This is a genomic window from Hymenobacter sp. 15J16-1T3B (genome assembly GCF_020711235.1).
Classification (GTDB): domain Bacteria; phylum Bacteroidota; class Bacteroidia; order Cytophagales; family Hymenobacteraceae; genus Solirubrum.
The window spans coordinates 112,812-170,482 of the sequence record NZ_JAJFAV010000004.1; the positions used below are offsets into that span (position 1 = coordinate 112,812).

The 57,671-nt window shown below is 62.9% G+C and carries 44 protein-coding genes (2 of these 44 cut by a window edge); 19 read left to right on the top strand and 25 right to left on the bottom strand.

Annotated elements, in window-relative coordinates; genetic code table 11:
* The 4 genes from LJ737_RS08540 to LJ737_RS08555 form a co-directional block, all read left to right on the top strand.
* Window positions 1–224, top strand: partial view of a DUF7660 family protein gene (locus tag LJ737_RS08540; RefSeq protein WP_227764668.1) — the 3' portion only. 19 nt of this gene lie to the left of the window's left edge; the window shows 224 of its 243 coding nt (coding positions 20–243); its start codon lies off the left edge, out of view; the stop codon is at window positions 222–224.
* 71 nt (window positions 225–295) lie between these two features.
* On the top strand, window positions 296–1,357 hold the full coding sequence (gene porQ / locus LJ737_RS08545; RefSeq protein ID WP_227764670.1) for a type IX secretion system protein PorQ: 1,062 nt from the start codon (window positions 296–298) through the stop codon (window positions 1,355–1,357).
* A gap of 340 nt (window positions 1,358–1,697) precedes the next feature.
* The gene (hslU, locus tag LJ737_RS08550; RefSeq protein ID WP_227764672.1) at window positions 1,698–3,116 is read left to right on the top strand and encodes an ATP-dependent protease ATPase subunit HslU; all 1,419 of its coding nucleotides are present in this window, start codon (window positions 1,698–1,700) and stop codon (window positions 3,114–3,116) included.
* 93 nt (window positions 3,117–3,209) lie between these two features.
* Window positions 3,210–3,941 carry an SDR family NAD(P)-dependent oxidoreductase gene (locus tag LJ737_RS08555; protein ID WP_227764675.1) on the top strand — a complete coding sequence of 244 codons (732 nt, stop codon included), beginning with the start codon at window positions 3,210–3,212 and terminating at the stop codon, window positions 3,939–3,941.
* 113 nt (window positions 3,942–4,054) lie between these two features.
* On the opposite strand, the gene LJ737_RS08560 is transcribed toward LJ737_RS08555, so the two are convergent.
* The 5 genes from LJ737_RS08560 to LJ737_RS08580 all read right to left on the bottom strand — a co-directional run bounded on the left by LJ737_RS08560 (window position 4,055) and on the right by LJ737_RS08580 (window position 14,510).
* Window positions 4,055–4,621, bottom strand: coding sequence for a hypothetical protein (locus tag LJ737_RS08560; RefSeq protein WP_227764677.1), 567 nt, complete (start codon window positions 4,619–4,621; stop codon window positions 4,055–4,057).
* Window positions 4,622–4,672: 51 nt separating this feature from the next.
* Entirely contained in the window at window positions 4,673–6,289 is a 1,617-nt protein-coding gene (locus LJ737_RS08565) for a SusD/RagB family nutrient-binding outer membrane lipoprotein (protein ID WP_227764679.1), read from the bottom strand.
* 41 nt (window positions 6,290–6,330) lie between these two features.
* Window positions 6,331–9,558, bottom strand: a complete 3,228-nt coding sequence (locus tag LJ737_RS08570) for a SusC/RagA family TonB-linked outer membrane protein (protein ID WP_227764680.1) — start codon at window positions 9,556–9,558, stop codon at window positions 6,331–6,333.
* A gap of 206 nt (window positions 9,559–9,764) precedes the next feature.
* Window positions 9,765–11,297: a RagB/SusD family nutrient uptake outer membrane protein gene (locus LJ737_RS08575; RefSeq protein WP_227764681.1), complete on the bottom strand. Its 1,533-nt coding sequence runs from the start codon at window positions 11,295–11,297 to the stop codon at window positions 9,765–9,767.
* A 21-nt stretch (window positions 11,298–11,318) separates the two neighbouring features.
* Entirely contained in the window at window positions 11,319–14,510 is a 3,192-nt protein-coding gene (locus tag LJ737_RS08580) for a SusC/RagA family TonB-linked outer membrane protein (RefSeq protein WP_227764683.1), read from the bottom strand.
* An 888-nt stretch (window positions 14,511–15,398) separates the two neighbouring features.
* On the opposite strand from LJ737_RS08580, the gene LJ737_RS08585 reads away from it, so the two are divergent.
* Both LJ737_RS08585 and LJ737_RS08590 read left to right on the top strand, forming a co-directional pair.
* The gene (locus tag LJ737_RS08585; RefSeq protein ID WP_227765256.1) at window positions 15,399–18,632 is read left to right on the top strand and encodes a SusC/RagA family TonB-linked outer membrane protein; all 3,234 of its coding nucleotides are present in this window, start codon (window positions 15,399–15,401) and stop codon (window positions 18,630–18,632) included.
* Window positions 18,633–18,644: 12 nt separating this feature from the next.
* Window positions 18,645–20,234, top strand: a complete 1,590-nt coding sequence (locus tag LJ737_RS08590) for a SusD/RagB family nutrient-binding outer membrane lipoprotein (protein ID WP_227764685.1) — start codon at window positions 18,645–18,647, stop codon at window positions 20,232–20,234.
* Between the two features lie 98 nt (window positions 20,235–20,332).
* On the opposite strand, the gene prfB is transcribed toward LJ737_RS08590, so the two are convergent.
* The 8 genes from prfB to LJ737_RS08630 all read right to left on the bottom strand — a co-directional run bounded on the left by prfB (window position 20,333) and on the right by LJ737_RS08630 (window position 28,686).
* Window positions 20,333–21,410 (bottom strand): peptide chain release factor 2 gene (gene prfB / locus LJ737_RS08595; RefSeq protein ID WP_227764687.1). Its coding sequence is split into 2 segments (ribosomal slippage): window positions 20,333–21,358 and window positions 21,360–21,410, totalling 1,077 coding nucleotides; the frame shifts between segments, so codons are not numbered across the junction.
* 167 nt (window positions 21,411–21,577) lie between these two features.
* Complete coding sequence (locus LJ737_RS08600; protein WP_227764690.1) at window positions 21,578–22,642, bottom strand: branched-chain amino acid aminotransferase; 1,065 nt, start codon at window positions 22,640–22,642, stop codon at window positions 21,578–21,580.
* Window positions 22,643–22,710: 68 nt separating this feature from the next.
* Window positions 22,711–23,265, bottom strand: coding sequence for a cob(I)yrinic acid a,c-diamide adenosyltransferase (locus LJ737_RS08605; protein ID WP_227764691.1), 555 nt, complete (start codon window positions 23,263–23,265; stop codon window positions 22,711–22,713).
* A 148-nt stretch (window positions 23,266–23,413) separates the two neighbouring features.
* Complete coding sequence (locus LJ737_RS08610) at window positions 23,414–24,136, bottom strand: ABC transporter ATP-binding protein (RefSeq protein ID WP_227764693.1); 723 nt, start codon at window positions 24,134–24,136, stop codon at window positions 23,414–23,416.
* 12 nt (window positions 24,137–24,148) lie between these two features.
* On the bottom strand, window positions 24,149–26,866 hold the full coding sequence (locus LJ737_RS08615) for a hypothetical protein (RefSeq protein WP_227764695.1): 2,718 nt from the start codon (window positions 26,864–26,866) through the stop codon (window positions 24,149–24,151).
* 4 nt (window positions 26,867–26,870) lie between these two features.
* Window positions 26,871–27,158, bottom strand: a complete 288-nt coding sequence (gene gatC / locus LJ737_RS08620) for an Asp-tRNA(Asn)/Glu-tRNA(Gln) amidotransferase subunit GatC (RefSeq protein WP_227764697.1) — start codon at window positions 27,156–27,158, stop codon at window positions 26,871–26,873.
* Window positions 27,159–27,203: 45 nt separating this feature from the next.
* Window positions 27,204–27,938 carry a lysophospholipid acyltransferase family protein gene (locus LJ737_RS08625; RefSeq protein WP_227764700.1) on the bottom strand — a complete coding sequence of 245 codons (735 nt, stop codon included), beginning with the start codon at window positions 27,936–27,938 and terminating at the stop codon, window positions 27,204–27,206.
* Between the two features lie 184 nt (window positions 27,939–28,122).
* A complete protein-coding gene (locus tag LJ737_RS08630) occupies window positions 28,123–28,686 on the bottom strand; it encodes an NUDIX domain-containing protein (protein WP_227765258.1) in 564 nt (187 codons plus the stop codon).
* Window positions 28,687–28,898: 212 nt separating this feature from the next.
* Between LJ737_RS08630 and LJ737_RS08635 the strand changes: the two genes are divergently transcribed.
* The gene (locus tag LJ737_RS08635; RefSeq protein ID WP_227764702.1) at window positions 28,899–29,147 is read left to right on the top strand and encodes a hypothetical protein; all 249 of its coding nucleotides are present in this window, start codon (window positions 28,899–28,901) and stop codon (window positions 29,145–29,147) included.
* A 150-nt stretch (window positions 29,148–29,297) separates the two neighbouring features.
* Complete coding sequence (gene rnhB / locus LJ737_RS08640) at window positions 29,298–29,873, top strand: ribonuclease HII (RefSeq protein ID WP_227764704.1); 576 nt, start codon at window positions 29,298–29,300, stop codon at window positions 29,871–29,873.
* Window positions 29,874–29,977: 104 nt separating this feature from the next.
* Here the strand turns inward: rnhB and LJ737_RS08645 are convergent, their stop codons facing one another.
* From LJ737_RS08645 to LJ737_RS08655, 3 genes are all read right to left on the bottom strand, one after another.
* A complete protein-coding gene (locus tag LJ737_RS08645) occupies window positions 29,978–30,433 on the bottom strand; it encodes a response regulator (protein WP_227764706.1) in 456 nt (151 codons plus the stop codon).
* 78 nt (window positions 30,434–30,511) lie between these two features.
* Window positions 30,512–32,047, bottom strand: a complete 1,536-nt coding sequence (locus LJ737_RS08650) for a sensor histidine kinase (protein ID WP_227764707.1) — start codon at window positions 32,045–32,047, stop codon at window positions 30,512–30,514.
* A gap of 21 nt (window positions 32,048–32,068) precedes the next feature.
* Entirely contained in the window at window positions 32,069–32,437 is a 369-nt protein-coding gene (locus LJ737_RS08655; RefSeq protein WP_227764709.1) for a CZB domain-containing protein, read from the bottom strand.
* Between the two features lie 284 nt (window positions 32,438–32,721).
* On the opposite strand from LJ737_RS08655, the gene gcvT reads away from it, so the two are divergent.
* Together gcvT and LJ737_RS08665 are read left to right on the top strand one after the other, a co-directional pair.
* Window positions 32,722–33,825: a glycine cleavage system aminomethyltransferase GcvT gene (gene gcvT, locus LJ737_RS08660; protein WP_227764711.1), complete on the top strand. Its 1,104-nt coding sequence runs from the start codon at window positions 32,722–32,724 to the stop codon at window positions 33,823–33,825.
* Window positions 33,826–34,054: 229 nt separating this feature from the next.
* Window positions 34,055–34,780 carry a 2-phosphosulfolactate phosphatase gene (locus tag LJ737_RS08665; protein ID WP_227764714.1) on the top strand — a complete coding sequence of 242 codons (726 nt, stop codon included), beginning with the start codon at window positions 34,055–34,057 and terminating at the stop codon, window positions 34,778–34,780.
* A 117-nt stretch (window positions 34,781–34,897) separates the two neighbouring features.
* Here LJ737_RS08665 and LJ737_RS08670 read toward each other — a convergent pair whose 3' ends face one another.
* Both LJ737_RS08670 and dtd read right to left on the bottom strand, forming a co-directional pair.
* Window positions 34,898–35,224 carry a nucleotide pyrophosphohydrolase gene (locus tag LJ737_RS08670; protein ID WP_138078317.1) on the bottom strand — a complete coding sequence of 109 codons (327 nt, stop codon included), beginning with the start codon at window positions 35,222–35,224 and terminating at the stop codon, window positions 34,898–34,900.
* Between the two features lie 94 nt (window positions 35,225–35,318).
* Complete coding sequence (gene dtd, locus LJ737_RS08675) at window positions 35,319–35,774, bottom strand: D-aminoacyl-tRNA deacylase (RefSeq protein ID WP_227764716.1); 456 nt, start codon at window positions 35,772–35,774, stop codon at window positions 35,319–35,321.
* Window positions 35,775–35,928: 154 nt separating this feature from the next.
* Here dtd and LJ737_RS08680 point away from each other — a divergent pair, with 154 nt between their 5' ends.
* Both LJ737_RS08680 and LJ737_RS08685 read left to right on the top strand, forming a co-directional pair.
* A complete protein-coding gene (locus tag LJ737_RS08680) occupies window positions 35,929–37,443 on the top strand; it encodes a hypothetical protein (protein ID WP_227764718.1) in 1,515 nt (504 codons plus the stop codon).
* 135 nt (window positions 37,444–37,578) lie between these two features.
* On the top strand, window positions 37,579–38,667 hold the full coding sequence (locus tag LJ737_RS08685) for an acyltransferase family protein (RefSeq protein ID WP_227764720.1): 1,089 nt from the start codon (window positions 37,579–37,581) through the stop codon (window positions 38,665–38,667).
* Here the strand turns inward: LJ737_RS08685 and mltG are convergent.
* Window positions 38,657–39,724, bottom strand: a complete 1,068-nt coding sequence (gene mltG, locus LJ737_RS08690; protein WP_227764723.1) for an endolytic transglycosylase MltG — start codon at window positions 39,722–39,724, stop codon at window positions 38,657–38,659. The two genes, LJ737_RS08685 and mltG, sit on opposite strands and share 11 nt — an antisense overlap.
* A 130-nt stretch (window positions 39,725–39,854) precedes the next feature.
* Between mltG and LJ737_RS08695 the strand changes: the two genes are divergently transcribed.
* Complete coding sequence (locus LJ737_RS08695; protein WP_227764725.1) at window positions 39,855–40,118, top strand: hypothetical protein; 264 nt, start codon at window positions 39,855–39,857, stop codon at window positions 40,116–40,118.
* Between the two features lie 6 nt (window positions 40,119–40,124).
* Here the strand turns inward: LJ737_RS08695 and LJ737_RS08700 are convergent, their stop codons facing one another.
* Complete coding sequence (locus LJ737_RS08700) at window positions 40,125–41,600, bottom strand: helix-turn-helix domain-containing protein (protein ID WP_227764727.1); 1,476 nt, start codon at window positions 41,598–41,600, stop codon at window positions 40,125–40,127.
* 205 nt (window positions 41,601–41,805) lie between these two features.
* Between LJ737_RS08700 and aceB the strand changes: the two genes are divergently transcribed.
* Window positions 41,806–43,434, top strand: coding sequence for a malate synthase A (gene aceB, locus LJ737_RS08705; protein WP_227764729.1), 1,629 nt, complete (start codon window positions 41,806–41,808; stop codon window positions 43,432–43,434).
* A 212-nt stretch (window positions 43,435–43,646) separates the two neighbouring features.
* Window positions 43,647–44,942, top strand: coding sequence for an isocitrate lyase (gene aceA / locus LJ737_RS08710; RefSeq protein WP_227764731.1), 1,296 nt, complete (start codon window positions 43,647–43,649; stop codon window positions 44,940–44,942).
* Window positions 44,943–45,368: 426 nt separating this feature from the next.
* On the opposite strand, the gene LJ737_RS08715 is transcribed toward aceA, so the two are convergent.
* The gene (locus LJ737_RS08715; RefSeq protein ID WP_227764733.1) at window positions 45,369–46,556 is read right to left on the bottom strand and encodes a ribonuclease D; all 1,188 of its coding nucleotides are present in this window, start codon (window positions 46,554–46,556) and stop codon (window positions 45,369–45,371) included.
* Window positions 46,557–46,948: 392 nt separating this feature from the next.
* On the opposite strand from LJ737_RS08715, the gene LJ737_RS08720 reads away from it, so the two are divergent.
* Both LJ737_RS08720 and LJ737_RS08725 read left to right on the top strand, forming a co-directional pair.
* Complete coding sequence (locus LJ737_RS08720) at window positions 46,949–49,948, top strand: SusC/RagA family TonB-linked outer membrane protein (RefSeq protein WP_227764735.1); 3,000 nt, start codon at window positions 46,949–46,951, stop codon at window positions 49,946–49,948.
* Between the two features lie 21 nt (window positions 49,949–49,969).
* On the top strand, window positions 49,970–51,397 hold the full coding sequence (locus LJ737_RS08725) for a RagB/SusD family nutrient uptake outer membrane protein (RefSeq protein ID WP_227764737.1): 1,428 nt from the start codon (window positions 49,970–49,972) through the stop codon (window positions 51,395–51,397).
* Window positions 51,398–51,474: 77 nt separating this feature from the next.
* Here LJ737_RS08725 and LJ737_RS08730 read toward each other — a convergent pair whose 3' ends face one another.
* Window positions 51,475–51,945 carry a hypothetical protein gene (locus tag LJ737_RS08730; RefSeq protein ID WP_227764739.1) on the bottom strand — a complete coding sequence of 157 codons (471 nt, stop codon included), beginning with the start codon at window positions 51,943–51,945 and terminating at the stop codon, window positions 51,475–51,477.
* A 142-nt stretch (window positions 51,946–52,087) separates the two neighbouring features.
* Here LJ737_RS08730 and LJ737_RS08735 point away from each other — a divergent pair, with 142 nt between their 5' ends.
* Both LJ737_RS08735 and LJ737_RS08740 read left to right on the top strand, forming a co-directional pair.
* Window positions 52,088–52,351 carry a hypothetical protein gene (locus tag LJ737_RS08735; protein WP_227764741.1) on the top strand — a complete coding sequence of 88 codons (264 nt, stop codon included), beginning with the start codon at window positions 52,088–52,090 and terminating at the stop codon, window positions 52,349–52,351.
* 198 nt (window positions 52,352–52,549) lie between these two features.
* On the top strand, window positions 52,550–55,123 hold the full coding sequence (locus LJ737_RS08740) for a M14 family metallopeptidase (RefSeq protein WP_227764744.1): 2,574 nt from the start codon (window positions 52,550–52,552) through the stop codon (window positions 55,121–55,123).
* 73 nt (window positions 55,124–55,196) lie between these two features.
* Here the strand turns inward: LJ737_RS08740 and LJ737_RS08745 are convergent, their stop codons facing one another.
* The 3 genes from LJ737_RS08745 to LJ737_RS08755 form a co-directional block, all read right to left on the bottom strand.
* Window positions 55,197–55,448: a hypothetical protein gene (locus tag LJ737_RS08745; protein ID WP_227764747.1), complete on the bottom strand. Its 252-nt coding sequence runs from the start codon at window positions 55,446–55,448 to the stop codon at window positions 55,197–55,199.
* Window positions 55,449–55,564: 116 nt separating this feature from the next.
* Window positions 55,565–56,797, bottom strand: a complete 1,233-nt coding sequence (locus tag LJ737_RS08750; RefSeq protein ID WP_227764749.1) for an S-adenosylmethionine:tRNA ribosyltransferase-isomerase — start codon at window positions 56,795–56,797, stop codon at window positions 55,565–55,567.
* Between the two features lie 345 nt (window positions 56,798–57,142).
* Window positions 57,143–57,671: the 3' portion of a class I SAM-dependent methyltransferase gene (locus LJ737_RS08755; RefSeq protein ID WP_227764751.1), read on the bottom strand. Its footprint extends 245 nt past the window's final position; the window shows 529 of its 774 coding nt (coding positions 246–774); the start codon falls outside the window, past its right edge; the stop codon is at window positions 57,143–57,145.

Below are 57,671 nucleotides of genomic sequence, written 5' to 3' on the forward strand. Positions count from 1 at the left end.
ACAGCAAAGCCGATTTTCTCCAGTTCATGGCCACTCTGCAGCAGGATCTGGCCGATAATTCACCACCTTGGGAAAACCGCACGCTGGCCGATTATCTGGAAGCATTGGGACGTTGGGTGGAGGACATGGAAGGCTGGTATAGCAATACTGGACAGCAAATTCCACCTCAGATCAGCTGGCAGGTGTTTGCCAACATCTTGAAGGCGGCCAGCCTCTACGAGTAAAGGCGCGGCGACCTTATCATAAAACCGCAACCCCGGCGTTAGGCTCGCACATCCCTGTTATCTTAGCTGTAATGATTCGATCCGTACGCTGCCTGTTCCGTGCTTTGTTGGTGGTACCCGCTTTTGCCGGCGGCCTCACGGTTGCTCACGCCCAGGTAGGCGGGCAGAGCATCTTTTCCTCGCTGAACCTGCCCCCCTCGGCCTACCTGGCCGGCGTGGGCGGCATGAGCGTATCGGGCCGCACCGCCGACCCCAACATGCTCTACGGCAACCCGGCCCTGCTCAACTCCGAAATGGACGGACGCCTAGCCCTGAGCTACGGCGGCTACTTGGGCGACATCAAGCAGAGCACCGCCGCCTACGTGCGCAACTCCGAGAAGCTCGGCCGCTGGGGCTTCGGCCTCTCGTACCTCAGCTACGGCGACTTTGATATGTTCGACCCGGCCGGCAACCCCATGGGCAAGTTCTCGGTCAACGATTACCACCTGAGCGTGAGCAACGCGCACACCGTGGGGCCGTTCACCATGGGCGCCACGGCCCGCTTCGCCGTGGCCGGCATTGCCGGCAACCACTCGATGGCCACCCTGCTCGACGTGGGCAGCGTATTCAAGCACCCCGAGAAGGACTTCACCGTGGGCCTTGCCGTGAAAAACCTGGGCTACCAGGTCAAGCCCTTCGACGGCAGCGACCGGGAGCCGTTGCCCCTGGACGTGCAGCTGGGCACTTCCATCAAGCCCGAGCACATGCCGGTGCGCTTCACCATCACCGCCCACCACCTGCAGCAGTTCGACATCGTGTACCTCGACACCCTGCAGAGCCGCACCCAAAGCCTCGACGGCACCACCAAAGTGCCCAAGAAGAGCGTCGGCGACAAGATTGCGCGCCACTTCACGGTGGGAGGGGAGCTGCTGCTGGGCAAAGGCTTCAACATCCGGGTGTCGTATAACCACATGCGCCGCCGCGAGCTGCGCCTCGACAACACCTCCGGCGGCGCCGGCTTGGCCTTCGGGGCCATGCTGAAGCTCGGCGCTTACCAGTTTGAGTACACCCGCGCCATGTATCATGTGTCGGGCGGCGCCAACTACATCACCTTGAGCCGCAACGTGGACGAGCTGTTCGGTAAGAAGAACTAAGCCGCGCGAGCATTCGGCTACGCCTTGCGGCAGCCCTAGTAATCCATTGCGAGCGAAGCGCGGCAATCCTTCCTCCAGTAGCAGATACAGGACAAAACGTTCCGCCCGAAACCGGTAACCCCAGTTTCGGGCGATGCTGTTTTCGGTTGGTGCTTCTTGTGCCGCGAGGGGAAAGGTTGCTTCGCTCGCAATGACTACCGGGTGAACCGTACAGCCGCCGTAGCGCCCGTCTGCCAGAACGGCACGCCGCTGGTTTCCGCCATCATTTTTGCAGCCGGGCAACCCTCCCGCCGCGGCTTAGTATCTAGTCGGCAGCGGCGTTACTCCGCTTTTCTCGCTTATGCTCGATTCCGCCACCTTCCTCACGCCGGCCCAGATTGTGGCCGAGCTCGACAAATACATCATCGGCCAGCACGACGCCAAGCGCAACGTGGCCATTGCCTTGCGCAACCGCTGGCGCCGCCTGCACGCGCCCCAGGACATGCAGCGCGAAATCGTGCCCAACAATATCTTGATGATTGGCTCCACCGGTGTGGGCAAGACCGAAATTGCCCGCCGCCTTGCCGCCATTGCCGACGCGCCCTTCACTAAGGTCGAAGCCTCGAAGTTCACTGAAGTCGGCTACGTGGGCCGCGACGTGGAAAGCATGGTGCGCGACTTGGCCGAACAGGCCGTGAACCTGGTGAAGCAGCGCCGCAAGGAAGCCGTGAAAAGCCAAGCCGCCCAAGCCGTGGAAGACAGCATCCTCGACGCGCTGATTCCGCCGCTGCCCGGCGCAGGCAGCTCGGTGGTGAAGCCCGGGCTGGGGTTTGGGGGCAGCCCGGCGGGGCCCGACGAAATGCCGTCTTCCGACTTGGAGCTGAACGAACGGACCCGGGAGCGGTTTCGCGAGAAGCTGCGCCGCGGCGAGCTGGAAGAGCGGTTTATCGAAATCAAAGTGCAGCAGAGCGGCGGCCCGGGCATCGGGATGATGGGCGGGCCGGCGGGGCTGGATGAGGCCTCGCTGCAGGGCCTGCAGGACATGCTAGGCTCGATGATGCCCAAGAAAACGCGCAAGCGCAAGGTGTCCATTGCCGAAGCCCGCAAAATTCTCCTCGACGAGGAAGCCGCCAAGCTCATCGACATGGACGAGGTGAAGGACGAGGCTATTCGCCTGGCCGAAAACGCCGGCATCATCTTCATCGACGAAATCGACAAAGTGGCCTCGGCCAGCGCCAGCAAGGGCGGCCCCGACGTGAGCCGCGAAGGCGTGCAGCGCGACCTGCTGCCCATCGTGGAAGGCTCGGCCGTGACGACCAAATACGGCGTGGTCAACACCGACCACATTCTCTTCATTGCCGCCGGTGCCTTCCACGTCAGCAAGCCTTCCGACCTGATTCCGGAGCTGCAGGGCCGCTTCCCCATCCGGGTGGAGCTGCAGAGTCTGACGAAGGAAGACTTCTATCGCATCCTCAAAGACCCCAAAAACGCCCTCACCAAGCAGTACGAAGCCCTGCTCAAGGCCGAGGACGTGGAGCTGACTTTCGACGACGCGGCCCTGGAACAGCTGGCCAGCATTGCCTTTGAAGTCAACAGCGAGGTAGAAAACATCGGTGCCCGCCGCCTGCACACCGTCATGAGCCGCTTGCTCAACGACATCCTCTTCGACGTACCCGACCGCATCGGCGCCAATGCCCATATCCAGGTGACGCGCGAGTTGGTGGAGCAGCGTCTGCAAGGAATGGTGCGCAACCGCGACCTGAGCCAGTATATTCTCTGAGTGTAGCTAAGCCCTCCCAAAGCGGCGGCGCAACCAAGCTTGGTTGCGCCGCCGCTTTTTACGTACGTTTCAGCCTAACCTTCTTCCATCCGCATGCACTACTACATCATCACCGGTGCCAGCCGGGGCCTCGGCCGGGCCTTGGCCGAAGAGGTGCTGAAACAACCCGACGCCCACGTGCTGGGCGTATCGCGCCACGCCACCATCGAGCACCCGCGCTACCAGCACCAGCCCCTCGACCTCTCCGACATTGTGGCCGTGCAAAACAACCTCTACAAGCTCTTTCCCGCCCGCCCCGACGCCAGCAGCCTCACGCTCGTCAACAACGCTGGGGTGATGGGCGAAATCAGCTACGCGGGCGAGCTGCCCAACGAGCACTACGAGTTTGTGTTCGACGTCAACGTCATTGCGCCGGCTATGCTGATGAACACGTTCTTGAGCGCCTACGGCGGCCTCGCGTGCCCGCGTACCGTGCTCAACATCAGCAGCGGCGCCGGCCAGCGTCCCGTCGACGGCTGGGGCGCGTACTGCGCTTCCAAGGCGGCGCTGGACATGCTCAGCCAAGTGGCCCAGAAGGAGCAGGATCAGCGCGGCCGCGGCGTACGCATCCGCAGCCTCGCCCCCGGCACCATCGATACCGATATGCAAGCGCACATCCGGGCCGCGGACGAAGGAAGCTTTAGCGAGCAGGAGCGGTTTCGCGGCCTTCACCGCGAGCAAGCCCTAGCGCACCCCGACAAGGTGGCGGGCCGCATCGTGCGGTGGCTGGCTGCACCCGCGCAAATGAGCCCCAGCGTCGTCTTGCGCATTACCGATCTGGAGTAGAACTCCCTGGATCCATAAAAAAACCGCCCCGGCCAAGTAGCCGGGGCGGTTTTCAATGTTGACCGAGGTGGAGTGAGCAGGGCTGATGACCAGCCCTGCTCCTCCAGCACACCTTACTGGGTGATGGCCACAATGCCGGAGTAGGGGGCATTGAGGAAGGTCGGGCTGTAATCAACGCGCGAACCGTCCTTCAGCTTCAGCGCGTACGTGAAGCGGAAGCCTTCGTTGGACTTCAGCGAAGCGCGGGTCAGGGCTACGCGGGCGCCGGTTTGCGAGGCGCCCGAAGGACGGGTCAGGCCCGTTACCAGCTCGTCGATGCCAACCTCTACCGTGCCCGAGGCCGGAGCCACGGTGCGCAGCAGCACCGTCGGGCCGCCAATGCCGAGTACCGGAGCGGTCGGCGGGGTCGTGGTAGCCGGTACGTTGTAGCCGACAAACGTGCGGTAGACCTCAATGGCGTCTACTTTGCTCACGTCGCCTTCAACCTGAATGTCGAAGCGGGCGTTAGCGGCCCCCGTGCCCTGCACTTCCGCGATTTTAAAGCCGTTGGAAGCGGACACGTTGGTGAAGACCACCGGGTATTCGACGGTCTTGGGGAAGGGTAAGTTATCCTCGTCGCGGCAGGACGTTGCGGTCAACGTCGAAACAGCCAGCAGCGCGGCATATAGAATTTTTTTCATGGCGTGTTGAAGTGAAGGTGGTTGAACCAAAGCCGTCAATGGCAGCTTCGATTACCGGTCCCAGAAAATCTTCTCCGTCGTGATGTTCGGCTGGACTTTGGGCGCGTTGATGTTCGTCAGCAGGTCGTTCTGACGGTACGGCAGGCGCACCGGGAAAGCACCCGTCTGAGTCGTTTGCGAGTCGTTGTCCGTGTCGGCGAACGGTACGGCCGGGTAGCCAGTACGACGGTAGTCGGTGTACACGTCCACACCGGTGCCGTAGTTGGCAATGTACTTCTCCGTCATGATGACGGCCAGCTTGGCTTCGTTGTTGGAAGCAGCGTCGTAGCGGGCCAGGGCCGCCGTCACGTAAGCCGTGATGCTAGCAGCCGGAATGGCCGGAACCCCGGCGGTAGAAGGCTCGGCGGCGGCAACGGCATTCACTTTGGTGAACGAAGCCGTAACCGCGTCGCTGAAGGCGGTGCGAGCCGCTGCGGGGTTGTTGAGCACCGTCAGCTGCAACTCAGCCTCGATGAACTTGCGGGCGAAGAAGGTGATGAAGCGCTGGGCTACTACGCCCCGGCCCGAAGCACCCGTAGCCGTACCACCGGCACCGTTGTCATAACGGCCGCCAATCGGGTATAGGCCCTGCAGCGTGCGCGTGTTGGTGGTGTTGGCGCTGGCCTGCGGCCCGATGCTGCCAAAACGCACCGTCACGAAACGCCCGTCCTGGTAGTCAGCCGTGGTGAGGGGCGTCGTGGAGGCGTACTGGTTGAAGAAGTAGTAGGGAATACGCGGGTCGTTGTTCCCCTTGAGCAGGTTGTAGAAGTACGGGTTGATGTTGTTCTCGCGGCTCGAAGCGGCGTAGTCGCCCTGGAAGCCGGGGTGCCGGTTTTCGGGGTTGCCGGCCGAGGTGCCGTACTTGAACTCGAAGTCATCAGCCACGTTGGTAGCAGCACCAGCGGCGGCAGCACCACCGATTTGGTCGGCCGGAGCGTCGATCAGCGGGCGCACGTTGCTCGATACGTCGCGGGTGAGACGAATCTGGTTGTAGAGCTTCAGCTTCAGCGTGTTGGCCAGACGGATCCATTTGGCCTTGTCGCCGCCGTAGATCAGGTCTTCGGTGGCGCTGGGGTTACGGCTGGAGTCGGTGCGGCGCAGGTTGGCAACGCCCTGGTCGATCAAGCCGAACAGGTCATTGTAGATAGCCTCGTCGTCGTCAAACTTCGGAGCCGGGAACTGCACCCCTTTCAGGGCTTCGGAGTAGGGAATATCACCCCACACGTCTACCATCTGGCTGAAGATGTACGCTTTCTGAATCTGGGCAATGCCCACAAACGTCCAGGCGTTCTGCTCGGTACCCTGCATCAGCATCTGCTCGTTGTTTTCGAGCGCCGACGTGTAGAGGCCCAGCCACTGGTTGTTGAAGTCGTTGCCGCCCAGGCTGAAAGCGCCCACGCGGAAGTTTACGATCTGCTGCACCAGCGCCGAGGTGGGCTGACCCAGACCGCCAACGCTGTGCCCCAGGTACAGCGACATGCTCGCCTGGGTGGTGGGCATCAACAACGTAATCGGAACCGAAGTCGGGTTGATCGGGTCGGTGTTGACATCCAGGAATTTGTCGCAGCCGGTAGTGCTCAGCAACAGAAACGTTGCAGCTACGGCGGCCGAAATCTTGGTTATCTTCATGAGGAAAGTCGAGTAATAAATGCTCTAAGTGAACTGGTGGACTAGAAGTTCACGCGCAGGTTCACGCCGTAGCGACGAGCAGTGGGGGCGTTGGTGTATTCGAAGCCTTGGGCGTTCGAAGCACCACCGTAGGTATTGGTTTCCGGGTCGAAGTTGGTGTACTTCGGAATGTTGGGCGAGAACCACCACAGGTTGCGACCGGAGAGGCTCAGCGTCAGGCCGCGGAACGGCGTCTTCTGCAGCAGCGAAGCCGGCACGGTGTACCCCAGCGTTACTTCGCGCAGACGCACCGTCGTGGCATCGAACACCGAGAATTCGGCCGGGCCGCTCAACGCGGCCGAACCGGCGCCGAAGTAGTAGTCGTTCAGCGAAACCGCCGTCGTGTTCGGAATGGTCGAACCGTCGGGGTTGGTGAGCGGCTGCTGCGTGTTCGGGTTGCCGTACACGCCGTCAATTACCAGGGTCTTGTCTCGGTCTTCCGTGTCCTTGGTCACACCGCGGCCCAGCAGGGTAGCCACCGTGGTCGAATACACGTCGCCGCCTTTACGGAAGTCGATAACCGATTCGAAGGTGAGGCCCTTGTAGCTAAACGTGTTGGTGAAGCCCATCAGGTAATCCGGGTTCGGATTGCCGATTACGTCCGTGTTCGTAGTCGGAATCATCGTACCCGTAGACGGGTTGATCAGCACCTTGCCCGACTGCGGGTCGCGGGCCGCCTTGGTGCCGTAGATGACACCGTAGGGTTGGCCAGCCTTGTGAATGGCCTGCACCCCGCCCGAGAAGTAGTTGGCCGACACGATAACTTGCTCCACGCCGTCCGTCAACTTCTCGATGATGTTGCGGTTGCGGGTGAAAGTGGTGAAGCTCGTCCAGCGGAACCCACCGGCGTCAATCGGAACCAGCGTCAGCGAGCCTTCGACCCCTTTGTTGGAAATTTCACCGAAGTTGGTCACCAGGGAGGTGAAGCCCGTAGCGTAGGGCAGGGGCACCGCGGCAATCTGAGCCGTAGAACGCTTGTCGTAGTACGTAGCGCTCAGGATGATACGGTCCTTGAGGAAGTTCAAGTCGGTACCAACTTCAAGTTCCTTCGAGAATTCCGGCGTCAGAGTCGGGTTGCCGATGCTGCCGCCGATGGAGGCGCCCGAAGTGGCCGTGTTGAAGGGGAAGCTAAAGCCGGCAGCGTTGTTGCCGAACGTCGGGTTCAGCGTGTAACGGCTGGTCAGCTGGTACGGGTTGGCGTCCTTACCGGCGCGGGCGTAGCCGGCGCGCAGCTTGCCCATGTTCAGAATGTCCGACTGAATGCCCAGCGCTTCGGTGAAGATCAGCGAGGTGCTGACGCTCGGGTAGAAGAAGCTGCGGTTGTCCTTTGCCAGTGTCGACGTCCATTCGTTACGAGCCGTGGCGTTCAAGTACACAAAGTCCTTGTAACCCAGGGTCACGTCGCCGAACACACCGAAGATGCGGCGCTTGCTGTAGCCCGAACCAAATTGCGACTGCGACTTGGTGTTCTGGATGTCGTCGATGTTGAACAGCAGGTACTGCGAGCCGATAACGGAGGTAGACTTGAACTCGCGCTGGTTGACGTTGTGACCCAGAATGGCCTTCAGGCTGAAGTCGTCCGTGATGTTCTGGTTGACCGTCAACAGCGTAGTGCCTTCCAACTCGGTGTTGGTGATGGCGTCTTGGATGACTTCACCCAAGCCGCTGGCACCCACCGAACCCGGCCGGATAAACGAGCGGCGGTTGTCGTTGTAGGTGTTTACACCACCGGTAAAGCTCAGGTTCAGCCACTTCAGCAGGTCGTAGCTGGCGTTGGCGCTGGTGGCCAAACGGTCAACGCGCGAGGTGTAGCCGTTGTACTTAACCGACCAGTAGGGGTTGTCGGCCTGGCCGGTGAGCCAGCCGAGTACCGAGCTGTTGGTCAGCGGGTTCTCGTAGGGCAGGCCGCTCAGGTCGAGGCTGCGCGGAATGAACAGCAGGCGGCCCATCACCGAGGCGTTGCCGATGGCGTTGTTGGCGCCCAGCTGCGGACCGCGCTGGTCCGTGTTGGTGTAAGTCAGGTTTGCCCCGATGCGCAGCTTGTTGTACTGCGCCGAGCCCCCGGCACTCAGGCTGGTGCGGTTAAACTTGCTTTCCGGAATCATGCCTTCCTGCTGCGAGCGGGAAAGCACAGTGGTGAAGCTAGCGTTGTCGCTGGAAGCGGTGATGTTAACCGAGTTTTCGAACAGCTTACCCGTGTTGAAGAAGTCCTTCACGTTGTTCGCGTACGCTTGGTACGGAGCGCGGGCGCCCTGGAACTCGGGGAAGGCCGCAGCGCCACCGGCGATGCCGCTGAGCGGATGCAGCACGTCGGCCGGAGCCTGCGGGCTGCCAAAAGCCGGACCCCACGAACCGTTGGCGGCCGATTGAGCAAAGTTTGCTCCGGCACCGTACTTGTTCTGGTACTCGGGCAGCGAGGCAATTTTCTCGATGGAGTACGAGGAGTTGAAACCTACGCGGATGCCTTTGTCGGCCTTGGAGCGGCTGCCGGTTTTGGTCGTAATCAGGATAACGCCGTTGGCGCCGCGGTTGCCGTAAAGCGCCGCCGCCGCCATGCCTTTCAGCACGTTAATCGACTCGATGTTGTTCGGGTCGATGTCGGCCAAGCGGTTCGAATACGACGAACCGCGTACCAGCGTGTTGTCCGACGCCGTGTTGGAGTTGTCGTACGGCACGCCGTCGACCACAAACAGGGGTTGGTTGTTGTTGTTGAGCGAGGTGTTGCCGCGGATAACGATACGCGTCGACGAACCCGGGGCCCCGCTCGAACCGATGATGTTCACACCGGCGACTTTGCCCTGCAACGTGCGCAGTACGTCCGGTTCGGATTTCTGAACAACTTGCTCGCTTTTAACTTCCGAAGTAGCGTAGCCAATGGCGCGGGCTTCACGCTGAATGCCCAGTGCCGTTACTACTACTTCGCTCAGTTCCTTGGTGTCAGCGGACAACCCGATGTTGATCTGGTTGTCGGTGCCGATGGCTTTGTCAATGCTCAGGTAACCTACCGAGCTGATCTGCAACGTACCGCCTTCGTTGGGCACGCTGAGGGAGAAAGTACCATCAGAGTTGGTTGAAACACCGGTCGTGGTACCTTTCAGTAGAACGGTGGCTCCCGGCAAGCCTTCGCCGGTAGCCCGATCGGTAACCCGACCGGAAACCTGGCGGGTTTGGGCCTCCGCTTGGTGCACAATGGCCGCCAAGGGGATTAAACCCAGTAGAAGTTTATTCATGAAAAATTGGAGTGAGTGAGTGAGTAGAGAACCTCTCTACTAAATGTACTGCACCTCTGTACAATAGCAATGCATTTAATGCACTTTTAATGATAATCCTATCCGAATAGCGCTGAATTATAAACGGATGCGCGGATTTCCTATCTAAAAAAAAATCGGCCTGATCGAGCGTCGATCAGGCCGATTGGCACAAGGGCCGCGAGTGGTTAGTACCCCTCGTTCTGCACCAAGTTCGGGTTGCGCTGCAACTCGCTGGCCGGAATCGGGAATATCGATTTCGGGTCTTTCCAGCGCAGTTCCGGCACCGGCGTGGTCGTGCCGTGAGCCGGTACGTTGCGCCCGTTGCGGAACAGGTCGTAGAGGCGGTGCCCTTCGAAGGCCAGCTCGAAGCGGCGCTCCGTCAGGATAGCATCGATAAATGCCTCCTTGGAGCTAAAGCTGGAGAGGCGGTAGTGCGGGGCGTTGAGGGGCTTGGACCGGTCGCGCACCATGTTGAGGTAGTGCAGCGCTACCGTGTCGGTGGGCATGCCGCTAGACTGCTTCACCAGCGCTTCGGCTTGGTTCAGCAGAATTTCCGGGTAGCGGACAATCGGAATCCAAGCGCCGCGGTTCGAGCCACCGGCCTGGCCCGAGGCCAGTTCGCCCGTGTACTTGCGCGTCGCCCATTTCGACAAGCGGAAGACCAGTAGTTCCGAGCGGCGACGGTCCGTATTGACAGCAGTCGACCCCGTGGTCGTGGGCAAGCCGGTGGTGGCGTTGACCGGACCGGGCAGGGCCTTAGCGTACGGCGTGACCGTCAGACCGGAGCCAGGTGCGTAGAACTGCCCGATAGCCGCGTTGGTGTTCGGGTTGTCGTTCTGCGACATGGCGATGAAGAAAATGGACTCCGACGTAAAGGTAGGCTCACCGCCGGCCGGTACTTTGAAGTCGCCGTAGGCCGAGGTGTTGAGCTGGTGACGACCGGAGGAAATGATTTCACCGGCGTACCGGGCCGCGTTGACGTAGTCGCCCTTGTATAGGTACACGCGCGACAACAGCCCCCGGGCAGCGTCCTTCGTGGCGCGGGCCACGTTCAGGTTGCCTTGGCCTTGTTCTTCGGGCAAGCCCGCAATGGCTTCGGTCAGGTCCAGGATAACCTGGTCGTAAACCTGCTTAACGGTAGCGCGCGACTTTTGCTGCTCCGGCAAGTAGGCTTCGGTGCCGTCCGGGGCCTCCAGCTGAATGGGAACGCCCAGGTGCGAACCATCCCCGGTGTAGTTGTAGGGCTGCGCAAACAGGTTGACCAACGTGAAGTGGCACAGGGCCCGGATGAACTTCGCCTCGCCGATGTACTGGTTGTAGCTTTCCGCGGAAATGCCAGCCCCGTTGCGCTTGGTCAGCTCCCGGATGATGTAATTGGCCATGTACATGCTGCGGTAGCCCCCGGCCCAAGCCCCCAGCGCGGCACCGTCGCTCGACGGCATGTTGCTGGTCGAAACCGTTTGGAAGCCACCGGCCAAGTCCAAATCGTCGGAACGGACGTCGCTGTAAATCAGGGCGAAGCTGCCCAGGAAGGAGCCATCCTGCAGGGCATCGTACATGCCTGCCGCGGCCTTGTCAACGCGCGTCGGGGACGAGAATACGTCGTCGGGGTTAAAATCCTGCGGCGACTGTTGGTCAAGCAGGTCACAGCCGGTTGCACCCGCCAGCAGCAAAGCCAGCAAGGCCGCCCGACCCGTCAGAGAAACTATGGATTTCATGAAACGTCTCAGCAGAGGAAATTAAAAATCAATGTTGACACCAGCCGTGAAGGTCCGCACCTGCGGGTTGGAACGCTGGTCAACCCCGTAAGCAATGTTGCTGTTGGAGCCTTCGTTGGCCGCCACGTTTACCTCCGGGTCGAGGCCGGAGTACTTCGTAAACACGAAGGCGTTTTGCACCATGGCAAACACGTTGGCGCGCGACGAGCCGAACTTCTGGCTGATGGGCGTCGGCAACACGTAGGAAAGCCGCAGCTGACGCACCCGGAGGAAGTCGCCCTTCTCCATAAAGCGCGTGGAGCTGTTTTGGTGGGTGTTCTGGTCGATAAACAGGCGCGGCACGTCGGTTACGTCGCCGGGTTGCTGCCACCGATTCAGAATTTCCGTGCTGTTGTTGGTGCCGCTGAACGTCAGCAACTGCGAACGAGTGGAGTTGTACAGGTAGTTCCCGCCGCTGTACTGCAGGAACACTTCCAACTGCAGCCCTTTATAGCTAAAGGTGTTGTCGAAACCACCCAGCCATTTGGGGAAGCTGGTTTTGCCCATCCAAACGCCTTCCGTAGCTGTCGTCGCCGCCGGCACCGCCTTGCCATCCACGGTCGATTCACCGTTTTGCAGCCAAGTGTTGGGGCCGTAGTTGAACTCACGCACGTTGCCGGCCGCGTCCAGCCACTGCGGGTTGCCGTTGGCCGGGTTCACCCCCACCCAGCGCAGAATCTTGTACTCCGTAATGGAGTGTCCTTCGCTGGCAATGTGGTAGGGCACCGAGCTTTGCACGTCGCCGGCCGTCGAGAGGTCGGTGATGCGGTTGACCAAGTAGGTGTAGTTGAACGACGACGTCCACTTAAAGCCGGTGGGCGTTTCCACGTTGGTCGTGTTCAGCGTCAGTTCAGCCCCGCGGTTGTACATCTTGCCGACGTTGCGCACGATGGTCCCGTTCGGAATGCCCGTGCTGTAAATGGCCGGCACCTGCAGCAGCAGGTTGTCGATGTCGTTGTTGAAGTAGTCGAAGTTGATGCCGATGCGGTCTTTCATCACCGATGCATCGAAGCCTACGTCGAGCTTCTTACCCGTTTCCCAGCGCAGGCTGGGGTTGTTCAGCTGGTTGATGCCGAAGCCCGGGTACGGACCGTACTGACCTTGACCGATCAGGATGGCCGCCGCGTACGAGCCAATGCCGGCGCTGTTGCCCACCAAGCCGTAGCTAGCCTTCAACTTCAAGTCGTTGATGAAGCTGATGTTGCTCATGAACGCCTCGCGCGAAATGCGCCAGCCCGCCGAAGCACCCGGGAAGAAGCCCCAGCGGCGCTGCTCGCCGAAGCGGGAGCTGCCGTCGCGACGAGCCGTAAACGTCGCGTAGTACTTGTCCGAGAACGAGTAGTTGAGGCGGCCAAACAACGACTGCCACGCCGTCACGTCGCGGGAAGTGCCCTGGCCGGACTGCGTCGGGTCGAACAAGCCCGAGTAGTTGTCTTTGAAAATCGGATCGACGATGAACGCGCCGCTGGTGAACGAGGCCTCGTAGGTTTCCAAGTTCTGCTCGTAGCCGAACGTGGCGTCGATGTTGTGGTTGTCGCCGAACAGGTGCGAGTACGTGGCGTAGTTCTGCCAGGTCGTCAGCGTGTTGTCGCTGCGGGTTTTCTGCACCAGACCGCCCAGGCCGCTGGAGCCCCCGAAGTCGTAGCCCAGACCGGCAATGCTCGGGTCGCTGTACTGGTACTCGTAGTTATTTAGGTAGTCCAGGCCAAACTTCGACGTAACGCTCAGGCCTTTCAGCGGGGTGATGGTCAAGTAACCGTTGCCCAGCAGGCGGCGCTGCGTGTTGTCGTTCTTGTTCAGCTTCAGCGTGGCCAACGGGTGGTACAGGCGGCCCGCCGTGGCCGTGTACGGAATGTGGTCGAGCAGCGCGTTGGAGTTGCTCCCCAGGCCCAGGAACTTCACCTGATCCAGGTAGTACGAGCCGTCGGCGTTGTACACCGGGATGTTGGGCTGCGCGTTGAGCGCGCCGAACGTGGGCGAAGCGAAGTAGTTGCTGGTCAGGTTCGGCCCGAGCACGCCTTGGTTGTAAGCGTGGTTGAAGCTCATGTTTACCCCCGATTTCACCCAGGTCTTGGGCGTCAACTCCATGTTGATACGGGCATTGGCCCGGCGCAACCGGTTGGTCACGATGGTGCCCTTCTGGTCGGAGTAGCCCACCGAAGCGTAGTAGCTGCCCTTGTCGCTACCGCTGGTCAACGCCAGCTGGTAGTCTTGCATGAAGCCCTTCTGGTAGATCTGATCAACCCAGTTGGTATTGTCTTCCACCCCGTCGCCGTTGTTGTCGCCGTTGATGGCAATGGGCGCCGAGCCGGGGAAGGCGTTGGTGAGCTTTTCGTTGGTGATGTCGCGGTACTGCGTGGCGTTGAGCAGCTTCGGCAGCTTCGTGGGCTCCATCGTGCCCACCGACATATTCAGGGTCAGCTTCGACTGCCCGGTCTTGCCCTTCTTGGTGGTAATCAGGATTACCCCGTTGGTAGCGCGCGACCCGTAGATGGCCGCCGCCGAGGCGTCCTTCAGCACCGTCATCGACTCGATGTCGTTCGGGTTGATGTCAGCCAGCGGGTTGTAGCGCAACCCAGAGGTCATGATGTTCATGTTGCCGAACTCGGTCATCGGCACCCCGTCAATCACAAACAGCGGCTGGGAACTGCCGTTGATGGAGTTGATACCGCGGATACGCACCGTTACGGCGTCGCCGAGCGTGCCGCTGCTGTTGGTAATCTGCACGCCGGCAATCCGGCCCGCCAGGGCCTGGTCGGCACTCTGCACGGGCTGGGAGGTCAGCTTGGATTGATCCAGCTTGGCAAACGAACCGGTGATGTCCTTCACGTCCTGCGACCCGCCGTACCCCGTCACGACGACCTCGCTGGTCATCTTGGTGTCGGTGGCCAGCGCAAAGTTCATCGTCGTTTCATTGCCAAGCGGCTTCTCCAGCGTCTGGTAGCCTACCGAGCTGACGCGAATCGTCTTGCTGCCGGGCGGTACGTCCAAGACAAAGGAGCCGTCGGCGTTGGTGGAAACGCCAACCGTCGTGCCCGGAACCACAATCGTCACGCCGGGAATGCCCTCGCCGGTGCTGCGGTCGGTCACACGCCCGGACAGACTCCGGGTTTGGGCATTTGCTTGGTGCACGACGGCGGCCAAGGGTATTAGGCCCAGTAAAAGTTTGTTCATGCGGTGAAAAAATGGGATGATGGGTGTGTGAGGAGGTTTGGTTTCGGGGTGGTCAGGGCAAAGGAAGATGAAGCCGCAAGATGGATAAATAAATAGGTAAAAGTAGATTTTGATAATTGGCTAAGTAATGGGCGTGCTAATATAAACAGTTCACGCTCAACGTGCCCACACTATTTAGCAAGGTCCTAGGTATTCTCGTGCCCGCAGGCCACTGCTTGTGGCATTTTGGTGAAGTTGGGACTGTGGCCCTTAAGCAATTACGCCTCCTGGCTTGATCAGCTGCCGCGTCAAAGTTCAGGTGGAGTCGCGCCAGCCTTGGGCTGCTCGCCCGCCTGGGTACAGCCGTTGGGTGGTTCTCAACCGAGCAGAAATTCGCCTGCACTCTGCGCGGAGCTGATTTGATGGACAAGGCGAGGTGAGGCCTATGGACTGCAATGCAGTGCTATGCGCACCCCAAAGCCAGCATATGCAGGTGGTTGAAGTACTGGTTGAACCGTTAAATCAGCACGGGCCGCCTGCGCAAGCGGAAGTGGCTTTTGCGTACTCAGATTTGCGGGAGGAAGAGGGCGAATTGGGCTATTCTTAGATAATCAGATTGTTTATCAATGATTTATTGACTTAAACAAAGGCCATTGACGAGTCTGATTTACCCGTATATTCTTGATCAATAAGGACCTGAACTATGAATGCGCTAGTCGATAGGTCAATTACAGTGAGGTGGGGAATTGATACAGAGTGGGGTTATTTTTTGAGGTTATTGCATCATAAGGGCATTTTTGGCCAGAATCCATTTATAGAGCGAATTCAAACTTTGTTTATATTTGGCGACACTCATTCACCATCACTCACTCTTTAAACATGAAAAAACTTCTAGCGGCGTCGCTGCTGATGGCACCTTTGGTGGTGCACGAAGCAGCAGCGCAGAGCCGGTCCATTTCGGGTCGTGTTCTGGATGCTTCCAGTGGGCAAGGCCTACCTGGTGTGACAGTTCTCGTAAAGGGTACAACTAACGGCGCCTCGACCAATGCCGACGGCTCCTATACCCTTAATGTGGGGGCTGATGCGGCCACTCTGGTCTTTTCGTCTATTGGTTATGTAACGGTTGAGCGCCCGGTCGGCAATGCTTCCGTTGTAAACGTGACGTTGGCAACCGACACCAAGCAGCTCGGTGAGGTTGTAGTAACGGGCGCGCTGGGTATTCAGCGCCAAGAGCGTCAAGTAGGTTACGCCACCGCTACGCTCGACACCAAAGAAGTTACCCAAGCCCGCGTGACCAACGTCGCCAACGGCTTGACCGGTAAAGTGTCGGGCCTGCAGGTGCAGACCACCAATGCCGGCGTAAACCCCACGCCGCGTATCACGCTGCGCGGTACGCGTTCCTTGACCGGTAACAACGAAGCCCTGATCGTAGTGGACGGGGTTATTTCGACCAATGACGTGCTGGGTGCCTTGAACCCGGACGACATTGCTTCTATTTCGGTTTTGAAAGGTGCCAACGCTGCGGCCCTGTACGGCTCGCAGGCGTCGAACGGTGCACTGATCATCACCACCAAGAAGGGGAGCACGACGCCCACCATCACCCTGTCCCAGACCTCGCAGTTTGAGTCGGTGTCCTTCTTGCCGGACTTGCAGAAAGAATTTGGCCCGGGCGCCAACACGTACACCTCGGCTTACCCGATGTTTACGACCGACAATACCCCGGACTCGGACTACAACACCCAGTACCAGGGCTTTGAGAACCAGCAGTACGGGCCGCGTTTCGACGGTTCGGTGCGCCCCTTCGGCGAGCGGCTGGCCAACGGCGACGTACAGATGCTCTCCTTTGAAGCCCGTCCGAACGAGCGTCGAAAGTTCTTCAACACGGGCTACCAAATGCAGAACGGCGTGTCGTTCTCGGGCGGTGATGAAAAAACCAAGTTCTACGCTTCGTACCAGAACGTACAGAACAAGGGCATCATCCCCAAGGATAAATTTGACCGCAACACGTTCCGTTTCAACGCTTCGCGGGAACTAGGTCGCCTGACGGCTGGGTTTAACGTTTCGTATTCGCTACAGCGCGCTAACGTGACGTCGAACGCCGACCGTAACTCCACGATTTACTGGAACCTGCTCAACACGACGGTAATGGCTCCCATTACCTCGTACAAGGATTGGCGCAACAATGAATTTGCCAACCCGAACGGGTACTACAACGCCTTCTACGACAACCCGTACTGGATCATTGATACCTACCGGACGACGGACCGCCGCAACACCCTGCAGGGCAACATCGATCTGGGCTACAAGGTGACGGACTGGCTGCGCGTGCAGTACCGCCTGGGTATCACCTCGACCAACCAGCAGCGCCTCTCGTCGCAGAACAAGTTCACGTACAACGCTTACCAGCAGGCGCACAACACCAACAAGTCGGGTGCCGGTACCACGGGCTACGTGCAGGATCTGGCTGCTAGCCTGAGCCGCATCAACTCGGACCTGTTCGTCAGCTTCGACAAGACGTTCGGTGATATCACGGTGCAGGCCATCGTTGGCAACAACGTTCAGCAGCTGGACAGCCGCTTCAACTTTGGCGCTTCCACGGCGCTGGCCAAGCCGGACCTGTTCAACCTGGACAACCGCATCGGCAACCTGATCGGCTTCAACGGTCGCGCCCAAACCCGTCTGTACGCCTTCTACGGCGACGTGACCTTGGGCTACAAGGACTTCGTGTACCTGCACGCCTCGGGTCGTAACGACAACATTTCCGTGCTGGACCCGGACAACCGGAGCTTCTTCTACCCGGGCGTCGACGCTTCGTTTATCTTCAGCAACGCCATTCCGGTGCTGAAGGACCTGTCGTTCCTGGACTACGGCAAAATCCGCGGTGGTGTCACCAAAGTGAGCCAAGTGAACCTGCCGAACTCGCCGCTGCCGGCTACGCTGCCGCTCACGGTGCCTGATTTCGGTATCTACCAGAGCGGCGGTGCTTACGGCCTGCTCTCGACGTACAGCCTGGGCAGCGGCTTCCCCTTCGGTTCCAACGCTTCGTTTACGGCGGACAACCGCTTGGTGCAGCCGGGCCTGAAGCCTGAGGAAACCCGTTCGGTAGAAGCCGGTATCGAGTTGAGCTTCCTGCAGCGCCGTGTGGCTGGTGCAGTGACCTATTACTCGCAGAAGAGCACGAACCAGACGATCAGCACGTCTATTTCCACGGCTACGGGCTACAGCACTCTGGTGCTCAACGCCGGTGAAGTGCAGAACCGCGGCGTAGAAGCGGACTTGAACATCACGCCGATCCGCACCGACAACGGTTTGACGGTAACGCTGGGTGGCAACTTCAACTACAACAACAACGAGGTAATCTCGCTGCCCCCCGGTCTGTCGCAGCTGACGCTGACCAGCGGCGGTGCCGCCGGTAGCGCTTCGCTGTTCGCCATTCCGGGCCAGCCGTACCCCATCCTGCGTGGTAGCTACTACCAGCGCACCGATGACGGCCGGGTCAAAATGATTACCAGCCGGGACCCCAACACGAACGAGGCCCGTTACTTCCCGCTGAAGTCGACGGACATCAAAACGTTCGGCAACACCCAGCCGAAGTACAAGTACGGCTTCAATGCTAGCGTCAACTACAAAGGCCTGACGCTGTCGGGTCAAGGCGAATTGCGTACCGGCTACGTGATTTACAACGCTATCGGCGAAACCCTGGACTTCACGGGTGCTGGCCAGCGCACGGTTACCTACGGCCGTCAGGATTTTGTGTACCCCAACTCGGCTATTCTGGAAGGCACGAACTACGTGCCCAACGTTTCGGGGCTGACCCCGGGCGGTTCGGAATTCTGGTCGAGCGCCGCTTACAACACGACCGTTTCGGAGAACTACGTGACTTCGGGCAAGTTCTTCAAGATTCGTGAAGTGTCGTTGAGCTACGCGCTGCCTACGTCGGTGGTATCCAACATTGGCTTCGTGAAAGGTCTGTCGGTCAACTTCTTTGGCCGCAACATCTTCACCTGGGTGCCGAAGGAGAACATCTACACCGATCCGGAATTCAGCAACAATACCACCAACCCGAACGCGGTGGGTATCAACAGCTACTTCCAGACCCCGCCGACGAAGTTCTACGGAGCGACGTTGAACGCCACTTTCTAATCTCCTACATCCATGAAAATAATTTCCAGATTTCTGCTGGCGGCGGCATTACTGAGCACTGCCACAAGCTGCGAGAAGTTTCTCGACATTAACGATAACCCCAACAGCGCAACCTCGGCAACGGCTGATCAAATCCTTGCTTCGGCGCTGGTTACCACCGCTGCCAACTACAACGGTGGGGTAGCAGCAGGCCAGAACTTCAACAGCTACGCCAGCTGGGCTGCCGGCTACTGGGGCAAGTCGGGGGTAGTAAACGGCTACGCCGAAGAGCGTACGTACAACTACACCACGTCGTACTACCAGAACCTGTGGAGCCAGACCTACGACAACCTGAATGACTACAACCTCATTCAGCAGCAGGCAGCGGCTTACCCGAACCACGCGGCTATTGCCCGCATCATGAAGGTGTACAACTTCCTGCTGCTGGTAGATGAGTACGGTGATATTCCCTACTTCACTGCCCTGAAGGCAGCTGGCAACACGACTCCGAGCTACGACCGGGCAGCCGACATCTACAAGGACTTCATCGTCCAGCTGACGGGTGCCGTGGGCGACATCAACGCTGCCACCGGCGGTGCGGCTGTCGGCGCTGAAGACGTCGTCTTCCGGGGCGACATGACCAAGTGGAAGAAGTTTGCCAACAGCCTCAAGCTGCGTATTCTGCTGCGTGAGTCGCAGACGAACGACGCTACCTTGAACGCTGCTATCCGCACGGAAATGACGGCCCTGCAGGCGGCTCCCGATGGCTTTATCACGACGGATGTACTGGTACAGCCGGGCTATTCGCAGAGCGCCAACCAGCAGAACCCGTTCTACAACCGTTACGGCAAGACGGCTGGTGGTACCGCTTCGACGGAGCAGCTCTACCAAATCCCGACCAACTACATCCTGACCCAGTACACCAGCAACAACGACCCGCGCGTGTCGCAGTTGTACGCGCAGGGTCTGCGCAACGGCACGGCTCAGTACGTTGGTACGGACTTGGGCGAGCGTAGCCCGGCAGGCAACACGGCTACGTTGAAGGCCTCGTTCTTCTTGGACGGCGGCGGGCTGCTGAAAGGCCCCAATGCCCCGACCGCGCTGATGCTGCTGTCGGAGCACCTCTTCAACAAGGCCGAAGCCGAAACCCGCGGCCTGTTCACGGGCGGTGATGCGTCTGCGAAGACCGACTACCAAGACGGTATCAAAGCGTCGTTCATGTACTTCTACCGCTCGGCTAACGGAACGGTGAATACCATTGCCGAAACGGCCACGAACTCTTCCATTGCGGGGGTAGCGCAGTACAACACCTACATCGCCGCCAACACGACGAACCCGAAAGTCAACTACGACTTGGCTCCGACCGGGACCTTGGGTAAGCAAGAGGTGATTATCTACCAGAAGTACCTGGCCGAAAACTCGGTGGCTAGCACCGAGGCGTGGGACGACTACCGTCGTACCGGGCTGCCGGCTATTCCGGCTTCGCTAGAGTCTATCTCGACGCGCCCAGACAAGCTGCCGACCCGTCTGCTGTACCCGCTGACGGAAATCAACACCAACCAGGCCAACATCCCGACTGGCGTTGATCAGTTCTCGAAGATTTTCTGGGACGTGAAAGACTAACTAAGTCCAAACACCCAGCAAAAAGGGCTGCCCGATTGGGCAGCCCTTTTTATTTGAGCAGTAAGAGCAAGCAGGCAAATGGAGGCCGTGGGCTTGCGCTAGTTTTGCATCAGCCAGGCCTTGATGTACTCGTCCAGGTCGCCATCCAGCACGTTTTGCACGTCGGTGCGTTCCACGCCGGTGCGAATGTCCTTGATGAGCTTGTACGGGTGCAGCACGTAGTTGCGGATCTGCGAGCCGAAATCGATGCGCTTCTTGCCGGCCTCTACCTCCGCCCTGGCCGCGTTGCGCTTGTCCATTTCAATCTGGTACAGGCGCGACTTAAGCATGCGTAGGGCGTGCTCCTTGTTCATGAGCTGGCTGCGCTCGATCTGCACGGCGATGATGATGCCGGAGGGCGCGTGCGTGAGGCGCACGGCTGTTTCCACCTTGTTCACGTTCTGCCCCCCAGCGCCACCGGCTCGGAAGGTGTCCCAGCTGATATCGGCGGGGTTGATGGTGATGTTGATGCTGTCATCCACCACCGGGTAGGCAAACACCGACGCGAAGGAGGTGTGGCGGCGGCCGCTGCTGTCGAAGGGCGAAATGCGCACAAGGCGGTGCACGCCGATTTCGCTCTTGAGGTAGCCGTACGCAAACTGCCCGTCGATTTCGAGCGTAGCCGACTTGATACCGGCACCTTCGCCCGGCTGGTAATTGACTTCGCGCACGGTGAAGCCGTGCTTTTCGCCCCACATGATGTACATGCGCATGAGCATCTCGGCCCAGTCCTGGCTTTCGGTGCCGCCCGCGCCGGGGTTGATTTCGAGGATGGCCGACAATTGGTCTTCCTCGTTGGAGAGCATGCGCTTAAACTCCAACTGCTCCACCGTCTGCACGGCTTTGTCGTATTCGGCGCGCATTTCGGCCTCCGGCACTTCGCCTTCCTTGTAGAAGTCGAAGAGCACGTCGAGGTCGTCAAGGGTTTTCTCGGCGGCTTCGTAGTCGTCGGTCCACACCTTGATGCCTTTCAGCTCCTTCAGCGTCGCCTCGGCTTTCTTGGAGTCGTCCCAGAAGTCGGCCGATTGGCTTTGCTGCTCCAGGCTGGTTACTTGGGCTTTGCGGTTGTCGTAGTCAAAGGTACCTCCTTAAGGCCTCCACGCGGCCTCTCAGGTCTTTCACTTGTTCTGCAGTCATCGGGGTCTGCTCGGAAAGGGTAGCGGGGTGAGAAATACGGGCGTAGAAACGGCCCGGGCTGCCGACGCGGCAGCGGAATGCAGGCAAAGGTAGCCTGATAAACAAAGCCGCCCGCTGCCGACCGGGAAATGGCCAGCAACGGGCGGTTGCGTACTGCTAAGGCAGGCTTACACGCGCACCATCCAGCCGTGCGGATCGGGCGCTTGGCCCGCACGGATGGCATCGAGGGTTTTGCCCACGCGGCGCGAGAATGCCGCGTCGGTCAGGGCCGGCAGGGAGTAATCGGTGCCTTCGAAACCGATGACGGCAATGGAGGCAATGGTAGCGGCCGTGCCCACGCCGAAAGCTTCCTGCAAGGTGCCGTTCTGGGCGGCTTCCACGATTTCGTGCACCGATACTTTGCGCTCTTCTACCGGCATGCCCCAGTCGCGGGCCAGTTGCAGCACGCTCTTGCGGGTAATGCCGTCGAGGATGGAGCTGCTGGTGGCGGGAGTGACGACGCGGCCGTCGATGACGAAAATGGCGTTCATCGTGCCCGATTCTTCCACGTAGCGGTGTTCGGAGGCATCGGTCCAGATGAGTTGGTTGTAACCGTCCTGCTGGGCCAGCTTGGTGGGGTACATAGCCGCGCCGTAGTTACCAGCATTCTTAGCGAAGCCGGCTCCACCCTCGGCCGAGCGCACGTATTTCTCCTCGAAACGTACGCGGATGGGCTTGTTGTAGAAGGCGCCGGCCGGGCAGGTGATAATAACAAAGCGGTAAGTGTCCGAGGGCCGCACGCCCAGCAAGCCGTCGGTGGCGAACATGAAGGGGCGGATGTAGAGCGAGTAGCCGTCCTGGGACGGCACCCAGTCGGAATCGAGGCGGACGAGCTGCGTGAGGCCCTGCATAAACAGCTCCTCCGGAATTTCGGGCATGCACATGCGCACGGCCGAGAGGTTCAGGCGGCGGCAATTGTCCAGGGGACGGAACAGCTGCACCCCGCCCGAAACGGTCCGGTAGGCTTTCATGCCTTCGAAAATGGACTGGCCGTAGTGCAGCGCCGAGTTGGCGGGGCTCACGGCCATGTCGCCGAAGGGCACAATCTGGGGCTCCTGCCATTCGCCGTTGGCGTAGTCGACGACGAACATGTGGTCGGCGAAGGTTTTGCCAAATTCGATGTTGGCCGGGTCAAGCTCACCCAGGCGCGAGGCCGTGGTGCGCTGCGTACGAATCGTCAGCGTGTCAAGCATGAAAGTGGGGAAGGAAAAGAGGGGAATGCAGAAAAAAGGGCGGAAACAGACGGAGTGGGTAGCAGAAGCTACGCTTTTTGGCGGGGTTGCCAGGTTACTTCTTCGGCGCCGAGGGCGTGGGCCATCCAGCGCGCCAGTACAAACAGATAATCGGAAAGCCGGTTCAAGTACTGGATGACTAAGTCCGGAACAAAGGAGTCTTCGCGCAGGGCAATGGCTAGGCGCTCGGCGCGGCGGCACACGCAACGGGCCACGTGCGCGTGCGACACGGCCGGGTGGCCGCCGGGCAGGATAAAGTGGCGCAGCTCGGGTAGCACCTCGTTGAGGCGGTCCATTTCCTGCTCCAGCTCCAGCACGTCCGAGTCGAGCAGATCGGGCAATTGCATGCGGGAGCGTTCGGGGTCGGAGGCCAGCGTGGCGCCGATGGTGAAGAGGCGGTCCTGCACGTGCTTGAGCAGGGTGCGGTGGGGGAGGTTCACGTCTTGGTCGCGTACCAGGCCCACCCAAGAGTTCAGCTCGTCGACGGTGCCATAGGCTTCGATGCGGTGACTGGATTTGGGCACGCGGGTGCCGCCGATCAGCGAGGTCAGGCCTTGGTCGCCGGTGCGGGTGTAAATCTTCACGGAAACGGGCAGAAACGGAGAAAGATAAAAAGGCGAACGGCCGTTCGTAAGAAAGCCGGGTCACCGAAAGTTACGGGAAAAGAAATGCCCCGGCTACTAGCCGGGGCAGGTTCTTGGATGTCAAGGGCTATGGAATAGAATCCTGGCTTTACGAATGCACAACGCTCTGGTGGGCGCGCACATCGTGGTTGGGCTGGTCGGTTTCAATTTCACCGTCGCGCAGACGCACGATACGGTGGGCGTAGCGGGCAATATCTTCTTCGTGGGTTACCATGATGATGGTATTGCCTTTGGCGTACAGGGCCTCAAACAGCTCCATGATTTCGTAGCTGGTCTTGGAGTCGAGGGCGCCGGTGGGTTCGTCGGCCAGCAGCACGCTGGGGTTGTTGACGAGGGCGCGGGCAATGGCCACGCGCTGGCGCTGCCCGCCCGACAGTTCATTGGGCTTGTGCTTGGCGCGGTCGTGCAGGCCCACGGAGCGCAAGGATTCCATGGCCAGCTCCTCGCGCTCCGACTTGGAATAGCCGGCGTAAATCAGCGGAAGGGCAACGTTGTCGAGGGCCGTGGCGCGGGGCAGCAGGTTGAAGGTTTGGAAAACGAAACCGATTTCCTTGTTGCGCACGTCGGCAAGCTGGTTGTCGGTCATGCGGCTCACGTCCTTGCCGTTCAGAATGTACTGACCGGTGCTGGGCGTGTCGAGGCAACCGACGATGTTCATCAGCGTGGATTTGCCCGACCCGGACGGGCCCATGAAGGCCACGTACTCGCCGCGCTTGATGCTAATGGTGACCGAACGCAGGGCGTGGATTTCCTCGGTGCCCATCCGGTACACCTTGGAAATGTGAGAGGTTTGAATGACAGGCGGCAGCATGATGGGTTGGGGTTAGTTCCAGGGTGCTGCGGCGGCCTGGTGGATGACGCGCCGTTTTTCGTATTGGCTACGAAATATAGAATATTCCGGAGATGAAAGCAACCTGGAAAGCTTTTGCTCTGCTTCCGCCGCATATTCTTCCAATCCGGCGTCAGCAGCGGCAAAAACAAAGCTTTTCAGCAATGGCACCGACGTGGGATTGTAGGACAGCGCCCGCCGCGTAAGCTCGTAAGCCGTCAGCGGGTCCTGGCTTTGGGTGAAAAACGCGGCCGCCTGCACGGTGCCGGTTTCGTCGAAGGGGTCGGCTTGGGCGAGGCGCTGGTACTGGGCTGCCGCGGCTTTGGAGTCTTTTTGCGCCAGCTGCGCCACGGCGCTGTAAGCCGCGGCCAGCGGTCGGGCCTGCGCGGCGGGGGGCGGCACGGCGCCGCTCAGCAGGCGCTGCAAGCCAGTGGCGGCCTGGGGCCGGGCCCGGACGGCGCGGGTAGCCAGTTGCTGCGCCGAATCGGGGCGGCCGGCCCAGTACCACGCGTAGGTGGCGGGCAGTGCGGCGGCCGGGTTGCCCGCCTGTTCGGCCCGCGAAAGGCGAGCCGCCGCCGCCGGAAAGAGGCCGCGTTCGAGCAGGTAGGTGCCCAGGACTTGCTGGTAGTAGCCTTCCGCCGTGCCGGTCGCCAGCGCTTCGAGCTGATCGAAGCCGGCGGAGGGGCGACCGGCGCGCAGCAGCTGCAGGCCGTGCAGAAAAGCCAGCTGGTCGTGGAAATTCTCGTTGCTGCGCACTTGCTGCAGGCTCTCCAGCAGCGGCAGCAGGGCGGTGTCGCGGCGGGCGGCCTGAGCCAGGCCCACGTGGTAGAGCTGGGCAAACTGCGCCACCGTCAGGGCTGAGTCGACGGCGGGGCGGGCGGCGGCCACGGGCTGAAACTGGCCCTGCAGCAACTGTAGCAGCCAGGCGTTGTTTTGCCAGGCGGGCCAAGTGGGCTGAGCGGCCTCCGCGGCGGCGGCGCGGGCGGCACTCAACTGCCCATTTTTGAGCAGAAAAGCCAGCCAATTGGTGCGCGCCACAGGGTTGTCGGCATCGGCGGCGAGGCTGCGGCGCAGGTAATACTGCACCGAGTCGGTAAGGGCCGAGCGGGTGTAGAGCTGGGCCATTTCGGCATTGAGCCGCGGGCGGGCGGGCAGCTCCCGCAGCGCCTGTCGCAGAATCTGCTGCCGGTCGAAAAAGTCGGTGGGCTGATCGAAACGTGCCCCAAGGCGCAAAAACGCCTTTTCGTTCGGCTCGCGCAGCAGCGTGGTGCGCAGGATGTTGATTTCGTTCTGGCGCTGGGCCCGGGCTTGGTAGAGCGCGGCCCGCCCAAAGGCGGCGCGGGCGTTGCGCGGGTCGAGCTGGTCGGCTTCGGCGTAATACCGCTCGGCCAGGGCGGCGAGGTAGAAGTTGTCGGGTTGCTGCTCGCTCTGGTAGCGCGTCAGGTCGCCGAGCTGGATGTATTCGCCGCTGCGGGCGCGGCTCAGCAGGTCGAAGCCGTTGCGCATGAGTACAGCTGCCACGATGCCCGCTCCGAGCAGGTACACGGCGAAAAACGGCACCCGGCGCGGGTCGAACGCCACGCGGTGCACCTGCAGCTTCTGCCGGATTAGCGGCCCGAAGTTCAGCAGCACGTAGAGGAAAAAAGCCGTACTCAGGCCAAGCAAGATCAGGTTGACAGCTTCGCGGCCGGCTTGCAGCAACGGCTCGTTGGCCGTGGCCGCGGCGTAGCCCACGGCGGCGGTGGCCAGCAGCGTCAGCACCAAGTACAGCGGCGCCGCCGCGCGCAGCGGCAGCCAAGCTTGGTAGGTCGGCAGGCGGCGCGGCAGGCTCCACCAGCCCACCACGGCGGCCAGCAGCAACAGCACGTACGGCTCCAGGTGAATGCCCGGCAGCACGGCCAGCTGGCCATCATTCCAGTAATAAAGCAGCAGAATGCCCAGCAGCAGTACGCTTGACAGCACGAAGGGCATCAGGCCGAAACGCCCGCGGGGCGTGGCGCCCTGGGTGTTGAACCACAGCAGCCCGTACACCAGCTCGACGCCTACCCAGAGGCTCAGCAGCACGACCACGACCGAACCCGCTGGCGTGCCGAAAGCCGCCAGATGCAGCACCACGTAGGCCGCCGGCTGCGTAGACTTGGTGAGCAGCAGCGCCGCCAGGGCGGCTACGAGCCCGGCGAAGAGCAGCAGCCGCCAGCCCAGGCCCACGCGCTCGAAGAAAGCGTGTAGCAAAAAGGCCGGTAGCAGCAAGGTGGCCAGCGTCAGCATCAGAAAGTACTGGTGCTGCTCCCCGAATACGCCCAGCGCATCGAGGTTCAGGGACATCAGCAGGAAGATGACGGGCACGGCGCCGGCCACGAAGGCCAAGCGGGCTTGCTGGCTGATGACGGCCAGCCACACCACTAGGCTCAGGCCCAGCACCGCGCACCAGGCCGCCGCCGCATCGGGCCAGAGCAGGGGGCCGGCCACGTCGTAGGTCTGCGTCACGGCGTAGCCGTTGGCCTGCAGGGCGAGGCTATCGGCGCCGGCGGGGACTTGCGCCACCGTCACGGGCACCGGGGCCAGCTGGGCTACTGTGCCCACGGGCAGGGTGTGGTCGTCGCCGCTGAAGTAGGCGTACACGGTCAGGCCTAGCGTCAGCGCCAGCACGGCGCCGAGGGCCCAGAGAAGAAAGCGGCCGGCCGTAGGGCCGGCCGGGGTAGGTGCCTGCACGCGCTTATTCCAGAACTTTAGGTACGCGGAAGTAATCGGAGTCCTTGCGCGGGGCGTTTTTCAGCCCGTCGGCGTGGCTCACGGTATTGCGCGGCTCGTCGGGGCGCATCACGTTCAGCTCGTGGCTCAGGTGCACCAGCGGCTCCACGTTGCTGGTGTCGAGGTGGTTGAGCTGGTCGACCCAGTTGAGGATTTCGTTGAGGTCGGCGAGCATTTTCTGCTCGTTGCCCTCGTTGAATTCGAGGCGAGAAAGGTGGGCCAGTTGGCGCAGGGTATTCAGGTCGGTGCTCACTGCAGGGGCAGAAATTAAGTTCGGAGGAAAAGAAAGGCGGCCCGGCTAGGCCTGCACGGCCGCTTCGGCTTCGGGCCGCGGCTCGGCGCGCAGGGTGCTGGCGGGCGGGATGCCGGCCGCCGCCGGGTCGAATTCGCTGGCAATAATACGCGCCACGCGCTCCTTTAGTGCCGGAATGTCGGCCGCGGTGAGGCCCAAGGTGGGAATGGGCTCGTGGATGACGATGCGCAGCTTGGAGTAGCGCACGCGCAGGCCCTTCACGTCGGGCATGAAGCGGTGATTGTAGGGCATGGTGACGGGCACCAGCGGCACGCCGGCGGCCACGGCCAGCTGAAACGGCCCGTCTTTGAAGGGCATCAGCTCCTCGGCGGGCTTAGCGGCAATGGCGCCTTCGGGAAAAATCACCACCGAGCGGCCTTGCTGCAGTGTCTGGCGGGCCTGCACGAAGGAGCGGCCCCGGCTCACGGCGCTGCTGCGGTCGACGGTGATGTAGACGCGGCCGAAAATCGGGCCCCAGAGCGGGGTTTTGGCCAGGGAGCTTTTGCCCATGATGTTCAAATGGCCCGGAATGGCCTTGAACAGGAGCGGAATGTCGATGTAGGAGCTGTGGTTGGGCACGTACACCACCGGCTGCCCGGCCGGCACCTGCCCGCGAATTTCCACCGACACGGGCATGCCCCACATGCGGATGAAGAGAATGGACCACCAGCGGTTGAGCGCGTGCAAGTAGCGGTGCCAGCGCGGCTGGCGCGAGAGCAACACCTGCAGGGGGTACGTCACCACGAAGGGAAAGACGAACCAAAACGTTGCCCAAGTAGTGTATAGGCGGTGACCAATAAAACGCAACAGCCGACGCATACCTGCAAAGGTAATAGTTAGGGGACAGGTGAACGGGCCGCAAGCAACGGCGGCAACGGTGAAAACCAGCTGAACCCGCCCGCTTTGGCGCCGCAGGTGCCCGGCCTCAGCGCTGGCTCAGCACCAGGGCGGCTTTCAGCAGGCCGGCCACGCTGATGGCGTCGGTGATGCGGTTGTCCATGACCATCTGCACGGCTTGCTTAAAGGGTAGTTTCCAGAGGTGCAGCTCCTCGGTTTCCTCGTGCTCCATCTCACCTTGCTCCAGGTCTTCGGCCAGGAACACAAAGCCTTCCTCGTCGGTGACGGAGTTGGAGGGGTGCAGGCGGGCAATGTTGGTCCAGCGCCGGGCGGTCAGGCCGGTTTCCTCGCGCAGCTCCCGCTGGGCCGATTCCAGAATATCCAGCTCCACCGGGCCGCCGCCCATCGGAATTTCCCAGCAGTACTCGTTGAGCGGGTAGCGGTACTGGCCCACCAGCCAGGTATTGCCCTCGGCGTCGATGGGGACGATGCCCAGGGCCTTGTTTTTCATCGTCACCACCCCGTAGATGCCGCGGCCGCCTTTGGGGTTGATGACCTGGTCTTCGCGCACGCTGATCCAGGGGTTCTGGTACTTGATTTCCGAGCTGAGGGTCTGCCAGGGGTTGTGGGTTTCGTCGGGAGCCGGGTACATGCGCGGGGCGTTGAAGTCTGCAAGCAAAGCTACGGGCGTTTGGGCACTGCTGGTGGCGGGTGGTGCGCGGTCAGTAGGGGGCGGGCGGCAGCCGGTGCCGTGCCTGAAAAAAATCCGGCACCGGGGTAACATAGAGTTAACTTGATATGAGCTAAAGCCGTAACTTCCAACTAAGCTGGTCGCCGACATTCCGGCCAGCCGTCCGCACTACTATGGCCAATTCGCAAAAAAACTCCGCCAACCAAAACTCCAACGGCGCCATCGGCGACCCGCTTTTTAACCTGAAACACGCCCAAGCCGAGTCGGAGCTGCAGCAGCAGACCGGCGGCCTCGGCCCCCTCACCAACGAATACATCAGCACCGACGAAGACGGGGAGCTGGACGAAGGCCCGCGCGACAGCCAGGGCCTGCGCCGCGGCGAATCGCCCGATATAACTGGCAGCACCGCCGGCCGCCACTAAGCGCCGGCCAGGATATAGGCACCTCCTTTCATGCCTATCTGCGGTACCGCCCGCCGGGACATCAGACACCCCGGCGGGCGGTACTTTTTTGCGCCCTAACGAGCCGGTGTGCCGCCTCACAGCCGGCTACTGGCTATTTTTGCGCCCGTTATGCTGCCCGTTTCCCTTACCGCCCAGCTCCACGAAGCCGGCCTCGACGAAGCCGGCCGCGGCTGCCTGGCCGGGCCCGTGTTTGCCGCCGCCGTGGTGCTGCCGCCCGATTTTCAGGCCCCCGGCCTCACCGATTCCAAGCTGCTGAGCGCCAAGCGCCGCGAGCAGCTACGCGACATCATCTGCCGCGAGGCGCTGGCCTGGGCCGTGGCCGAAGCCTCACCCGACGAAATTGCCAGCATCAACATTGCCCAGGCCAGCTACCTGGCCATGCACCGCGCCGTGGCCCAGCTCGGCCTGCAGCCCACGCACCTGGCCGTCGACGGCAACCGGTTCCGGGCCTATCCCGGCATCGAGCACAGCTGCATCATCAAGGGCGACGGGAAGTACCAGAACATTGCCGCCGCCTCGGTGCTGGCCAAAACCTTCCGCGACGAGCGGATGCGCGAGCTGGCCGCCGAATTTCCGCAGTACGGCTGGGAGCAAAACGCCGGCTACCCCACCGGGCTGCACCGCGCCGCCATTCGCGCCCACGGCCCCACGCCCCACCACCGCATGGGCTTCCGGCTGCTTTGACTAAGGTGAAATGGTGAAAGGTGAAGACCTCCGCTTCACCCAACAAAAAGGCCTTGGCAACACTGCCAAGGCCTTTTTGTTGGGTGAAAATTGGAAAAACAACCTCACCGTTGCGTCTGCTCCTTGAGGCGCAGCAGGTCGAGAAAGAGGCTAAAGCCGTCGACGGTGGAGCCGCCCTCGCCGAACTTGTCGAAGTTCAGGGGTTTGATGATGTAGCCGCTCACAGCTAAGTCGCGGGCCTTGAGGCGGTCCGATTCGAGGTCGGAAGTGGTCATGATGAACACGTTCAGGCCCACAAACTCGGGGTCGGAGCGCAGGACTTCGAGCAGCTCCAGGCCGTTCATGCGGGGCATGTTGATGTCGAGCATCACCACGCTGGGCTTGGGAATCTGGTCCCGGTCGCCCTCGCCGCGCAGCAGCGCCAGGGCTTCACGGCCGTTGCGGGCCACGTAGAGCGGTACGGTAATGCTGTGCTTGCGTAGCTCGCGCTGCACGTTCATGATGTCCATCTGGTCGTCTTCGACGAGCAGAATGCTGGCTGGAGCGGAATCGGTAGACATGGGGTAAGCGGCTGAAAAACGCCCGGCACCGGGTGCAGGTGAGGCACCGCCGGTCCTGGGCTATACGGCAAAGCAGCGCTAATGGCTGATTCCGGCCGGGCGGGTGGCGGTGGCCGGTGCCACCCGGGCCGTGGTTTTGGGCCAGGTAAACGTGAACGTGGAGCCCGCCCCCTCGCTGGATTCCAGCCGGATAACGCCGCCGTGGCGCTCCACAATTTTTTTGACGATGGCCAAGCCCACGCCCGTACTTTCCAGCGTGTCGCGCTCGGTCAGCGTCTGAAACAGCACGAACACCCGCTCGTGGTACTCCGGCGCAATGCCGGGGCCGTTGTCGGCAATGGTGAAGGTGTACTCCTCGGTGGTTTCGCGCAGGCCGATGCGCACAAGGCCGTGGGCCGGGTCGTGGTGGTACTTCAGCGCGTTGCTGATCAGGTTGCTGAACACTTGCTGCAGCTCCACCCGCGAGGCAGTGAGTACCGGCAAGTAGGGTGGCAAGGTCACGTGGAAGCCTTCGGGAGGGGCCAACGAGTCGATAATTTCGGTAAGCAACTCGCGCACGTTTACGCGCTCCTGCTGCTGCTGCACCCGCCCGATGCGCGCCAGCTCCAGAATGCCGCTGATGAGGTTTTCCATGCGGTGGGTGCGGGTGCGCATTAGCAAGAGAAACTCCCGGATGTGCTCGGGCAGGGTTTCGTCCATGTCTTCCTCGATCCAGCGCGAGGCGCTTTCGATGCCGCGCAGCGGGGCTTTCAAGTCGTGCGAAACGACGTAGGCAAACTGATCCAGCTCCTGGTTGCGGCGCTCCAACTGCCCGATGGTCGACTCGATGGTGCCGGCCATGGAATTGAGCGACGTGGCCAGCTCGCTCAACTCGTCGTGGGCATCGTCGGTGAGACGCACGTGGTACTCGCCGCGGGCAATGCGGGTGGCCAGCTGCACCATGCCGTTGATGCGCCGTGAGAGCAGCCGCGCCAGCAGCCCGGCCCCGATCAGCCCGAGCACCAGGGCCAGCAAGGTGAGCACCACCGACAGCACCCGCGTCTGCTGAATGCTGGCCGCCAGCTTGGCGCGTTGCTTGTCGCGGGTGGCCAGCTCGTCGCGGTCGAAGCCGCGGAAGATAACCCGGATCTGGTCCATGAGCTGCTTGCCGGTGCCGTCTTCCACCAGCGCGCGGTGCTCCATGCCGTCGACGCCTTCCTGGCGGGCGTTGCGCTGGCGGGCGGCCCGCTTCTCGGCAATCAGCAGGTGCGAGTAGGCCGCCCACCGCTCGTACAGCGCCTGGGCGCGCACCATGCGGGCGCGCTGCGGGTCATCGAGCCCGAACTCGTCGCGCAACGAGGTAAACGAGCCCAGCAGCTGCCGCTCGCCGGTGTAGTAAGACTCGAGGAGGCCTTCGTTGCCCACGAGCAGGTAGCCGCGGAAGCCGGATTCCATGTCGACGATGCTGCCGAGCATGCGCGTGGCCTGGGCCGTGCGGTTTTGCGAGTGCGCGATGCGCTCGGAATTGCGCAGCACCTGCCGCGACAACTGGTAATTGACAATGCCGACCATCACGAACAGCATGGCAATGGCCAGGAAACCGATAAACAGACGGGTGGAAAGCTTGAGCTTCATGCAAGAGGGCCGCGCCGGACGCTAGCGGGCCTCTTTACGCAACTTATGCTCAAGAGTATTCAAGAGGCGCAGCACTTCGTCGGTCAGCGGGTTGGTGGCGCGCAGCCCGCGCAGGGCCTCGTCGGCGTGGCCGGCTTGGTGCAGGTCCATCAGGCGGTTGGCTTCTTCGTGCACGCGGCGGTGCAGCTGGTCGAGTTGCTGGGCTTCGAGGTAGTGGCCGAAGCGGGCCAAGGCTACGTCGCGAATCCAGTGGCCTAGGGAGCATTCGTCCGGGTCGCGCACGGGGCCTTCCTCGCCGTCGGCGCCGTAGAGAAAGGAGCGCAGGCGCGCTTTAAAGAGAATATGCTTTAGCCGGGCAGCGTCGAACTCCCGTTTGAGGTCTTCATCCATCGAATACATATCGCCGGTATTGGTGTGCGGCCACCAACCGGGCGTGTAAACTATACCCGATTAGCCGGCCGGAGGTTCTGCAGGACTGACCGGTAAAATTGTGCAGCGGAGCGGCTTGGGCGGGCCCTAGCCATGCCAACGGCCCCCTGGGCTGTGCGAACGAGGCCCCAAGCGCTGCGAAGGGTTTTCGCGGCGGGGGTGGGCCGGGCGTGGCGGATATAGCCTACTTTTGCGCCGCCGGCCGCCGGCCTATTCCCACTCCCCGAACCCCAAGTCCCGCCCCCATGAGCGACCTGAAGACCGTTGTGCTGAACGACGTGCACCAGCAACTCGGCGCCAAGATGGTGCCCTTCGCCGGCTACAACATGCCCGTGCGCTACTCCTCCGACCTCGACGAGCACCACACCGTGCGCCGGGCCGTGGGCATCTTCGACGTGTCGCACATGGGCGAGTTTCGGGTGCGCGGCCCCCGGGCCTTGGACCTGATTCAGCACGTGACCAGCAACGACGCGAGCAAGCTGGCCGACGGCAAAGCCCAGTACTCCTGCCTGCCCAACGAGCAGGGCGGCATCGTGGATGACTTGCTGGTGTACAAGCTGGCCGACGAGGACTACATGCTCGTCGTCAACGCCTCCAACATCGAGAAGGACTGGAACTGGATTCAGAAGTACAACGCCGAATACGGGGCCGAAATGGAGAATATTTCGGACCAGACCAGCCTCTTCGCCGTGCAGGGCCCCAAAGCCGCCGACGCGCTGCAGGGCCTGACCGACGTGGACCTGAAGACCATTCCGTACTACTCCTTCGTGCAGGGCACCTTTGCCGGGCACCCGAACGTCATCATCTCGGCCACCGGCTACACCGGCGCGGGCGGCTTCGAGCTCTACATTCCGAACGAGGCGGCCGTGGACATCTGGAACAAGATTCTGGAAGCCGGCAAGCCCTTCGGCCTGAAGCCCATCGGCCTGGGCGCGCGCGACACGCTGCGCCTGGAAATGGGCTTCTGCCTCTACGGCAACGACATCGACGACACCACCTCGCCGCTGGAAGGCGGCTTGGGCTGGATTACCAAGTTCACCAAGGACTTCGTTAACAGCCAAGAGCTGGCCAAGCAGAAGGAACAGGGCGTGGACCGCAAGCTGGTGGGCTTCCTGATGGACGGCCCCGGCATTCCGCGCGCCCACTACGAGCTGGTGGACGAGGACGGCAACCCGGTGGGCGAAGTGACGTCGGGTACCCAGTCGCCGAGCCTGAGCAAGGGCATCGGCCTGGGCTACGTGAAAACCGAGTTGAGCAAGCCCGGCAGCAAGGTGTTCGTGCAGGTACGCGGCAAAAACCTGCCCGCCACCGTCACCAAGCTGCCCTTCGTGAAAGGCACGGAGGAATAGGCAGGATTTTCCCAGAACGTCATTCCGAGCGCAGCCGAAGAATCTCGCGTGCTTCGCGCTGAATGACCAACCTGAACGTCATTCCGAGCTGGTCGAGGAATCTTGCGTGCTGATGCCGGATAGTAAAATCATCGTCCAACGAGAAGAATGCTATCGGACTAAACACGCGGGATTCCTCGACCAGCTCGGAATGACGTTCTGTTTTTTCTCCGTTCATCAACCACCAATCATGCCCTCAATCGACATCTGCTTCTCCCCGGAGCTGCTGCCGCTCTACCAGCTCGAAGGCCGCGTGGCCGTCATCGTGGATATTCTGCGGGCCACCTCCAGCATCGTCACGGCCCTGGCCAACGGTGTGACGCACGTATTTGCGGTGGCCGAGCTGGACGAATGCGCGGCGCTGGGCCAGCAGCAGGGCTGCCTGACGGCGGCCGAGCGCAACGGCGTGCAGGCCGACGGCTTCGACCTCGGCAACTCGCCCTTCGGCTACCTCGACGGCAAGCTCCCGACCCGGGGCCGGGCCGTGGCCATCAGCACCACCAACGGCACCCAGGCGCTGCGCCGCTCCCTGGCGGCCGACGCCGTGGTCATCGGCGCCTTTCTAAACCTGCAGGCCGTAGCCGACTTTGCCCGCCGGCAGCAAAAAGACGTGCTGGTGGTGTGCGCCGGCTGGAAGGGCCAGTTCTGCCTCGAAGACACCGTTTTCGGCGGAGCCCTGGCCGAGCGCCTGGCCGACACGTTCGACGTGCGCAGCTCGGACGCGACCCTAGCGGCGCTGCACCTCTGGCAGCAAGCCAAGGCCGATCTGCCGGGCTACCTGCTACAGTCCGCGCACGTGCGCCGGCTCAACCACCTCGAAGCCCACAAGGATTTCGAGTTCTGCCTGCGCCTCGACGAGTACCCCGGCACGCTGCCCGTGTGGCAGGAGGATCGGCTGGTGCTGGCGGGTGAGTAGCTAAACAGGTTATGACGGGGGCTGCCCGTACAGGCACGGCCGTCATTCCCGAGCTGGACTTCGGGCATGACGGCCGTGCTTTTTCCGCTTTGCAAGCGGGTGTAGGGGGCGCAGGCGCTACTGCAGCTTCTCGTTCTGGCGGTGGCGGTCGGCGTCGCGCTGGGTTTTCTTCTCCAGGTTGCGCTGCAGGGCCTCGGTCAGGTCGACGCCGGTCTGGTTGGCCAGGCAGATGACCACGAAAAGTACGTCGGCCAGTTCATCGGCCAGCACTTTGTCGCGGTCGGAGGGCTTGAAGGACTGCTCGCCGTACTGGCGGGCAATGATGCGGGCCACCTCGCCGACTTCCTCGGTGAGCATGGCCATGTTGGTCAGTTCGTTGAAATACCGCACGCCGGTGGTCTTGATCCACTGGTCGACGGTTTGCTGGGCTTCTTCTAGAGTCATGTAGAAGTTTAAGAGGGGATGAGGGTAAGGATTGAGAGCATGCGGGGCTGGAAGGTCGGCAACGAATACCTCCCAAACTCCCCCTCGTCAACTCCTAAACTGCGGTGGCTTCCCGGTCGAGCACGATGGTCACGGGGCCGTCGTTGAGCAGGCGCACCTTCATGTCGGCGCCGAAGCGGCCGGTGGCCACGGGGCGACCCAGCAGGGCTTCGAGCTGGCGCACAAATTCTTCGTAGAGCGGAATGGCCACCGGGGGCGGGGCCGCCTGGATGTAGCTGGGGCGGGTGCCTTTGCGGGCGTCGGCGAGCAGGGTAAACTGGCTGACCACCAGCACCTCGCCGCCCACATCCTGCACCGAGAGGTTCATTTTGTCGTCGGCGTCGCTGAAGATGCGCAGCTGCACCAGCTTGCGGGCCATCCAGTCCAGTTCGGCGGCGGTATCGGTGTGGGTGAAGCCGGCCAGGACCAGCAGGCCCGGGCCAATCTGGCCGGTGAGGGCGCCGTCGACGGTTACCGAAGCTTCCGCGACGCGCTGCACGACTACGCGCATGGGGACAGAGGGGTTAAGTGGGATGAGCCTGGACTTGCCCGAAGTGGCGCAGAACCGGCCCGGCGCAAAGAAACGGCACAAATGCCCATCTTCGCCGCCGTTCCGGGCGGATTGGCGTTTCGGCCTGTCCCTCAATTCCTCAGTTCCCGCCGCCGTGTCGTTGCTCCCCGTTCTGTCCGAGCCCCCGCTGCCCGCCGACGCCTCCGCGGCGCGGCGGCGCTGGCTGTTGCCCGCGCTGCTGGTGGTGGCCGGGCTGCGGCTGTGGCGCCTGCCCGCCGCCGCCCTGCCGGATTACGACTCGGTGCGCAACTGGCAGATCGTGCAGGAAGTGGCCCGCTTCGACCTGACGCACCTGTTTCACCACGGCAGCCCGACGTTTTACCTGCTCTACGCCCCGGTTGCGGCTCTGACCACCGATTACCGCGTCTTCTTGGTGCTCAACGCCCTGCTGGCCGTGGCGGCGCTGGGCCTGTTTGCCGACTGGGTAGCCCGCGCCGCCCGCCTGCCCGGCCCCGAAACGGCGCTGCTAACGCTGGCGGCCGGCTCGTCGGTGTTCCTGACCTTTTCGGGCCGCGACTTCACCATGAGTTCTTTGAGCCTGCTGCTGCTGAGTCTGTTACTGCGCGCGCACTGGCAGCGGCTGCAGCAGCCTACGCGGCGCAACGTGCTGCGCACGGCCGCGGTGCTGGCCCTGGGGCTGAGCGTCAACTACAAGTTTCTGCTCACCGTGCCCATTCTGGCGGTGTTAGAGGGGCTGCAGGCCGACGGACTGAGCTGGCGTGCCGGCAACTGGTGGCGGGTGCTGCTGCTGCTGGCCGCGCCGTTTGTGCTGCTGGGCGCGTTGGCCTGGCTGGTGTCGGGCGTGCCGCTGTACCGCTGGCCGGCGGTGTATTACGTGGTCATGTTTCCGGCGGCGGCCAACGCGGCCGGACGGCAGGGCACTGTCCAAGTCGATTTTACCTACTACCTCCGCTACCTGCTCGACTTCGAAGCCCCGCTGCTGCCGGCGCTGGCGGCCGCGCTGGTGTGGTTTGGCGGCGGGCTGCGCCGCCGGCCCCTGCCCGTGGCCGCGTACTTGCTGGTGTGGGCGGCCTGCACGCTGGCCGGCATGTCGCTGCTGGTCAAAGCGCCCCGCGGCCTGCTCTTCGGCTACCTGCCCATGTACGCACTGCTGGTGCTGCTGCTCCGGCGCTGGGCCCGGCCCGCGGCGCTGCTAGGGCTGCTGCTCGTGGTGGGCTACAACGCCGCGCAGCTGCGGCAGCACCTCTACGCCCGCCTGCCCACCCACTACCCGCAAGTGGCGCAGTGGCTGCAGCAGCACGGCATCCGGCGCGTAGCTACCACTGTGGGGCCGGCGCTGTTGCCGGCGGCCCAGGCCCGGGGCGTGGCCGTGGAAGTGGTCAAAACTCGCGCCGAGCTGGAGGCTTTTCGGCGGCGCGGCGGGCGCTACGTGCTGCTCGATGACTACTACCGCGTGGCCGGCGTGCTGGCCTTCGACTCGCTGCGCCGCCGGCCCGCCGTGGCTGCCTGGCCCGAATCCGTGCTGACCTCGCCGCTGCTGTACCTGGAGCACTCGGAATTCACTGGCCTCGGCTACCAGGCCACCTTGCAGCGGCAGCGGCAGGCCGCGCAAGACACGGTGCAGCTGCGGCTGCTCCGACTGCCCTAGCGCGCCATCCCAAAAAATGCGGAACCGGGTATTTGTTGCGCTGTTCTCGCAAAACGCCCGGCGGTAGCTTGCCGCTTCGGGCCGGGGCCGGTTGGCGGCCGGACCGAGGTCCTTTTCCGGCACTCCGTCGCTCGTATGAAACCGCATTTTCCCATCCTCGACGGCCTGCGCGGCGTTGCCGCGGTGCTGGTCGTCGTCTTTCACTTGTTTGAGGCACACCAGCCCAGTTACGCCCTGCACCCCGTGCACCACGGCTACCTGGCCGTCGACTTCTTCTTCCTGCTCTCGGGCTTCGTGGTGGGCTACGCCTACGACGACCGGTGGGGCCGCATGCGCGTCGGTGAGTTTTTCACCATCCGGCTCGTGCGCTTGCACCCGCTCATTTTGCTGAGCGTGGTCATCGGCGCCCTCGGCTTCTGGTTCGACCCATTTATGCCCGCCGCCCAGCACGTGAGCTTCGCGAAGTTGCTCGGGGTGGCCCTGCTCACGCTCACCCTGCTGCCTTCCCCTGATTTGCGCGGCTGGGGCGAAACGCACTCCCTCAACGGCCCGCTCTGGTCGTTGCTGCAGGAGTACCTGGCCAATCTGTTCTACGCGCTGGTCGGACGCAAGCTGAATCGGCCCGCCCTCTGGGCCCTGGTGCTGCTCAGCGCGGCGGTGCTCACCGTGGCCGCCACCCGGCGCGGCGACGTGGCCACCGGCTGGAGCCACCAAACCTTCTGGTTTGCCGTGGTGCGCATGATGTACCCGTTTTTCGCCGGGCTGCTGCTGTTTCGCTCCGGCCGGCTCATCCGCATTCCGGGCGCGTTTCCCCTCAGCGCCTCGTTGCTGACGGGGCTCTTCTGCCTGCCGTATTTCCCCAACAACGGCCTTTACGAAGCAGCCTGCATCATCTTAGCCTTTCCGCTAATTGTGGCCATGGGAGCGGGCGGGCGGGTAAGCGGCGCCGGGGCCCGGGTGTGCCGCGTGCTGGCCGATTTATCGTATCCGCTATACATCACGCACTACCCGCTGATTTACCTCTACATCGGCTGGGTAGCCACGACCAAGCCCACGCCGTTGCAGGCCCTGCCCGTGGCCGCCGCCCTGTTGGCCGTGGCTCTGTTGCTGGCCTACGCCGCCCTCAAGCTCTACGACGAGCCCGTGCGCGCTTGGCTGAAGCGCAAAATGCGCCAAGGCACGGCGGCGCCGGTGCGCCCGGTCGTCGAATCCGTTACCGCTTGATGTTTAGGCTGTCGAGCCAGTGCTGGTAGCGCCGGGCGTTCTGCTTGTGCTCGGCGAAAGTGGCGGCGAAATCGGAGTAGCCGCTGCCGCCGGCCCGGGCGCAGAAAAACAGGTAATCGTGCGCCGCAGGCTTGAGCACCGCGTCCAGGCTCTGGCGGTTGGCCGAGGTGATGGGCCCGGGCGGCAGGCCCTTGTGCTTGTAGGTGTTGTAGGGCGAGTCGACGAGCTTGTCCTTGTTAAGCACCCGCCGCACCCCGAAGTTGCCAATGGCCCAGAGCAGGGTGGGGTCGGCCTGCAGCTTCATGCCGCGGCGCAAGCGGTTCAGGTACACCCCCGCAATCAGCGGCTTGTCTTCTTTCTTGGCCGTTTCGCGCTGCACGATGCTGGCCAGCACGTGCACCTCGGTCGGGCTGAGGCGCAGCGAATCGGCCCGGCGGCGGCGCTCCGCCGTCCAGAACCGCCGGTGCTGGGCGGCCATGCTATCGGCGAACTGCCGGGCGGAGGTGTTCCACAGCAGCCGGTAACGACCAGGAATGAACAGCGTCAGTACGGCCGTCGTGTCGGTCTGGTAGCGCTGGCGCAGGTAATCGGGCCAGTTCAGCAGGCGGCGCAAGGAAGTCGAGTCGGCCTCCAGCTGCCGCTGCATCTGCCGGGCCAGCTGGGGCTTGTACTTGAAGGCGTCGAGCACGAACTCCACCGTGTCCTGCTCGCCGCGCATCAGCCGGTCGAGCAGCGCGTCGTTGCCCAGGTTAAAATCGAGGCGGTAGCGGCCGGGGCGCACTTGCTGCGGATAGCCGCGCCGCTCGGCCAGCCAGCGGAAAGACCCAGGCTCCAGCAGCAGCTCGTGCCGCTGCAGCGAATCGAGCACGTCCTGGTAGCGCCCACCGGTGCGAATAAACAGGTAAGCCGGGCCGTAGGGCGACTCTGCTACATTGGGCTTCCACAGCACCCGCCACGCCGCGTACAGCCCGATTCCACCCAGTACAAGCACGGTCAGCAGGACAACGAGAAGAATGCGCGGCCAGCGGCTACGCGAAGCAGGAGGGGAGACGGACAAGGCAGCTACGCGGGTGGTGGAGCTACGAAGATACGGCGCAATGACGCTGCCCTGCTGCTAACGAGCCGCTGCGGACGCCGCGCTTGCCAAGCGGCTTGTCAACAGTTGGGGCAACTATTGTTTCCGAGTCGTGGCCGCTGATTCCCGCAACGTAGGGCTGATTGCGCTGCGGCGTCTCGGCAGCCATACGCCCACGCACTACTTCATAAATGGTCGGCACAAGCTCACGCTGCTGCCGTTTCCGACGCCGCTTCCGCTTTATTTCTCCGCTTCCCCTACGGCTGCCGAACGGCAAGCGCAACGCGCAGTGCTGGAACGCGCCCTGGCGCGGTACGCAAACGAATTGCCGGACACGCTCAAACAGCGCATTCGACAATCATTTCCGTTTCAATAACCCTAGCTACTGTCCCTGAATCAGCTGCTGCACGGCCGCGGCCAGCTCCTGCCGCCGGGCCAGCCGCTCGATGACTACCGGCGGCGCGGCGCGCACTTCGCAGTCGGGAATGGAGCACCGCTCGCAGGTTTCATTCACCCAGCGCACCGGGATACTCTCGTCGTCCAAGAACTTCACTTTCTGCCGTAGGTTGTCGTCGACGGGCAGGCCCACCGTCACGCTGCTGCCGTGTCCGTTGGCATCGAAGCGGGCCACGGTAAGGCAGAGGTACTCGTCGGGCGTTTGCCAGTAGCGGGAGCGTTGAGCGGCTACGCGCAGGCCGGGGCTGCCCGCCAGCCGAGCCTGCTCCAGCAGCCAGAGGCTCACCCAGCGGCGGCAATAGTGCTCCTGTAGCTCGTTGGCGTGCGGGTTGTGCAGGCGCGAGAGGTGCAACTCCTTGGTCAGCTGAAAGGCGCCGCTGGCGTCTTGGTCGAAGCGCAGGAAAAACAGGCTGCCGATGCCGAAGTGCCGGGCCAGCAGGTTGGTTACGCGCTGCAAGAGCATTTCGGGCGTCACCTCGTAGCGCGTGAGCAAGCCCAGCAGCAGGGCCGCGTTCCAGCGCGGGTACGAGAAAAATGCCTGCAAATCGGCCACCAGCTGGCTTTCCTCCATCAACAGGGCCACCGCGAAGTAGGAAGCCCGGAAATGATTCAGCACCTGCTCAAACGAGCCCGGCGTAACGGCCGGCACGTTGGTGTAGGGCCGGTCCTTCAGCCCGAGGTAGTTGAAAGCCACCTCGCGCCCCAAAATAAAAGCCTCCTGCGCCCGCGTGAGGCCCGGCCGCAGCAGCAGGCGCCGGGCCGCGGGCTGCAGCACCGAGCGCAGCCCAGCCAGTTCAGGCCGCGTGCCTAGTTCGTGCCGGTCGATGAGGTAATGGTACTCGGTGCCGAGCAGGTCCTCGAGCTGGTGCAAATCGAAGGGCGCGTCGGTATGCAGGCGGAAGCGGGCCACGCAGCTGCGCACCGCGTCTTCCAGGTCGTCGAAATAGTTGTCGTGCATCTCCTGGTAGGAGCGCAGCGCGGCCAGGTAAAAGTGCTCCTGGCGCATCTCGTAGTTGCGGGCCAGTTCCCAGAGCGTGCTGATAAAGGCCATGACCCGGGTGGGTGCGTCCGAAATCAGCTCCACAAGCCGGGCCGGGTCGAGGCCGAACAGCTCCAGCGGAAACTCCCGCAGCACATCCGATTGCAGCAGTTCCGAAATCGGGGCCAGCCGCTTGCCCAGGTTCAGCGAAATCAGCTCGTCGTAGCTCACGCCCAGCACCCGCGCAAACACCAGAATCTTGTCGGCCTTGGGGTACTTCTTGCCCTTCTCAATCTCATTCAGGTAGGAACCCGATACGTCCGCGGCCTGCGCCAAAGCGCCGGGCGTGAGGCCGCGCTCTTGCCGCAGCTGCCGCAGCTTCAGGCCGAAAATCAGGCGCACAACCTGAGCGTGAGTGAGCATACCGGAAATGAAGAGAGGAAGAAGATGGGAGAAAAACGGCCATGTACGGGCCGAGAACAAAGAAAAGCATAATCAGCCAGCGGTTGTGAAATTCCATCAAACAGCTAATAATTTAAATTTAGCGAAAATTCGCTTGTTTAAAATTATTCGCTGATGTATGTTTGGTCCACATTCCGATTTCCGCTTCACCAACTCCAAAACACCAATGGAAACCATTGACCAACCGCAGCTTAACACCAAAACGGGCTACCGCTGCCCCGAACGCGTGAAGGTGCTCGGGCCCTATACCGAGGCGTACGCCGACATCCTCACGCCCTCGGCGCTGTCTTTTATAGCGGAACTGCACCGGCACTTCGAGGCGCAGCGCCAAGCCTTGTTGCAGCGGCGCCAGCAGCGCCGGGCTGATTTCGCCGCCGGCCGCTTACCCGATTTTCTACCCGAAACGGCTCAGCTGCGCGAGTCGGAGTGGCAGGTGGCGCCCGTGCCCGCCGACCTGCAGGACCGGCGCGTGGAAATCACCGGCCCGACCGAGCGAAAAATGGTCATCAATGCCCTGAACTCCGGGGCGCAGACGTTTATGGCCGATTGCGAGGATTCCTTGGCCCCGACCTGGGACAACGTGGTGCAAGGCCAGCTCAACCTGCGCGACGCCGTGCGCGGCAGCATTTCGCTGGACACGCCGCAGAAAACCTACCGCCTCACCGAGCGCCCCGCCACGCTGCTGGTGCGCCCCCGCGGCTGGCACCTCAATGAAAAGCACCTGCTCGTGGACGGCGAGGAAGTCAGCGGGGCGCTGGTTGATTTCGGGCTGTACTTCTTCCACAACGCCCACGAGCTGCTGGCCCGCGGCACCGGCCCTTATTTCTACCTGCCCAAGCTGGAAAGCCACCAGGAAGCTCGGCTGTGGAACGAGGTGTTTGAGCTGGCGCAGTGGGCGCTGAAGATTCCCAAAGGCACCATCAAAGCCACGGTGCTCATCGAGACGCTGCCGGCCGTCTTCGAAACCCACGAAATCCTCTGGGAACTGCGCCAGCACTCGGCCGGGCTCAACTGCGGCCGCTGGGACTACATCTTTTCCTACATCAAAACCCTGGGCGCCCGCCCCGAATACCGCCTGCCCGACCGCAGCCAAGTTACCATGACTGTGCTCAACATGGCCGCCTACGTGCGCCTGGTCATCGACTGCTGCCACCGCCGCGGGGTGCACGCCATGGGCGGCATGGCCGCGCAAATTCCCATCCGCGACAACCCGGCCGCCAACGCCATTGCCCTCGACAAAGTCCGCCTCGACAAGCTGCGCGAGGCCCAGCTCGGCCACGACGGCACTTGGGTGGCCCACCCTGCGCTGGTGCCCATTGCCCGCGAGGTATTCGACGAGTTGATGCCCGCGCCCAACCAGATCAGTAAGCCGCGCCGCCCTGAGCCGCTGCCTACCGCCGCTGAATTGCTGCAGGCACCCGCCGGCGCCATCACCGAAGCCGGATTGCGCCAGAATATTGACGTGGCGCTGCGCTACCTCGGCGCCTGGCTAGGCGGTAACGGCTGCGTGCCGCTCTACCACTTAATGGAAGATGCGGCCACCGCCGAAATTTCTCGGGTGCAGCTCTGGCAGTGGCTGCACACTCCGGGCACCCAGCTGGCCGACGGCCGCCCCGTAGTGCCGGAGCTGTACCGCGCGCTGCTGGAAGAAGTGGTGGCCAAGCTGCGGCGCGAAGTAGGGGAGGAGCACTACACCGACTTGTACCGCCCCGCCCTGCAGCTGCTCGATCAGCTCGTGCTGACCGACGAATGCGCCGATTTCCTCACGCTGCCGGCCTACGAGCTGCTGCCCTAAAGTCAGCCCTTGGCGCGCGCGAAGCTCTGCTAGGTGAGTCGTCGCTGCCGTTGTGACGATGGTCGTTCGACCGTATCCGGGCAACGATGCGCGCAACTCGGCTTCGCGCTATTCCCCGCATTTCTGAATTCCGCTCCGATGCTCAGAAAAAGCCTCGGTAGCCACGCCTTTGCCCAATCTGTCCCTTTTCCACAACCCAAACACCAACTACCATGACCCGCACCGAACGTACCGCCGCCCTGGCCCACGACTGGCAAACCAACCCGCGCTGGGCCGGCATTCAGCGCCCCTACTCGCCCGAGGACGTAGTGAAGCTGCAGGGCTCCGTGCAAATCGAATACTCGCTGGCCCGGCAGGGCGCCGAGCGACTCTGGCAGCTGCTGCACACCGAGGAGTACGTAGCGGGCCTCGGCGCCCTCACCGGCAACCAAGCCGTGCAAGAGGTGCAGGCGGGCTTGCAAGCCATTTACCTTTCGGGCTGGCAGGTAGCGGCCGATGCCAACGGGGCCGGGCAGATGTACCCCGACCAGAGCCTGTACCCCGCCGACTCGGTGCCCGCCGTGGTGCGCCGCATCAACAACGCCCTGCTGCGCGCCGACCAGATTCAGCACCTCGAAGCCAAGGACGGCGAAGCCCGCGTGCACTGGCTGGCGCCCATCGTGGCCGATGCGGAAGCCGGCTTCGGCGGCAACCTCAACGCCTTCGAGTTGATGAAAATGATGATTGAGGCCGGGGCCGCCGGCGTGCACTTCGAAGACCAGCTGTCCTCGGCCAAAAAGTGCGGGCACCTGGGCGGCAAGGTGCTCGTGCCCACCCAGGAGGCCGTGCAGAAGCTGGTGGCCGCCCGCCTTGCTGCCGACGTGCTGGGCGTGCCCACGCTGCTGGTGGCCCGTACCGACGCCGACGCGGCCGACCTGCTGACCGCCGACGTGGACCCGCGCGACCAGCCCTTCGTGCTGCAAGAGGCTGAGCGCACGCCCGAAGGCTTCTACCGCGTGCGCTGCGGGGTAGAGGCCTGCATTGCCCGCGGCTTGGCCTACGCCCCCTTTGCCGACCTGCTGTGGATGGAAACGTCGCACCCCGACCTGGAGCAGGCCCGGCAGTTTGCCGCCGCCATTCACGCGCAGTTTCCCGGCAAACTGCTGGCGTACAATTGCTCCCCGTCGTTCAACTGGGCCGCCAAGCTCAGCGTGACGCAGATGGAAACCTTTCGGGAGGAATTGGCTGCCCTGGGCTACAAGTTTCAGTTTATCACCCTGGCCGGCTTCCACGCCCTCAACACCAGCATGTTCGAGCTGGCCCGGGCCTACCGCGACCGGGGCATGGCCGGCTACTCCGAGCTGCAGCAGCGCGAGTTTGCCCTGCAAGCGCACGGCTTCCGGGCCGTCAAGCACCAGAGCTTTGTGGGCACCGGCTACTTCGATGCTGTGCAGCACGTGGTAACGGCCGGCCAAGCCAGCACCGCCGCCTTAGTCGGCTCGACGGAAGAAGCGCAGTTTCGGCACTAAGCAGGCAAGCTGGGGTGCCGGAAAATTGATGACTCCTCCCGTCGTCATTGCGAGGCGCAGCCGAAACAATCTTTCCTCCGGTAGCAGAAGCGGCAACGTTCGCACCAACTGAAAACGGCACCGCCCGAAACCAGTGTCGCTGGTTTCGGGCGGTGTTTTTTGGCTTGTGCCAGTGGCAACGTCGTGCTGCTAGAAGAAGGATTGCCGCGCTTCGCTCGCAATGACTACGGAGTAAGCCGGCGCGCACTAGGGTCTGTGGACAGTAAGCAAAAAGAACGTCATGCTGAGCTTGCCGAAGCATCTCTACCGCTTCGTTGTCCGGTAGAGATGCTTTGCGGGGCTCAGCATGACGTTCTAAAAAGCATTAGAGTGCCCTTTTGAGTTACTGTCCACACACCCTAGCGCAGCAGAAGTTCGCTATCGACCTTACCGCTGCGTGGCCCAGGGAAAGGGCTGGGCGATAAAGCCGTAATCGAGGCCGCGGTTGTGCGTCACGTCGCGCAGGATTTGCTGCTGCCAGGGGCGCAAGGCGGCATCCGCGCCCACCTCGATGATGTCGGCAATGAGGCGGTTGGAGAGGACCAGATTGGCCACGTAGCTATTCAGGTCCTGCGACACGGCCGTTTTCAGGTTCATCAAAAACTGCTCGCGGGCATCGGCCTGGGCGGCTTTGTCGCCGTTGAGGCGGCGGCGGAAGGGGAAGCGCCGGGCCTCGGCGGGCATGGGCGGCTCGGGCACCGGCACGAAGTTGTCGGGCGAAAACGTGAGCAGCTGGTCGAAGAACGGCGGGCGCTTCAGTTCGGGGTGCAGGCCGCGGGCGGCTTTCCAGTCGCTGGCGCTGCGCGGGGTGTCGCGCACCAGCTCCGAGAGCCGGTCGTTGCTGAACACCATGTAGGGCGGGCGGTCCAGCTCCTGGGCCACTTTGTCGCGCAGCAGGTACAAGTCGCGGAACAGGGGCAGCTCCTGGGGCATGATGCGGTACTTGCTGGCCATGCGCAGGTAGGGCCGCTCGTCGCGGGTGTAGCGCACGTCTTCCAGGGCCAGGTTTTCCTCGGCGGCCCAGTGCAGGCGGCCCAGCGCGTCGAGCTTGGCCAGCAGGCGGTCGGCCAGCTCCAGCAGGTAGAGCACGTCGTTGGCGGCGTAGATTTTCTGCGCCTCGGTCAGCGGCCGCTTCAGCCAGTTGGATTTCTGCTCGCCCTTGTCGACTTCGATGCCCAGCTCGCTCTGGATAAGGCGGCCCAGCGAAATGTTGTTGTCCGATTCGGCCAGCAAAGTGTGCAGCACACTCGTATCGGTGATGCGGCGCACGCGCACGTTGTACAGCTCGTCGAGCAGCAAAATGTCGGATTTGCAGCTGTGAAACACCTTTTCCACGGCCGTGTCGCCAAACACTGCCCAGAGCGGTGCCAACTCTTCGCCGGGGTTGGTGAGCGGGACCGGGTCGAGCAGAAACACGGTCTGCCCGTCGTAAATCTGAATCAGCGCCAGGTTGCGCCCGTAATGGTGGCGCATATCGTCGAACTCCAGGTCGACGGCCAGGCGGGGTTGGGTATGCAGCCAGGCCGCAGCGTCCTGAATGGCCGCGGGCGTGGTGAGGTATTGAATTTCAGCCATTAAAGCGAATGTTGGCCACGCAGGCGCGGAGCGGCCAAATGCCGAAGTCCGGCGCCCGGATTGGGTAAAGGTAGGCAGGAGCGCGGGCCAATTCCAACGGCCCGGCGAAACGAAACGGGCCCGACGCGCGCGGGCGCTGCACGTACCGCCTTGCCCCGGTGCGACGAGGGATTTGAAAAAAAACTTAGCCGTTGGACTTTGTAAAGAATCAAGGTCGTAGGTATGAGCTAACCGCAAGAAAACTTGCGTGATAGTCGAAACACCACAACGTTTGTTATAGTACTGCTAAGTTGGTGTGAAATGGCTGCAAACGTTGCCAGTTCGGCAACAAGTATGCATGCCGATTTCCAGGTTTTAAATTAGCAACTCACTCACCTACCTAACAGCCACCAATGAAAAAGAACTTACTGCTTTCCCTGGCCCTTGCGGCGCCGGTGGCGGTGGTAGCCCAGACGCGCCCTGTGAGCGGTCGGGTTACGGCCGTAGCGGACGGCACCGGGCTCCCGGGCGTGACGGTGCTCGAACGCGGCACCAACAACGGCGCTAGCACCGATGCCGAGGGCAATTTCCGCCTCACCGTGCAGCCGGGTGCCACGCTGGTATTCAGCAGCATCGGCTTTGCTACCCAGCAGGTTGCCGTGGGCGACCAAAGCACGCTGAACATCAAGCTGCAGGCCGACCAGACCCTGCTGAACGAAACGGTCATCGTGGGCTACGGCACCCAAGCCAAAGCCGACCTGACCGGCTCCGTTACGCAGATCAGCACCAAAGAGGTGGAAAACGTGCCGGTGCAGAGCTTCGAGCAGGCCATTCAGGGCCGTACGCCGGGCGTCAACATCAGCCAGACCTCGGGCAAGCTGGGTGCCGGCCTGCAGATCCGGGTGCGCGGCTCTTCGTCGGTGACGGCCTCCAACCAGCCGCTGTACGTGATTGACGGCATTCCCGTGACCTCGCAGGACGCCAGCTCCGACACCGAGCCGCTGAACCCGCTGGCCGACCTGAACCCGAACGACATCGAGAGCATCAGCATCCTGAAAGATGCCTCGGCTTCGGCCATCTACGGGTCACGCGCCTCCAACGGCGTGATTCTGGTGACGACCAAGAAGGGCCGGCAGGGCCTGACCAAGGTGAACGTGGGCTACTACGTGGGCACGAGCACGGCCACCAAGAAGCGCAAGTTTCTGAACGCCGACCAGTACAAAGAGCTGTTCGGCGAAGCCTTCAACAACTCGGGCTACATCGGCCCCGACCCCGACACGCAGTACCCCACGCTGGCCGACGCGTTTGCCACCGAGGCCGGCATCGACTACAACTCGCCCTACAACAGCGACTGGGTGGGCGCCGGCCTGCGCCGCGGCCACATCTCGCAGTACGACTTCAACGTGAGCGGGGGCGACGCCAAAACGCGCTTCTACCTCTCGGCCAACTACAACGACCAGAAGGGCATCATCCTCGGCAACCGCTACCGCCGCGGCTCGGCTCGCCTGAACCTGGACCACAGCATCCGCGACAACGTGAAAGTGGGGCTGAACTTCTCGCTGACGCGCTCCGTCAACGACCGGGTATCGGAAGACAACGCGTTTTCGAACCCGATTCAGCTGAACGCGCTGCCCCCGCTGCAGGCCATTCGCACCGAGGACGGCAAGCTGAACCAGGCCACGCTGTACTACAACAACCTGCTGGACCAGGAAAACGGCCGCAACCGCGCCGGCAACTACCGTTCCTTTAGCACGGCCTTCCTCAGCTACGAGCCCGTCAAGGGCCTGACGCTGCGCACCGAGGCCGGCGCCGACTTCCTGAACCTGAACGAGGACCTGTACCGCGCGGCCGGCACCCAAGACGGCGGCAACACCGGCTACGGCTACTCCAACCAGGTGCAGGTGGTGAACTACACCACCAACAACACGGTGACCTACAACCGCACCGTGGCCGACAACCATAACTTCGACGCGCTGCTGGGCTTCTCGTTCCAACGCTCGGCCACGCAGCAGACCTCGGCCGAAGGGCGCGGCTTCCCGAACCCGGAGTTTACCAAAATCAACAGCGCGGCGGTGAAAACGGCCGGCAGCGGCTCTTCGCTGAGCGAATTCTCGTTCATCTCCTTCTTCGGCCGCCTCAACTACGCCTTCAAGAACAAGTACCTCGTGTCGGGCAGCGTGCGCCGCGACGGGTCCTCGCGCTTCGGCAGCGACAACCGCTACGGCACCTTCGGGGCCGGTTCGCTGGGCTGGGTGGTATCGGAAGAAGGCTTCCTGCAGGACAACAAGGTGCTGAACTTCCTGAAGCTGCGCGCCTCGTACGGGGTGACGGGTAACGCCGAAATCGGCAACTACTCCTCGCGTAGCCTCTACTCGGCCATCTTCTACGCCGACCAAGCCGGCGTGACGCCCAACACCAGCCTGGGCAACCCCAGCCTGACCTGGGAAACGACCACCCAAACCGACTTGGGCGTGGAATTTGGCTTCCTCAACAACCGCATCAACGGCGAGGTGGACGTGTACCAGAAAAACACCAAGGACCTGCTGCTGAACCGCCAACTGCCCTACACCGGCGGCTACAGCGTCATCACTGAAAACGTCGGCTCGCTGCGCAACCGCGGCCTGGAAATTTCGCTCAACGGCCTCGTCGTCGACAAAGCCGTGAAGTGGAACGTGGGCGGCAACATCTCCTTCAACCGCAACGAGATTACCGACCTGGTGGAGCCCATCATTGCCGGCGGCAATACCCTGGCGCAGGTGCGCGAAGGGGAGCCCATCGGCGTGTTCTGGGGCCGTAAGTACGCCGGCGTCGACCCGGCCAACGGCGACGCGCTCTACTACACCGCCGACGGCGGCACCACCAACCTGCCCTCGCAGGCCGTGCAGCAGAAGGTGGGCAACCCCAACCCCAAGTACACCGGCGGTGTGAACACCTCCGTGTCGTGGAAAGGCCTGGACTTTACGGCCCTGGGCCAGTTCGTCTACGGCAACGACATCTACAACACGGCCGGTGTGTACCAGTCGGTGAACGGGGACTACTTCGACAATCAGACAGTGGACCAGCTCCAGCGCTGGCAGAAGCCGGGCGACATCACCAGCGTTCCGCAGGCCCGCCTCTACGGGGCCAACGGCACGGCGGTATCGTCGCGCTGGGTGACGGGCGGCTCGTTCTTCCGCGGCAAGACCTTCACGCTGGGCTACACCGTGCCGGCCGAGCTGAGCAAGAAAGGCTACCTGAGCTCGGCGCGCATCTACGTGTCGGCCCAGAACCTGTTTACCATCACCAACTACGACGGCTACGACCCGGAAGTCAACACGGCCACGTTTGGCGGCGCCAACTACGTGCTCGGCCACGACTTCTACACGCCCCCGCTGAGCAAAACCTTCATCATCGGCGTGAACCTGGGTCTGTAATTTTTTGTCGCCTCAACTGATATGAAAACGATATTTTTCCGCTCCGCCGTGGCCCTCTCGCTGGGCCTCACGCTGGGCCTGACTGCCTGCGAAAAGCAACTTGATCTGGACCCGCGGCAGTCGGTCGATGCCGCCACGGCGCTTGACTCCGAAGCCAAGGTGGGCAGCGCCGTCGTGGGCCTCTACGCCAAGCTCGACGACCCCTCGCTCTACGGCACCCAATTGCTGCTGATTCCGGAAATTCTGGGCGGCAACGGCTACCTCTCGTGGCAGGGCTCCTTCACCACTTACCGCGACCTGCTCAACCGCACCACCAACTCGCTCAACGGCCTGGCCGAAAGCACCTGGCGCTTGGCCTACCAGAATATCAACCAGGCCAATTTGGTGATTGATGCGCTGCCCGTGGTGGCTACGCCCGACCTGAAGGCCCAGTACGAAGGCGAAGCCCGCTTTATCCGGGCGGATATGCTCTTTGAGCTGGTACGCCTCTACGCCCAGCAGTACAACTCGGCCACGGCCGGCACCGAGCTGGGCGTGCCCCTGCCGCTGGCTGCCAACCGCACCCTGACCCAGGCCGACACCGACCTGCCCCGCGCTACCGTGGCGGCCGTGTACGCCCAGGTCATCACCGACCTGGAGGCGGCCATCCGCCTGCTGCCCGAGGACAACGGCACCCGCGCCTCCAAGTACACCGCCGAAGCACTGCTGGCGCGCGTGTACCTGCAGCAAAACCGCTACGCCTTGGCCGCCGCGCAGGCCGAAGACGTCATCAACAACAGCAACAAGGCCCTCTCGCCGACGCTGGTGGCGGTGTTCCGCAACCGCAACTCCTCGGAGTCGCTGTTTGAGATTCAGCAGAACGACCAGAACAACGCCGGCACCGCCAACAACGGCTTGGCCACGCTCTACGCCAACATCGGCCAGCTGGGCCGCGGCGACATCCGCGTGCTCGGGGGCCTCGTGAACCAGTACGAAGACAGCGACGCCCGCGGCACCGACTCGCTCACGTTCAACTTCACCCGCAAGCTTATTTACGTGGGCGACGGACCGACGCGCGGCAGCAACCAGCTGCGCTCGGGCAAGTGGACGGCCTACGGGCAGAACATCCCGGTGATTCGCCTCGCCGAGATGTACCTGATCCGGGCCGAAGGCCGTCTGGCCGCCGGCAACACTACCGGCGCCCTCGACGACGTGAACACCGTGCGCGAGCGGTCGGGCGCGTCCGAGCTAACGACGATTTCCCGCGAAGACATCTGGCGGGAGCGGCAGCTGGAGCTGGCGTTTGAGGGCTTCCGCCTGCACGACATCAAGCGCACCGGGCAGCCGCTGGAGTACGCCGGCGCGGGCGGTACCGTGACGGTGCCCAGCAACAGCCCGCGGCTGGTGCTGCCCATTCCGCAGCGGGAGCTCAACGTGAACCCCGCCCTCACGCAAAATACCTCGTACTAAAACCAAACGTAGCTGAACAGCAAAAAGCCGCTCCGGAAGTTCCGGAGCGGCTTTTTTTGTGCTGAACGAACCGCGCGCTAGTCTTCGTCTTCTTCGTGCGGGGCGTCGAAGTCCAGGTCGTCGACCAGCTCGGAGGCTTCCTGAATGACGGCGTCCATGGCCGGCATGGTGTCCGCGTCGAGGGTGCGCTCGAAGAGATGCAGCAACTGCTCGCCTTCCTCGTTGACGTACAAATCGGTGTAGAGCCGCTCGAAATGCTTGGCGTCCTTGGTAATAACGGCGTCAATCTGCTCGATGCTGTTGGCCGTGAGGGCGCGGTGCAGCACCTGCTGCACCTGCCGGCTTTCGTCATGGTCGCCGAGGTCGGCCAGGGCTTTCATCAGGCTCATGGCCACCAGCAGGCGCACGCGCTCGAAGCGGAAGCCCTGCTCGCGGGCCGGGGCGCGCTGCAAGTCCTGGTAGGCCTGAAAATCGGCCGAAGGAAGGAGGGCAGGCGCATCTTGGCGAAAAGCGGCGTGCAGCAGCTGCTGAAACAGGGTAGCGGACATCGGCAGGAGAAGGCAGAAGAAGATGCAAAGGAACGCAAATGCCGGCAGCCCGGGGGCATCGGCCGCGCGGGTTTTGCCGTACGTCTGAGCCCGGCGCCGCGCGGGTGCCGGGTCTGATTGTCCACTTTACGGTTGTTTCTCGATGACGCACAAGTCCAAATGGTTGTTGTTTGCCCCGAGCGGGCTGGTCGTAATTGGGTTCGGCACCTGCTTGGTGCAGTGGGCCTCCGAGATGAAGCGCAACGGCGAACCGACGATGCAGTGGGTGGCCGCTGGCACCTTGGCGCTGGGCGTGTTCAACGCCGGCCTGAGCTTGTTTGGCCGCGGCGTGGCCGAGAGCGTGCTGTATCAGATTCGGGAAAAACCCGCCGAAAACCCGCCCGCCCCGACTTCGCCGGCGAAGTAAGTCGCGGATAGCCGAGCCGGCCGTCACGGCTTGGCTTTGGTGCGGCTGGCTCGGCTACGGCGGCAGCAACTCGCCGCCGGCTCAGGCCCGGGCAGGTGCAACGGGCAGTACGCGTCGGGTGTGCGCGGCGAAGCTGCCCGCTGTTGTACTTTCGCTGGCCTTCCCCACTTTCCCACTCATTTCGCGCCCGGTCTTTTCATGATCCGACCTTTTCTGCGCCAGTTGCAAGCCGTAGCCGTCGGTTTGCTGCTCTCCGTTCCCAGCCTAGGCCAGTCAACGGCAGCGCCGCAGACGCCCGCGCAGTTTCTGGGCTACGCGCTCGGCAGCCGCTTCACCTACCACGCCGATGTGCTGCGCTACGCCGACTACCTAGCCCGGCTCTACCCCGAGCGGCTGCGCGTGCAGCCCTACGGCAAAACCTACGAGGGCCGGCCGCTGGAAGTCGTGCAAGTAGCTTCGGCCCGCAACTTGGGCCGCCTCGACGACATCCGCCGCAGCAATCTGCGCCGCACCGGCCTCGAAACTGGCCAGCCCGACGCCGACCAGCCCGCCGTGGTCTGGCTTAGCTACAACGTGCACGGTAACGAGGCCGTGTCGTCGGAAGCGGTGCTGCAGGTGCTCTACGACTTCGCCAACCCGCAGAACGCCGACGCGCAGGCCCTGTTGGAGAAGGTGGTGCTGCTCATCGACCCTTGCGTGAACCCGGACGGCCGCGAGCGGTACGTGCAGTGGTACGGCCGCGTGGCCGCCGCGCCCACCAACGCCGCCCCGCTGAGCTGGGAGCACCGTGAGCCGTGGCCCGGCGGCCGCTACAATCACTACCTCTTCGACCTGAACCGCGACTGGGCCTGGCAGACGCAGCGGGAAAGCCAGCAGCGCATTGCCCTCTACAACCAGTGGCTGCCGCAGGTGCACGCCGATTTCCACGAGATGAGCCCGGATGCGCCGTACTACTTCTCGCCCGCGGCCAAGCCCTTCCACGAGGACATCACGGCCTACCAGCGCAAGTTTCAGAACCGCATCGGCGACTACAACCGGCAAACCTTCGACAAGAACGGCTGGCTGTACTTCACCCGCGAAACCTACGACCTCTTCGCGCCCAGCTACGGCGACACCTGGCCGTCCTTCAACGGGGCCATCGGCATGACTTACGAGCAGGGCGGCTCGGGCCGGGCCGGCGTGCGCTACGTCAAATCGGACGGCGACACGCTCACGCTCGCCCAGCGCATTGCCCACCACCACGCCGCCAGCTGGGCCACCATCCGCGCCGCCGCCGACCACCAGCCCGAGCTGCTGAAGGAATTCGGCCAGTACTACGCCGATGCCCGCCAGAAGCCGCGCGGGCAGTACAAAAGCTTCGTGGTGAGCGGCCCGGCCGAGCGGCTGGCGCCCCTGGAAGAGTACTTGCGCCAGCAGCAAATTGAGTTCGGCCACCTGGGGCAGAAGCAAAAAACCAACGCCTACAACTACACCACCGGCCGGCGCGAAGCCGTGACCCTGCAGCCGCAGGACGTGGTGGTGAGTATGTACCAGCCCAAATCGACGTTGGTGAAAGTGCTGTTCGAGCCGCAGTCGGCCCTGGAAGACTCCCTGACCTACGACATCACCGCGTGGTCGTTGCCCTACGCCTACGGCCTGCAGGGCTACGCACTGACGGGTAAGTTGTCGGGAAAAGAGGGGGCAGCCGGCAGCAAGCCGCAAGCCAAAGCGGCTGGGCTGGCAACTGACAACGCACAACCCGCCGCCAACACGCCCTACGCCTACATTGCCCGCTGGAACTCCCTACGCGACGCCCGCCTGCTGGCGGCGCTGCTGCAGCGGCAGATTCGGGTGCGGGTGGCCTACCAGCCCTTTGAAGCCGGCGGGCGCAAGTTTCAGCCCGGCGCGCTCATCGTTACCCGCGGCAACAACGAGGGCCTGGCCCGCCGCTTCGACGCGGTGGTGCGCCAGCTGGCCGATTCGGTGGGCGCCGAGCTAACGGCGGTGCAGACCGGCTTCGCCACCACCGGCTCCGACTTGGGCTCCAGCAACGTGCACAGCGTGGGCCGGCCCAGCGTGGCGGTGCTGGCCGGCGCCGGCGTCGACCCGTCGGCTTTTGGCGAGGTCTGGCACTTCTTCGAGCAGCAGCTGGGCTACCCCGTCACCGTGCTCGGCACCGATTACTTCGCCTCCGTGCCGCTGACCAAGTTCGACGTGCTCATCCTGCCCGACGGCAACTACGCCGACGCCCTGCCCGAGCGACAATTGGAGAACCTCAAGACCTGGGTGCGCGCCGGCGGCCGCCTCATTGCCCTGGAAGGCGCCATGGGCTACCTGGCCGGCAAGAAGGACTTCGCCCTGAAGGCCAAAGCGCCCGATACCACCCGCACCCGCAAGCCCGACCCGACCCGGCAGCTGCGCCGCTACGCCGCCGCCGAACGGGAGTCGCTGCAGGAGCTGGTGCAGGGCAGCGTGTACCCGGTGCAGCTCGACAACACCCACCCCCTGGCCTTCGGCTATGGCGAGACGTACTACGCCCTGGTGCGCAGCCCACTGAATTACCAGTACCTCGGCGAAGGCAGCTGGAACGTGGGCGTATTACGCAAGGGGCAAGCTGCGGCGGGCTTTACCGGCAGCCAGGCCCGCCGCAAACTCTCCGATACCGTGGTACTGGGCGTGCAGGAAATGGGCCGCGGCCAAGTCGTGTACCTCGGCGACAACCCGCTGTTCCGGGGCTTCTGGCACGCAGGCAAGCTCTTGTTCAGCAACGCGGTGTTCTTCGTGGGCCAGTAAATTGGCGAAAAGACCAACAAAAAGCCCCGCCAGATTGCTCCGGCGGGGCTTTTTGTTGTCCAAGCAACGAGGCTTAGTTCACTACGTCTTCGGCTTTGTTGCCGACTTTTTTGGCGCCTTTCTTCACGGCGTGGCCGGTTTTCTGGGCTCCTCTCTTCACCACGTGGCCCGTTTTCTTGGCGCCCTTTTCTACGCCGTGCGCGGTAGCATCTACGGTGCGGCCGGCCTTGGTTTGCGAGGGAGCGGTTTGGGTAGGCGTATCTTGGGCCGAGGCCGTCAGGCTGGTCAGCGCTACGGCGGCCAGCAGCATCATGAGCTTTTTCATAGGAGGTCGAGGTCAGGAGTTAGGTGACCTGCCTTCTACGAACGGCCTGTCCGAAGGATGCCCGCGGCGGGGCTGGGGCGGCGCGCATTCAGCAAAACTTCATCCGGTGCGGGCGGCTACGGCAGCAGCAGCGAACTGTCGCCGTAGCTGAGGAAGCGGTAGTCGTGCTGCAGGGCGTGGTCGTACACGCGGCGCCAGTCGGGGCCGAGTAGGGCGGCCACCAGCAGCAGGAGCGTGCTTTCGGGCTGGTGGAAGTTGGTGATGAGGCCCTGCACCACGCGGAAGCGGTAGCCCGGCGCAATCAGCAGTTGGGTGCTGGCCTGCGCCGCGTCGTCGCCGCGGCGCTCTAGTTCCGTCAGCAAGGCTTGCAGGGCGGTGGCGGTGGGTACATCCTCCCGCCCTTCGTAGGGCTCCCACTGCTGCACCTGCCCGCTGAGGCTGCCGCCGCGCGCCACTTGGCACCCCAGCCAGTACAGGCTTTCGAGGGTGCGCAGGCTGGTGGTGCCCACGGCAATGACGGGCCGCGGCGCATGCGCCAGCAGCTGCTGCAGCACCGCCCGCGTGGCACTGATGGGCTCGGCGTGCATGGGGTGCTCAGCCATGCGCTCGGCCTTCACGGGCTGAAACGTGCCCGCGCCCACGTGCAAGGTCAGCTGCGCCGACTGAATGCCGCGCCCCGCCAGCTCGGCCAGCACGGCATCGGTGAAGTGCAGGCCGGCAGTGGGGGCGGCCACGGCGCCGTCGTGGGCGGCGTACACGGTTTGGTACCGCTCATCGTCTTGGCCGGTGGCTTCGCGGCCGAGGTAGGGCGGCAGCGGCAGCCGGCCCGCGCCGGCCAATACCTGCGCAAACGGCAACTCGGCGGGCTGCCAGCGGAAGCGAATCAGCGAGCTGCCTTCTTCGGCGGCCACGCGCTCGGCTTCCAGGGTGGCCGGCTGCCCGTCGGGCGTGCTGAAGCTAACCTGCACCGGGCCGGTTTTCCAGCGTTTGCCGTTGCCCACGAGGCAGCGCCAAGTGCACTCCGCGGTTTGCTGCATAGCCGGCTCGATGGCGCGGTGCGGGGCCACCGGCTCCAAGCAAAATAGCTCGATCTGTCCGCCGGTGGGCTTGTGCAAGTAGAGCCGAGCGCGCACCACTTTGGTGTTGTTGAACACCAGCAGCGCATCGGGCGGCAGCAGCGCGGGCAGCTCCCGGAAATGGTGGTCGGCCAGCGCGCCGCTGCGGTACACGAGCAAGCGTGAGCCGTCACGGTCGGGCAGGGGCGCCGGAGCAATGCGCTCGGCGGGCAAGGCGTAGGTGTAGTCCAGGATGGAAATCTGGCGCGGATCGGCAGCAGGCGGGGTATTCATGGTGCGCAAAGGTAACCTCCGTACGGACGATGCCGCGCCAGCGCCCAAGAAGCCGGCATCACACCCAGCTCCCAGTGCGGAAAGGTCGTCCCTTCAGCCGCCGTTCACCCCAGCGTCCTTGCGAGCGGAGCGCGGCACCCGCAGGAAGGCGTAGCCAATCCTTCCTCCAAGAGCACCGCCTCTACAATACCTGCTACCCGAAAACGCCCCCGCCCGAAACCAGCGTCACTTGGTTTCAGGCGGGGGCGTTTTAAGTCTGTGCCAGCTGTAGCGTTGTGCTGCGGGAGGAAGATTTGATTCGTCCTCGCAATGACGGCTGATGCTTTGGTATCGAGGTGAGCGTGGTTACCGCTGGAATATCAGCAGGTGCTGCTGCGGCAGGGACTTGTTGTTCTCCACGAACTTCAGACCCACGGCTTCCATCTCGCGGCGGGCCTGCTCCTCACTCATGCGGTGAATGCGCTTGATGGGCAAATTCGGGTCTTCGGCGCGGTATTCCACCAGGGCTACGCGGCCGCCGGGCTTCAGGGAGTTGCGCACGGCACGCATCATCTCGCGCGGGTGGTCAAACTCGTGGTAAGCGTCGACGATGAGCACCAAGTCGAGGGTGCTGGCGGGCAGGTTGGGGTTGCGCACGGTGCCGAGTACGGGCTCCACGTTGGTGATGCCGCGTTCTTTGCTGGCCTCGCGCACTTTTTCCAGCATTTCGGGCTGAATATCGACGGCCAGCACCTTTCCTTGGGGAACCAGCGGGCTCATGCGAAAGGAGAAGTAGCCGGTGCCGGCGCCAAGGTCAGCTACCACGTCGGTGGGCTTCAGGTGCAGGTTGCGCAGCAGCACGTCGGTGCCTTCCTGCTGCTGGCGGTCGGAGCGT

Bases quoted from the DNA above. Each gene is read 5' to 3' on its own strand.
- porQ (WP_227764670.1), top strand. From the start codon at position 296: ATGATTCGATCCGTACGCTGCCTGTTCCGTGCTTTGTTGGTGGTACCC.
- hslU (WP_227764672.1), top strand. From the start codon at position 1,698: ATGCTCGATTCCGCCACCTTCCTCACGCCGGCCCAGATTGTGGCCGAG.
- LJ737_RS08555 (WP_227764675.1), top strand. From the start codon at position 3,210: ATGCACTACTACATCATCACCGGTGCCAGCCGGGGCCTCGGCCGGGCC.
- LJ737_RS08560 (WP_227764677.1), bottom strand. From the start codon at position 4,621: ATGAAAAAAATTCTATATGCCGCGCTGCTGGCTGTTTCGACGTTGACC.
- LJ737_RS08565 (WP_227764679.1), bottom strand. From the start codon at position 6,289: ATGAAGATAACCAAGATTTCGGCCGCCGTAGCTGCAACGTTTCTGTTG.
- LJ737_RS08570 (WP_227764680.1), bottom strand. From the start codon at position 9,558: ATGAATAAACTTCTACTGGGTTTAATCCCCTTGGCGGCCATTGTGCAC.
- LJ737_RS08575 (WP_227764681.1), bottom strand. From the start codon at position 11,297: ATGAAATCCATAGTTTCTCTGACGGGTCGGGCGGCCTTGCTGGCTTTG.
- LJ737_RS08580 (WP_227764683.1), bottom strand. From the start codon at position 14,510: ATGAACAAACTTTTACTGGGCCTAATACCCTTGGCCGCCGTCGTGCAC.
- LJ737_RS08585 (WP_227765256.1), top strand. From the start codon at position 15,399: ATGGCACCTTTGGTGGTGCACGAAGCAGCAGCGCAGAGCCGGTCCATT.
- LJ737_RS08590 (WP_227764685.1), top strand. From the start codon at position 18,645: ATGAAAATAATTTCCAGATTTCTGCTGGCGGCGGCATTACTGAGCACT.
- LJ737_RS08600 (WP_227764690.1), bottom strand. From the start codon at position 22,642: ATGCTTGACACGCTGACGATTCGTACGCAGCGCACCACGGCCTCGCGC.
- LJ737_RS08610 (WP_227764693.1), bottom strand. From the start codon at position 24,136: ATGCTGCCGCCTGTCATTCAAACCTCTCACATTTCCAAGGTGTACCGG.
- LJ737_RS08630 (WP_227765258.1), bottom strand. From the start codon at position 28,686: ATGTACCCGGCTCCCGACGAAACCCACAACCCCTGGCAGACCCTCAGC.
- LJ737_RS08635 (WP_227764702.1), top strand. From the start codon at position 28,899: ATGGCCAATTCGCAAAAAAACTCCGCCAACCAAAACTCCAACGGCGCC.
- rnhB (WP_227764704.1), top strand. From the start codon at position 29,298: ATGCTGCCCGTTTCCCTTACCGCCCAGCTCCACGAAGCCGGCCTCGAC.
- LJ737_RS08645 (WP_227764706.1), bottom strand. From the start codon at position 30,433: ATGTCTACCGATTCCGCTCCAGCCAGCATTCTGCTCGTCGAAGACGAC.
- LJ737_RS08650 (WP_227764707.1), bottom strand. From the start codon at position 32,047: ATGAAGCTCAAGCTTTCCACCCGTCTGTTTATCGGTTTCCTGGCCATT.
- LJ737_RS08655 (WP_227764709.1), bottom strand. From the start codon at position 32,437: ATGGATGAAGACCTCAAACGGGAGTTCGACGCTGCCCGGCTAAAGCAT.
- gcvT (WP_227764711.1), top strand. From the start codon at position 32,722: ATGAGCGACCTGAAGACCGTTGTGCTGAACGACGTGCACCAGCAACTC.
- LJ737_RS08665 (WP_227764714.1), top strand. From the start codon at position 34,055: ATGCCCTCAATCGACATCTGCTTCTCCCCGGAGCTGCTGCCGCTCTAC.
- LJ737_RS08670 (WP_138078317.1), bottom strand. From the start codon at position 35,224: ATGACTCTAGAAGAAGCCCAGCAAACCGTCGACCAGTGGATCAAGACC.
- dtd (WP_227764716.1), bottom strand. From the start codon at position 35,774: ATGCGCGTAGTCGTGCAGCGCGTCGCGGAAGCTTCGGTAACCGTCGAC.
- LJ737_RS08685 (WP_227764720.1), top strand. From the start codon at position 37,579: ATGAAACCGCATTTTCCCATCCTCGACGGCCTGCGCGGCGTTGCCGCG.
- LJ737_RS08700 (WP_227764727.1), bottom strand. From the start codon at position 41,600: ATGCTCACTCACGCTCAGGTTGTGCGCCTGATTTTCGGCCTGAAGCTG.
- aceB (WP_227764729.1), top strand. From the start codon at position 41,806: ATGGAAACCATTGACCAACCGCAGCTTAACACCAAAACGGGCTACCGC.
- aceA (WP_227764731.1), top strand. From the start codon at position 43,647: ATGACCCGCACCGAACGTACCGCCGCCCTGGCCCACGACTGGCAAACC.
- LJ737_RS08715 (WP_227764733.1), bottom strand. From the start codon at position 46,556: ATGGCTGAAATTCAATACCTCACCACGCCCGCGGCCATTCAGGACGCT.
- LJ737_RS08720 (WP_227764735.1), top strand. From the start codon at position 46,949: ATGAAAAAGAACTTACTGCTTTCCCTGGCCCTTGCGGCGCCGGTGGCG.
- LJ737_RS08725 (WP_227764737.1), top strand. From the start codon at position 49,970: ATGAAAACGATATTTTTCCGCTCCGCCGTGGCCCTCTCGCTGGGCCTC.
- LJ737_RS08730 (WP_227764739.1), bottom strand. From the start codon at position 51,945: ATGTCCGCTACCCTGTTTCAGCAGCTGCTGCACGCCGCTTTTCGCCAA.
- LJ737_RS08735 (WP_227764741.1), top strand. From the start codon at position 52,088: ATGACGCACAAGTCCAAATGGTTGTTGTTTGCCCCGAGCGGGCTGGTC.
- LJ737_RS08740 (WP_227764744.1), top strand. From the start codon at position 52,550: ATGATCCGACCTTTTCTGCGCCAGTTGCAAGCCGTAGCCGTCGGTTTG.
- LJ737_RS08745 (WP_227764747.1), bottom strand. From the start codon at position 55,448: ATGAAAAAGCTCATGATGCTGCTGGCCGCCGTAGCGCTGACCAGCCTG.
- LJ737_RS08750 (WP_227764749.1), bottom strand. From the start codon at position 56,797: ATGAATACCCCGCCTGCTGCCGATCCGCGCCAGATTTCCATCCTGGAC.